The 57,671-nt window shown below is 40.0% G+C and carries 50 protein-coding genes and 1 pseudogene (2 of these 51 cut by a window edge); 41 read left to right on the top strand and 10 right to left on the bottom strand.

The features are described 5' to 3' along the window. The 6 genes from MKY17_RS17345 to MKY17_RS17320 all read left to right on the top strand — a co-directional run. A protein-coding gene (locus MKY17_RS17345; RefSeq protein ID WP_098370705.1) for a sodium:solute symporter family protein crosses the window boundary here: on the top strand, positions 1-148 show its 3' portion. The gene continues 1,346 nt to the left of window position 1, outside the view; 148 of the gene's 1,494 nt are visible here — the last part of the coding sequence; its start codon lies beyond the left edge, outside the window; its stop codon occupies positions 146-148. An 83-nt stretch (positions 149-231) separates the two neighbouring features. After that, complete coding sequence (locus MKY17_RS17340; RefSeq protein ID WP_098370704.1) at positions 232-1,896, top strand: thiamine pyrophosphate-dependent enzyme; 1,665 nt, start codon at positions 232-234, stop codon at positions 1,894-1,896. An 85-nt stretch (positions 1,897-1,981) separates the two neighbouring features. Beyond that, on the top strand, positions 1,982-3,163 hold the full coding sequence (locus tag MKY17_RS17335; protein WP_098370703.1) for a Glu/Leu/Phe/Val dehydrogenase dimerization domain-containing protein: 1,182 nt from the start codon (positions 1,982-1,984) through the stop codon (positions 3,161-3,163). A gap of 58 nt (positions 3,164-3,221) precedes the next feature. Continuing rightward, positions 3,222-4,652, top strand: a complete 1,431-nt coding sequence (locus MKY17_RS17330) for an amino acid permease (protein ID WP_098370702.1) — start codon at positions 3,222-3,224, stop codon at positions 4,650-4,652. A 75-nt stretch (positions 4,653-4,727) separates the two neighbouring features. Beyond that, on the top strand, positions 4,728-6,170 hold the full coding sequence (locus MKY17_RS17325; RefSeq protein ID WP_098370701.1) for an aldehyde dehydrogenase family protein: 1,443 nt from the start codon (positions 4,728-4,730) through the stop codon (positions 6,168-6,170). A 65-nt stretch (positions 6,171-6,235) separates the two neighbouring features. Beyond that, a complete protein-coding gene (locus MKY17_RS17320; protein ID WP_098370700.1) occupies positions 6,236-7,267 on the top strand; it encodes an SRPBCC family protein in 1,032 nt (343 codons plus the stop codon). A 195-nt stretch (positions 7,268-7,462) separates the two neighbouring features. On the opposite strand, the gene MKY17_RS17315 is transcribed toward MKY17_RS17320, so the two are convergent. Beyond that, complete coding sequence (locus MKY17_RS17315) at positions 7,463-7,909, bottom strand: DUF5392 family protein (protein WP_098370699.1); 447 nt, start codon at positions 7,907-7,909, stop codon at positions 7,463-7,465. 511 nt (positions 7,910-8,420) lie between these two features. Between MKY17_RS17315 and MKY17_RS17310 the strand changes: the two genes are divergently transcribed. Together MKY17_RS17310 and MKY17_RS17305 are read left to right on the top strand one after the other, a co-directional pair. Beyond that, complete coding sequence (locus tag MKY17_RS17310; RefSeq protein ID WP_286176968.1) at positions 8,421-8,801, top strand: hypothetical protein; 381 nt, start codon at positions 8,421-8,423, stop codon at positions 8,799-8,801. Next, positions 8,791-9,261 (top strand): endolytic transglycosylase MltG, encoded by a 471-nt coding sequence (locus tag MKY17_RS17305; RefSeq protein WP_098370698.1) that lies wholly within the window; start codon positions 8,791-8,793, stop codon positions 9,259-9,261. Before MKY17_RS17310 ends, MKY17_RS17305 begins: the two co-directional genes overlap by 11 nt. Before the next feature lie 265 nt (positions 9,262-9,526). On the opposite strand, the gene MKY17_RS17300 is transcribed toward MKY17_RS17305, so the two are convergent. From MKY17_RS17300 to MKY17_RS17285, 4 genes and pseudogenes are all read right to left on the bottom strand, one after another. Continuing rightward, positions 9,527-10,102: a hypothetical protein gene (locus tag MKY17_RS17300; protein WP_098370697.1), complete on the bottom strand. Its 576-nt coding sequence runs from the start codon at positions 10,100-10,102 to the stop codon at positions 9,527-9,529. 20 nt (positions 10,103-10,122) lie between these two features. Next, positions 10,123-10,689 carry a membrane-spanning protein gene (locus tag MKY17_RS17295; RefSeq protein ID WP_098370696.1) on the bottom strand — a complete coding sequence of 189 codons (567 nt, stop codon included), beginning with the start codon at positions 10,687-10,689 and terminating at the stop codon, positions 10,123-10,125. Positions 10,690-10,898: 209 nt separating this feature from the next. After that, positions 10,899-11,593 (bottom strand): annotated as a pseudogene (locus MKY17_RS17290) (endospore germination permease). Then, a complete protein-coding gene (locus MKY17_RS17285; RefSeq protein ID WP_098370693.1) occupies positions 11,566-11,931 on the bottom strand; it encodes a GerAB/ArcD/ProY family transporter in 366 nt (121 codons plus the stop codon). The pseudogene MKY17_RS17290 and the gene MKY17_RS17285 overlap by 28 nt, the downstream one beginning before the upstream one ends. 722 nt (positions 11,932-12,653) lie before the next feature. Here MKY17_RS17285 and MKY17_RS17280 point away from each other — a divergent pair. The 7 genes from MKY17_RS17280 to MKY17_RS17250 all read left to right on the top strand — a co-directional run bounded on the left by MKY17_RS17280 (position 12,654) and on the right by MKY17_RS17250 (position 21,062). Further along, a complete protein-coding gene (locus MKY17_RS17280; RefSeq protein ID WP_098370692.1) occupies positions 12,654-13,007 on the top strand; it encodes a GNAT family N-acetyltransferase in 354 nt (117 codons plus the stop codon). Between the two features lie 954 nt (positions 13,008-13,961). Next, positions 13,962-15,461 (top strand): spore germination protein, encoded by a 1,500-nt coding sequence (locus MKY17_RS17275; protein ID WP_286176979.1) that lies wholly within the window; start codon positions 13,962-13,964, stop codon positions 15,459-15,461. Positions 15,462-15,497: 36 nt separating this feature from the next. Further along, positions 15,498-16,685 (top strand): Ger(x)C family spore germination protein, encoded by a 1,188-nt coding sequence (locus MKY17_RS17270; RefSeq protein WP_098370691.1) that lies wholly within the window; start codon positions 15,498-15,500, stop codon positions 16,683-16,685. Positions 16,686-16,691: 6 nt separating this feature from the next. Next, complete coding sequence (locus MKY17_RS17265) at positions 16,692-16,925, top strand: hypothetical protein (RefSeq protein WP_098370690.1); 234 nt, start codon at positions 16,692-16,694, stop codon at positions 16,923-16,925. A gap of 13 nt (positions 16,926-16,938) precedes the next feature. After that, a complete protein-coding gene (locus MKY17_RS17260) occupies positions 16,939-18,024 on the top strand; it encodes an endospore germination permease (RefSeq protein WP_098370689.1) in 1,086 nt (361 codons plus the stop codon). A 527-nt stretch (positions 18,025-18,551) separates the two neighbouring features. Next, a complete protein-coding gene (locus MKY17_RS17255) occupies positions 18,552-19,745 on the top strand; it encodes a M14 family zinc carboxypeptidase (RefSeq protein ID WP_098370688.1) in 1,194 nt (397 codons plus the stop codon). Positions 19,746-19,997: 252 nt separating this feature from the next. Further along, positions 19,998-21,062, top strand: a complete 1,065-nt coding sequence (locus tag MKY17_RS17250; protein WP_098370687.1) for a M14 family zinc carboxypeptidase — start codon at positions 19,998-20,000, stop codon at positions 21,060-21,062. A 226-nt stretch (positions 21,063-21,288) separates the two neighbouring features. Here the strand turns inward: MKY17_RS17250 and speB are convergent, their stop codons facing one another. Next, positions 21,289-22,257, bottom strand: coding sequence for an agmatinase (speB, locus tag MKY17_RS17245; RefSeq protein WP_098370686.1), 969 nt, complete (start codon positions 22,255-22,257; stop codon positions 21,289-21,291). Between the two features lie 419 nt (positions 22,258-22,676). Here speB and MKY17_RS17240 point away from each other — a divergent pair, with 419 nt between their 5' ends. From MKY17_RS17240 to MKY17_RS17225, 4 genes are all read left to right on the top strand, one after another. Further along, a complete protein-coding gene (locus MKY17_RS17240; protein ID WP_286176965.1) occupies positions 22,677-24,023 on the top strand; it encodes an APC family permease in 1,347 nt (448 codons plus the stop codon). A 230-nt stretch (positions 24,024-24,253) separates the two neighbouring features. After that, positions 24,254-25,531, top strand: a complete 1,278-nt coding sequence (locus MKY17_RS17235) for a Glu/Leu/Phe/Val dehydrogenase (RefSeq protein ID WP_098370685.1) — start codon at positions 24,254-24,256, stop codon at positions 25,529-25,531. A gap of 34 nt (positions 25,532-25,565) precedes the next feature. After that, positions 25,566-25,856, top strand: a complete 291-nt coding sequence (locus MKY17_RS17230) for an SAV0927 family protein (RefSeq protein WP_098370684.1) — start codon at positions 25,566-25,568, stop codon at positions 25,854-25,856. Between the two features lie 17 nt (positions 25,857-25,873). Continuing rightward, positions 25,874-26,122 carry a hypothetical protein gene (locus MKY17_RS17225; protein WP_098370683.1) on the top strand — a complete coding sequence of 83 codons (249 nt, stop codon included), beginning with the start codon at positions 25,874-25,876 and terminating at the stop codon, positions 26,120-26,122. A gap of 76 nt (positions 26,123-26,198) precedes the next feature. Here MKY17_RS17225 and MKY17_RS17220 read toward each other — a convergent pair whose 3' ends face one another. Continuing rightward, entirely contained in the window at positions 26,199-26,939 is a 741-nt protein-coding gene (locus MKY17_RS17220) for an IclR family transcriptional regulator (protein ID WP_098370682.1), read from the bottom strand. A gap of 175 nt (positions 26,940-27,114) precedes the next feature. Here MKY17_RS17220 and MKY17_RS17215 point away from each other — a divergent pair, with 175 nt between their 5' ends. From MKY17_RS17215 to MKY17_RS17185, 7 genes are all read left to right on the top strand, one after another. Beyond that, positions 27,115-27,993: an arginine deiminase family protein gene (locus MKY17_RS17215; protein WP_098370681.1), complete on the top strand. Its 879-nt coding sequence runs from the start codon at positions 27,115-27,117 to the stop codon at positions 27,991-27,993. Continuing rightward, positions 27,990-29,606: a M20/M25/M40 family metallo-hydrolase gene (locus MKY17_RS17210; protein WP_098370680.1), complete on the top strand. Its 1,617-nt coding sequence runs from the start codon at positions 27,990-27,992 to the stop codon at positions 29,604-29,606. The genes MKY17_RS17215 and MKY17_RS17210 overlap by 4 nt, the downstream gene beginning before the upstream one ends. A 55-nt stretch (positions 29,607-29,661) precedes the next feature. Next, the gene (locus tag MKY17_RS17205; RefSeq protein WP_098370679.1) at positions 29,662-31,116 is read left to right on the top strand and encodes a YfcC family protein; all 1,455 of its coding nucleotides are present in this window, start codon (positions 29,662-29,664) and stop codon (positions 31,114-31,116) included. 48 nt (positions 31,117-31,164) lie between these two features. Next, positions 31,165-32,358, top strand: a complete 1,194-nt coding sequence (locus MKY17_RS17200) for an amidohydrolase (RefSeq protein WP_098370678.1) — start codon at positions 31,165-31,167, stop codon at positions 32,356-32,358. Between the two features lie 213 nt (positions 32,359-32,571). Further along, complete coding sequence (locus MKY17_RS17195) at positions 32,572-33,333, top strand: arginine deiminase-related protein (RefSeq protein WP_098370677.1); 762 nt, start codon at positions 32,572-32,574, stop codon at positions 33,331-33,333. A 56-nt stretch (positions 33,334-33,389) separates the two neighbouring features. Continuing rightward, positions 33,390-34,805, top strand: a complete 1,416-nt coding sequence (locus MKY17_RS17190; RefSeq protein ID WP_098370676.1) for an amino acid permease — start codon at positions 33,390-33,392, stop codon at positions 34,803-34,805. A 263-nt stretch (positions 34,806-35,068) separates the two neighbouring features. Beyond that, complete coding sequence (locus MKY17_RS17185; protein WP_063233316.1) at positions 35,069-35,407, top strand: VOC family protein; 339 nt, start codon at positions 35,069-35,071, stop codon at positions 35,405-35,407. A 283-nt stretch (positions 35,408-35,690) separates the two neighbouring features. Here the strand turns inward: MKY17_RS17185 and MKY17_RS17180 are convergent, their stop codons facing one another. Beyond that, positions 35,691-37,523 (bottom strand): sigma 54-interacting transcriptional regulator, encoded by a 1,833-nt coding sequence (locus tag MKY17_RS17180; RefSeq protein ID WP_098370674.1) that lies wholly within the window; start codon positions 37,521-37,523, stop codon positions 35,691-35,693. 196 nt (positions 37,524-37,719) lie between these two features. Between MKY17_RS17180 and MKY17_RS17175 the strand changes: the two genes are divergently transcribed. From MKY17_RS17175 to MKY17_RS17130, 10 genes are all read left to right on the top strand, one after another. After that, positions 37,720-37,923 carry a hypothetical protein gene (locus tag MKY17_RS17175; RefSeq protein ID WP_141993493.1) on the top strand — a complete coding sequence of 68 codons (204 nt, stop codon included), beginning with the start codon at positions 37,720-37,722 and terminating at the stop codon, positions 37,921-37,923. 85 nt (positions 37,924-38,008) lie between these two features. Next, entirely contained in the window at positions 38,009-39,421 is a 1,413-nt protein-coding gene (locus tag MKY17_RS17170; RefSeq protein ID WP_098370672.1) for a cytosine permease, read from the top strand. A 46-nt stretch (positions 39,422-39,467) separates the two neighbouring features. After that, on the top strand, positions 39,468-40,454 hold the full coding sequence (locus MKY17_RS17165) for a DUF3445 domain-containing protein (RefSeq protein WP_098370671.1): 987 nt from the start codon (positions 39,468-39,470) through the stop codon (positions 40,452-40,454). A 16-nt stretch (positions 40,455-40,470) separates the two neighbouring features. Beyond that, positions 40,471-40,989 carry a hypothetical protein gene (locus MKY17_RS17160; RefSeq protein WP_098370670.1) on the top strand — a complete coding sequence of 173 codons (519 nt, stop codon included), beginning with the start codon at positions 40,471-40,473 and terminating at the stop codon, positions 40,987-40,989. A gap of 5 nt (positions 40,990-40,994) precedes the next feature. Further along, positions 40,995-41,960: a PDR/VanB family oxidoreductase gene (locus MKY17_RS17155; RefSeq protein ID WP_260398153.1), complete on the top strand. Its 966-nt coding sequence runs from the start codon at positions 40,995-40,997 to the stop codon at positions 41,958-41,960. Between the two features lie 49 nt (positions 41,961-42,009). After that, the gene (locus MKY17_RS17150) at positions 42,010-43,503 is read left to right on the top strand and encodes an aldehyde dehydrogenase family protein (RefSeq protein ID WP_098370669.1); all 1,494 of its coding nucleotides are present in this window, start codon (positions 42,010-42,012) and stop codon (positions 43,501-43,503) included. Between the two features lie 805 nt (positions 43,504-44,308). Continuing rightward, positions 44,309-45,913, top strand: a complete 1,605-nt coding sequence (locus MKY17_RS17145) for a sigma 54-interacting transcriptional regulator (protein WP_098370668.1) — start codon at positions 44,309-44,311, stop codon at positions 45,911-45,913. A gap of 131 nt (positions 45,914-46,044) precedes the next feature. Then, entirely contained in the window at positions 46,045-47,196 is a 1,152-nt protein-coding gene (locus tag MKY17_RS17140; RefSeq protein ID WP_098370667.1) for an iron-containing alcohol dehydrogenase, read from the top strand. Between the two features lie 14 nt (positions 47,197-47,210). Then, the gene (locus tag MKY17_RS17135; protein WP_098370666.1) at positions 47,211-48,599 is read left to right on the top strand and encodes a solute carrier family 23 protein; all 1,389 of its coding nucleotides are present in this window, start codon (positions 47,211-47,213) and stop codon (positions 48,597-48,599) included. Continuing rightward, the gene (locus MKY17_RS17130; protein ID WP_098370665.1) at positions 48,596-50,035 is read left to right on the top strand and encodes an NAD-dependent succinate-semialdehyde dehydrogenase; all 1,440 of its coding nucleotides are present in this window, start codon (positions 48,596-48,598) and stop codon (positions 50,033-50,035) included. Before MKY17_RS17135 ends, MKY17_RS17130 begins: the two co-directional genes overlap by 4 nt. 324 nt (positions 50,036-50,359) lie before the next feature. On the opposite strand, the gene anmK is transcribed toward MKY17_RS17130, so the two are convergent. Then, on the bottom strand, positions 50,360-51,520 hold the full coding sequence (gene anmK / locus MKY17_RS17125; protein WP_098370664.1) for an anhydro-N-acetylmuramic acid kinase AnmK: 1,161 nt from the start codon (positions 51,518-51,520) through the stop codon (positions 50,360-50,362). 158 nt (positions 51,521-51,678) lie between these two features. After that, on the bottom strand, positions 51,679-53,289 hold the full coding sequence (locus MKY17_RS17120) for a family 10 glycosylhydrolase (protein WP_098370663.1): 1,611 nt from the start codon (positions 53,287-53,289) through the stop codon (positions 51,679-51,681). 329 nt (positions 53,290-53,618) lie between these two features. Between MKY17_RS17120 and murQ the strand changes: the two genes are divergently transcribed. The 5 genes from murQ to MKY17_RS17095 form a co-directional block, all read left to right on the top strand. Continuing rightward, complete coding sequence (murQ, locus tag MKY17_RS17115) at positions 53,619-54,503, top strand: N-acetylmuramic acid 6-phosphate etherase (RefSeq protein WP_098370662.1); 885 nt, start codon at positions 53,619-53,621, stop codon at positions 54,501-54,503. 41 nt (positions 54,504-54,544) lie between these two features. After that, positions 54,545-54,850, top strand: coding sequence for a PTS sugar transporter subunit IIB (locus tag MKY17_RS17110; protein ID WP_061463755.1), 306 nt, complete (start codon positions 54,545-54,547; stop codon positions 54,848-54,850). 49 nt (positions 54,851-54,899) lie between these two features. Beyond that, on the top strand, positions 54,900-56,189 hold the full coding sequence (locus tag MKY17_RS17105) for a PTS sugar transporter subunit IIC (protein ID WP_098370661.1): 1,290 nt from the start codon (positions 54,900-54,902) through the stop codon (positions 56,187-56,189). Between the two features lie 71 nt (positions 56,190-56,260). After that, positions 56,261-56,545, top strand: coding sequence for a hypothetical protein (locus MKY17_RS17100; RefSeq protein WP_098370660.1), 285 nt, complete (start codon positions 56,261-56,263; stop codon positions 56,543-56,545). Between the two features lie 42 nt (positions 56,546-56,587). Then, on the top strand, positions 56,588-57,671 hold the 5' portion of the coding sequence (locus MKY17_RS17095; protein ID WP_098370659.1) for a 6-phospho-beta-glucosidase. The gene runs 263 nt beyond the window's last position; only the first 1,084 of its 1,347 coding nucleotides appear in the window; its start codon is at positions 56,588-56,590; its stop codon lies beyond the right edge, outside the window.

The following is a 57,671-nucleotide window of genomic DNA, read 5'->3' as shown; positions in this document are numbered from 1 at the left end:
GCAAGTAATACAAGATCTTGATGTAGGGTTAGCTGTATTATTCATCAACATTGCAGTAACTTTGGGAGTGAGTGCCGTTACAAGAAAAACATCTATTGGGATGGAAGAAGATAATAAACAAGCTTCAGGAATGGACAAAACTAGTTAAATGATAGTGGGAATGAGTCCAATTTTAATATAATCATAAATTACTAGAACAATAACACGTACTTGAAAGCGGGAGGCTTGATTATGAAAGTCAGTGGAGGAAGAGCAGTCGTAGAAGTAATGGCTAAAGAAGGGGTAAAAAAAGCTTTTTGTGTACCAGGTGAAAGTTATCTTAGTGTAATGGATGCACTATATCAACATCCTGAAATAGAACTTATTTCCGCCAGGCATGAAGGGGGTGCTTCTTTTATGGCGGAAGGGTATGCCAAGGCTTCGGGAGAGGTAGGAGTTTGTATGGCAACGCGTGGAGTGGGTGCTACAAACTTAGCTATCGGCATTCATACTGCTGCTCAAGACTCAACCCCTTTGGTTGCGCTTATTGGCCAAGTCGAACGCCCTTTTAAAGAAAAGGAAGCATTCCAGGAAGTGAATTTGACGGGTTTTTTCAGTCATTTATGTAAATGGACGGTAGAGATCGATCGTGTGGAAAGGATCCCGGAATTATTGCAACGGGCGTTCCATATTGCGCGATCGGGGCGTCCGGGCCCTGTATTGGTGGCTTTGCCGCATGACATGTTAGAAGATGAGGCAGAGTTGAACATAAATCCTTCTTATCGTTCGCTTCCTCCTCAACCACATATGGAAGATGTGAAGCAGGCGCTGGATATGATACGAAACGCGGAGCGTCCCGTATTGATTGCTGGTGGAGGTGTGATTCATGCTAAAGCCAACAGGTTGCTTGTACAGTTTGTGGAGGCAATGAAACTTCCTGTCGTTACAGCTTTCCGTCGATTTGACGCGTTTCCGAACTCACATCCTTGCTATGCAGGATGGCTTGGGTTTGGGACACCACAATATTTACTTGATGCAATCCGGGATGCAGATGTAGTTTTGGCATTAGGGACACGGTTCTCTCAAGTAGGAACACAAGATTACACATTGCTTTCTAAAAATTCAAAGCTGATCCATGTGGATATTTGTCCCGATATTTTTGGTAAAGTGTATGCACCTTCTCTTGCAATTGAGGCAGATGCCAGGAGCTTCTTGGAACAAGCACTGCAAGCGCCAGAACCAGGATCTATTATTTCAAGCGAAGATCATTTGAAAGAATTGCATGATAAATATATGGAATTTTCTGAACCGAAGGCCGACTACACAGAAGACTTCGTGGATATGGATGGATTGATGCATGATCTTGCCGTCTGTCTGCCGAAGGATACTATCATTACTAATGATGCTGGCAACTTTTTCGGATGGCTATCCAAATATTACCGTTTTGAACAAGAAAACACATACGTAGGGCCAACGTCGGGTGCGATGGGATATGGGCTGCCTGCTGCTATTGGGGCAAAGCTGGCGCAGCCTCACAAACATGTTGTATCAATTTCAGGAGATGGCGGCTTTATGATGACTCTCCAAGAGATTGAAACCGCTGTACGGTATAAAATTCCGACCATATCAATTGTTGTCAACAACAATACTTACGGAACAATTCGTGTACATCAAGAAAAGCATTTTCCAAATCGGGTCGTTGGAACTGACTTGTCTAATCCTGATTTTGCCGAATTGGCCCGCTTATTTGGAGCACATGGTGAAAAGGTTGAAAAAAATAGTCATTTTGCGCCAGCGCTGCAAAGGGCGATTGCTTCTGGGCTGCCGGCTGTAATCGAAGTTGCAGTCAATCCAAAGATTCTATCTGTAGGCCAAGACAAGAAGGAAGTAAACGAAAAGCTGGTATCAAACAATTAATTACCGGCATGACTGCTTTGGTATTGTTTGCATTGTAAGTTAGCAGGAACAAATAAAAGTAAGATATTTAAGGGAGGTTTCATAGTTGTTAAAACCATATTTAGTTGTGGAATGGAATGATACGGAAACAGATGCTAAAGGCTGGCTGGTCGTCCATAACTTTGTAAAAGGCTACACAGGCGGCGGTACAAGAATGCACCCAACGGTTACAAGAGAAGAGGTCGAAAGGTTGGCCGAGGCTATGGCTTATAAGTATGTAGCCTGTGAGTCTGAGACGACTGGAGGTTGTAAAGCGGGCATTGCCTATGATTATAAAGCGCCAGATGCATATGCAGTGTTAAGAAGATTTCTGATTGCGATGATGCCTTATATAGATATAGGAGTATCTTTAGGCAGTGATTTAGGTACCAAATATGAAGATGTGCTCAAAATATTTAATGAATTTGGTATTGATATCCCACTAACGAAATCAATGAAGCAGAATCCGAATGTTCTGCAAGGGATAAAAGACTTCGATGAACTGTTGACGACAAAAATCGACGGGTTGTTTTTAAACGATGTCGTAACAGGCTATGGTGTGGCATTTTCCGCAGATGAGGCATGGAAATTTAAAAGCGGAAAAGGTGGAGCGAGAGTTGTCATTCAAGGATTCGGCTGTGTAGGAGCAAGCTGTGCATTGAAAATGTCCCAGTTAGGTTATAAAGTTGTGGGAATTTCCGATGCAGCTCTTTTGGTAACGTGTGAAGAAGGATTAGATGTCCAAAAGCTAATTGATCATAAGAACATGTACGGAGAAATGGATAAAGAATTTTTTGAACCGCATTATGATGTAAGGCCAAACACGGAATGGCTCGACATAGAGTGCGACATTTTAATTCCGTCCGCACTGGAGGATGTCATCCACAGATCTAATGCTAAAAGCGTAAAAGCGAGCTTGATTGTGGAGGCGGCAAACATTCCCCTTTCTTCTGAGGGAGACGAAATCATAAAACAAAGAGGAATTGAGGTTGTCAATGATTTCGTTGCCAACCTGGGGGCGATAAGATTTTATGATGTGGTTATTTTTGGACTAGTTAAACCAAATCCACAAGCTGTCGTTGATGATATTGAAAAACTATGCAGGAAAAATACGTATCACTTGTTTACACAAGCTAAAAACCAAAATAAATATCAAAGAGAAGTAGCTTATGAAATATTTAAACCGACAATCAGTGACTTGCCGGAATATGCAGAGCCTCCCGAAGTGTTATCGGGGAATTCCCGTTAACCTGTGTTAATCATAAAAGTGTTCAGGCAGTTTATCGATCAGAAACGGGGGGGAATTCATGCAAACAGAACATGAAAATCAGCCAAAAGAATTACAGCGTTCAATGAAGAGTAGACATTTATTCATGCTCTCCTTAGGTGGGGTAATTGGAACAGGTCTTTTCCTGGGATCAGGATATGCAATCAGTGAAGCTGGACCCTCGGGAGCGATTGTTGCCTATTTGGTCGGTGGTGTATTAATGTACTTGGCGATGATTTGTCTCGGTGAATTATCGGTAGTGATGCCTGTGTCCGGTTCCTTTCAGGTCCATGCAACGAAATTTATTGGACCCGCCACTGGTTTTGTAATTGGCTGGATTTACTGGCTGAGCTGGGCTCTTTACGTAGGATTGGAATTTGTAGCGGCCGGTTTGCTTATGACTAGATGGTTTCCCGATATACCAGTATGGATATGGTGTGTGATATTTACGGTACTTTTATTCACTATAAATGCTTTAACAACGAGAAGTTTCGCAGAAACAGAGTATTGGTTCTCCGGGATTAAAGTACTTGCCGTTATTCTATTCATAATTATCGGTGCGGCAGCTATGTTTGGATTGATTCATATGGAGGATGCAAAACCAGCCCCGTTCTTTTCCAATTTTATAGGTGATGGACTATTCCCTACAGGATTCACTGGTGTGTTTATATCGATGATGACAGTCGTATACGCATTTCAGGGATCGGAAATCATGGGTGTTGCAGCAGGAGAGACGGAAAACCCGCAACAAAGCATTCCGAGAGCGATTCGAAACATCGTAATACGTGTGCTGCTTTTCTATGTCCTAGCAATCTTTGTTCTATCGGCTATCGTTCCGTGGCAAGAAGTCGGGGTACTGGAAAGCCCATTTGTTACCGTGTTTGAAATGGTAGGCATTCCTTATGCAGCTGACATTATGAATTTTGTAATTTTGACGGCGGTACTCTCTGTTGGGAACACGGGTCTGTTTGCTTGTACCAGGATCCTTTTCTCCCTTTCCCAAAATGGTATGGCGCATTCTGCATTTGGAAAGCTCAATCGGCGCGGTGTACCTTTTAATGCCTTACTCGTCACCATGGTCTTTGCCTTGCTGTCGCTACTTACTAGTGTAGTAGCGGAAGAAACGTTATTTGTTGTGCTACTTTCCATAAGCGGTGTTGGAGGGGTGCTTACTTGGATGGCGATTGCGTTCGCACAGTACAGATTCCGTAAACAGTATATCAGAGCAGGCGGAAAGGTTGAAGATCTGAAGTACAGAGTACCTTTCTTCCCATTTGTCCCGATTCTCTGCATTCTTATGTGTCTAGGTATTTTCGTTTTCACCGCTTATGACCCGACACAGCGTAATTCGTTGTATTGGGGATTAGGTTTCGTCATTGCTTGCTATATATTTTACTATTTTAGATATACGAGAAGGAGAATAGAGGTTCCGGCATTATCGAATGAACCGCCCAATGATTTCGTTCAATAGAAATTATTGTTCATATGCCGACAAAGTGCAACCATAAAGAAAATCTACCATCAATAGAAAGTGGGAGGAAATCGTATGCGTTACTTAAATTATATTAACGGAAAATGGCAAGAACCAACTACTAGGGAGTATAAGGAAAATCTTAGTCCCCATAATGGAGAAAATTTAGGGGAATTTCCATCCAGTGCGGCCACAGATTTACATGATGCAGTGGCTGCCGCAAAAAGTTCATTTCCTGCTTGGAAAAAACTATCGTTTCAGCAACGGGCTTCATACTTGCAGAAAGCAGCTGATATTTTGAAAAAGAATATGCAGGAAGTAGGTCGGGATTTGATAAAGGAAGAAGGAAAAACATTCTTGGAAGGGATGGGGGAAGCCAATCGAGCTGCTAGCATTCTTGAATATTATGCTGCTGAAGCCCGGCAGCCACTTGGGGAAGTGATTCCTTCAGCGAATGCCAATACATTTTTGTACACAACCCGTACCCCGCTCGGTCCGGTGGGGTTGATTACACCATGGAACTTTCCAATTGCCATCCCTGTGTGGAAATTGGCGCCTGCCCTGATTTACGGAAATACAGTCGTGATTAAACCGGCTGATCTTACACCTAAGTCGGTCTATCATGTGATAAAAGCATTTGATGAAGCGGGTCTTCCGGCTGGAGTCATTAATTGTGTATTCGGAAGGGGTTCCGTCATTGGTGCTGCATTAGTGGAACATCCTGATGTGAAGGCTATATCTTTTACCGGCTCGAATCAAGTAGGTCAGCAAATTCAAAAACAAGCCATTGAACATGGGAAGAAAGTGCAAGTGGAAATGGGAGGGAAAAACCCGCTCGTCGTACTAGCTGATGCTGATCTAGAAAAAGCAGTGGAAATTGCTGTAGGCGGAGCCTTTAAGTCCACTGGGCAAAAATGCACAGCCACTAGCAGGGTGATTGTGGAAGAAGGAATATATGAAGCATTCCGTGACCGTCTTGTCGCCCGAACGAAAGAATTAAAAGTGGGCGACCCGCTCAACGAAGAAACATATATTGGTCCCGCTGTATCTAAATCACAACGCGATGGCGTGCTTGAAATGATTGATGCTGGGAAATCAGAAGCAACGCTATTGTGTGGAGGAGAGATTCCGACTGAAGAGGAATTGGCGAACGGTTATTATGTCCGACCGGCTATCTTTGAAAATGTTGCTCAGCATGCCCGCATTGCACGTGAAGAAATCTTTGGACCAGTCATCGCCCTGTTTAAGGCAGGAAATTATGAGGAAGCAGTTATGATGGCGAATGATACAGAGTATGGATTGAGCGCAGCAATTTGCACGAATAATTTAACGGCGGCTCAAAGGTTTATTGAAGATGTCGAAGTGGGTCTTGTCCATGTCAATTCGGAAACAGCAGGAACTGAACCGCAAATGCCATTTGGCGGATGCAAAAATTCAAGTGCAGGCAGCCGTGAACAAGGGAAGAGTGCCGTTGAATTCTATACAGAAGTCAAGACAGTCTATATGGATCGGGTATAACAATAAATTGTACCAAGCGTTTTTTAAACTTTAAATTAGATCATAATACAGGAGGGATTTTCAATATGTCCACTAAAGAAAATGTACAGTTCAGCCCTACACTTCCATATTCACGGTATGTTGATCCAAAGGTATTCGATGAAGAAAGTAAAAAAATTTTTAGAAAGAGCTGGATATTAGCGGGGCATGCAAGCCAAGTTGAAAAAGTGGGTGATTTCATGACATTGGATATCGCCGGAGAGCCTATTATCGTTTCTCACGGTACCGATGGTGAACTGCGTGCTTTCTACAATATTTGCCCTCATCGCGGAATGAAAGTAGAAAACTCCGATAAAGGAAATAAAAAAATTTTACAATGCGGATACCATGGATGGACGTTCAAATTAGATGGAAGTGTTTATAGAGCTCCTAATTTTAAAACGAATGAACTGGGTATACACAGCTGTATGAAATCCATACGCTTAGAAGTTCAGAATGCTATGATTTTTGTCAATCTAGACAAAAATGCACCTTCTATGGCAGAAGCATATCAGGAATTTTTAGAGGAAATGAAAGAGTATCCCTTCTTTGATTCACTGAAACTAGTTAGGGAAACCCGCCGTGTAGTTAAAGCTAATTGGAAAGCTGTTGTTGACAATTACCTTGAATGTGATCATTGTTCCATTGCTCATCCTGGCTTTGCGAAATCTTTTGATTTATCAAACTTTTGCACAACGACACACGACAAATTCACCTATCAATATATGACGGTAAGCAAGAATGGTGAGGGTGACCAAGCACGTTTTTATTGGGTTTGGCCAAATATGATGATTAACGTTTATCCAGGAGACGGGAATGTGAATACCATTCAAGTAATTCCTGTTGATGCTGAGACGTCGTTAGGTATTTATCGTGATTACTCCCTCGATGAAAAAACAACCATAGAAAAAGAAGAATATTTTAAATTTGTTGATCAAGTACGGCAGGAAGATTTTGAACTGGTGGAAAAATTGCAAAAAGGATTAAGTTCCGAGGCATTTACAAATGGTATCTTTTCTCCAACTGAACATGCTGCAGTTTATTTTCATGAACTTATTGATAATAACCTCCAGAACTAACTAGCTGCCAATTGGAAAGCATTTAAAAAAGAAACGTTAATAGAGAAATTCGTAAATTTAATAGCTCTTAAGCAACCAACCAGTGTGATTCGGTAGTTTACCGGAGCATACTGGTTGAGTTGTTTTATTTGTGATGACTTTCTTTGCTTATTTGAACGACCGATAAAGTTATGAAATTTGCGAACTGCCTTTTATTTATTCCGGGTGTGAGGACTTGTTCTTCCATTGTTGTTCTTCAGCAAGAAACTCAAAAAAAACATTCATGGCAGTAAGCGGATGCTCATTTACTCTTTTAAAGTAATTACTTTTTCTGGCATCTGTTAAATAGCTGCTTTTTTTGATTCTCTCCAACATATATTTTTGACTCATTTTCACTATTTCCCTTTTGTTGTGTTTGTTTTCTTTTAATAATGCAAATCCAACAGCTCCCACCAATGCATAGATTCCAAGTGCGATTTTCGAGATGGGTATAGATTCGTTCTTAAATAAAAGAAAAAAAAGATTAATGATGGAAAAGCCTATCATCACCGTCGAAAAAAAACCGTATTTCATATTTTTTTTCAACAAGGGGGACAATGTTGATTGAAGTTGTTCGAGTTCGGCTTGCATGAAGCCCGGTATATTATTTATTTTGATATTCATTGTTTCCTCCTTATTATCTTGCATGAACCCAATAAGTATATGGCACTAAAAAAAATTGTACCTATTTAATGAAACAGGAAAAGGAACCTGATAATATATATTTTATCGTTTGGAAACGTGTTTGTCATTTAATATACCCCATGGACTTTTTTAGGGAAAAGTAAACGAAATTGACGTATGTGGGTGATGAATGGAATGCCTAATTATATGTGTTGAACTAACTCAGATAGACAGCGTTCTTGCAGTATGAGGATGCCAAATAAAGATCATTTGCCTTAATATATTAACAATGGTATAAATGATGGATGGATTATGGTAAAATGGTCCTCAAATGGAAGTCATGTTTTTCGTTTTTTCATCATTAATAGTTATGAATGGCCACCCTGCGCCTTTTTTTGTCATAAATATGTGACTATTGTGGTATTTTGTTCTTTTAAATCGAGTTTTGGAACAAATCAATATATAATTAGAAAGCGAGATATTAGATTCAAAGATTAAGGAGGGACATAGAATGATGGAATGGGCTCTGATCATTTTGTTTGCTGCAGCAGTATTACTGTTCATTTTATCGTTTATTAAAAAGGATTCTGTAAAAGTGGACAGTCAATTGGAACAGGTTGCTATCACTTTTGGAGATGAAATGAATGTATTACAGGAAAAAATCAGGAACATCGAGATAGATGCTGAAATTACGGTGCAAGAGGCAGGCGTTCTAGCAATGTCTTCCGAAACGCGGATCTTGTTGCGTGAAGTACTCGACCTACATAAGCGAGGCTATTCATTTGAAAGCATCGCACTGAAGACAAAACAGCCGGAAGATGAAATAGAGCGCATGCTTACTCCTTACATAAAAACTAAGAATGAAAGGAGAAATATGGCCAATGACATCTAAATCAATGCGCAGCTTTGCCGGAGGCATTGTTGTTGCAGCAGGCTTATGCGGTGCAGTGTACTTCTTTGGTCCAGGTGAAGCGACCGGCACATCGGAGAAACTATCAGAAGATGAAATGAAAGAGTCTCTGGCTTCAGAAGGGTATGTCATACATTCCGAAAAAGAATGGGAAGATCAGATTGCTGAAGCACAGTCGGTTAAAGATAAAGTGGAAGCGGAAAAAGAAACGGTACAAGAACCAGCAGAAAAAATCATATACCGTACAGTTCTTACTGTGTCTAAAGGCTCGACAAGCATCGATGTGGGTAAAAACCTACAAAAGGCAAAAGTCATTAAAAATGCCAATGATTTTTTTGACGCGGTTGAAAAGAAAGGCAAGGCCAACGGATTACGACCTGGAACGTATGTGGTAGATAGTGCGATGACGACGGAAAAAATAATTTCCATCATATTTAAATGAACATAAAAACGACCATCGATATGATGGTCGTTTCTGTATGTCGACAAAAGGGTGTTATTAATGGTCTCATCCCGAACCCTTTTCTCGTTTTGCTGAGGGAATGATTACCTATGTTTGTTTACTGTTTTATATGGGATGAAACCTCATTAGATTGAAGAAATTTGCGACACTCCTGCCGAATAACTGTTTAGCCGAGACCGTAGAGGAGGCGTGGCAGACAGTCGGCAGAAAGGGAGCGGATTTCTGAAATCAACTGGAACGTTTTTTATGTTTTCTTTAACTTAATCTTTGTCCGCACTCCGGCCCACACTGCAATGATAAGTCCTCCAATAGTATCCGCGATTAAATCTATCATTGTATCTTTATTTCCCCCGCCTTGTAGTGTCATTCCGAAAAATTGATCAGAACTGAATTCGTAGATCTCCCATATGACACCACCAAGTGCTGAGAAAGAGAGGGTAAATAAAAAGACAAACCAAGGGGAAATCTCTTTGCCTGCATTTCTGTATACCATTCGTTCATATAAAGCAATTCCCGTAAAAGCAAGAAGGGAACCGCTTAGTAAATGTAATAATGTGTCCCACCACCCCAGACCATACCAACCTAAAATAGAACCTAAAAATTGTGAACCGAATAAGAAGATTAAATAGGAAATGATAATTGGCAGATTGAATTGAAGCTTGGTAAATAGGGCCAGTAATAGGGGAATTGCCCCACATACCACACCGCCTATCGAAACCAGTGATTTGAAAGTTTCATCGGCTGTATAGTGAAAAATAGATAATGCTGCCATGAAAAGTACATACACTAAACTTAATGAAATAACTAGCTTACGATTCATATGATTACCTCAACAAATCATCAAAATTTTAATTTTTGTACACTAGAATAAATGGAAATAAGCAATCCGCCTGTAAGACCGAAAATTATATCGTACATGGTATCTTTATTACCGCCTCGCTGCATGGTTTGAGTAAAAGTGAGATCTCCTGCGAACTCATATATTTCCCAAAGAACAGTGGCAATGACTGAAAGTGAGAGAACAAAAAGAAAGAGGAGCCACCTTGAAACATCTTTTCTCGCTTTTTGCGGGATGAATAGTTTATAAAGAACAATCCCAACAAAACCTACGAAGATACCTTTGTAAAAGTGAACGCCAGAGTCCCACCATTTAAAATCAACATAAAAATTTGCGATAGATCCTAAAAATGTCGTACAGAAAATAAAAACATAATAACCGATTATGATTGGAATGTTAAAGGGGTTATTTTTTACAAACAGTAATGAAATGGGCAAGGCACTTACCAATATTCCCCCTAGAGCCACCATCCATCGCGAAGAATCATCTTTTATGAGATAAAAGATGAGTAAACCAGTCATGAATGCTATAAAAACCAGACTAAAAATAATGATTATATTATGTTTCAATATACTCACCTCATTCGTAAATATTCATTACGATCATATCCAATTCAGCCAAATGCAACGCGGCAAATTGAATTTTGGGGGTATTTTTATGATGTTCTTTTTTTAATCCTCTAACTCACATCAGTGTTATCATTGTTGGTTACCATGGTGCTTTTTAATGATATTTTTAAATTTAGCCGTGATAAACAATAATAAAGGCATGACCAGACCTAAAATCGATGCATGGAATAACCATATATTTTATTGAATTCCCCGGCTGATGGGACCGTCGGAAAAACAATCGATGAGTAAAAAACCATTATCATCCCTAAAGCTGTAGTAAATGGACGATAATCCTTTATATTGAATATATTTGAAAATACAACAACCGATACATAAAAATACATCACCGTCCTGGTATAGGTTGTAAAGATCCAAATCGTAGCAATAATGGCTTCAATCCGCATCAGGAAATTCCCTACATTTATTTTTTTGCCATCGTGTAACTTGGAGCTATATTTCGTGCTGTGGTATCGGGCCCAAGAACCAAGAGATTCAGCATGATAACCAGAATTAGAATGATTCCTCCAATCAATGTGCCGATATAAAAAGCTTTTCCCCCTTTTTTTCTTTCATTGACTTTTGAAGGGAAAATCATTAAAAACATAACAGGAGACAGCGTAAAAACGCTGACGAAAAAAAGTGTCCCCCGTATAACAGGTTTGGCGCCATTTTCAAATACTGGCTGAATGTGTTGGATATTTGCTTGAGGAATGATGGAAACCAAAAAAATAAACAGTAATATTAATACGGGTATGAAGAATATTTCCAACGTGCGTGTAAAAGTTTCGATACAAAGGCGTACTGTAATGATCACTACTGCAGCAAACAATATATTTAATGCAACAAGGGGGGTATCCGGCATCCAAAAAGTTTCAATGAAATTCCCCACATAATAAGTAGTCTCGGCAGCAGTGGAAAAAGACCAGAAAAAAATGTGAGATTGATCATCTTTCCGACTAACCTACCGAAAACCTTTTCATTTATTTGATCTAAAGCGAGATCAGGATATAAATTTCCAACCCTGATGTAAAACCATACAAAAATTAATGCGATTCCTGTCCCAAGTAATGCAGCAAGCCACGCATCCTGCTTTGCAAAACTTGCTAAAGGTGAAGGAGTATGTAAAATAACCGTTCCTACCGAATACAAAAGGATTAAAATCATCAATTGATGTGATGAAATTTTGAAACTACCAGGCATTATTATTCACCTTTTTGTTTGTTCCTTCCTTCTTAATACTCCTTATTTTTGGCTATTCATTTTAAAGTTATTCACACAGAAATTAATCGCCTTTCTGCAACAATCCATCACGGTTTCATTATCCGGGCCCGGTTTTCCTGGGATTCACCTCAAAATTCCGATATTTCATTAGAACCAATTCCATTGGTAAAGGTATAAGAATATATCGCGAAATCGCTTTAAAAGAAATACAATGAATTGCCAATTATTTAGTAGTGCTAGAATCAAAATCGAATACAACCTGTATTTTAAAAAGTGTAGCACTCCTATATGTATTATGTACGCTTGTTTATAACCTGCTCAAATCACAAAACCGAGACAAAATGTTCATGCAATGTAATGAAAAACTCATAGGAGTAATCAGTGATGGCATTAGCGAGACAAAACAATACGAATGAAGGATATATTACTTGTAACGCTTTTTCTTAAACTTACCACTGAAGCGCTCCTTCGCGATTTTTGAACTGGTACGATTCTTGCATATTATTTTTGTGTATGTCTCTTGTGTGTATATTTAATATTTATGGAGAAAGGAAAAGAATAGGAATCTGTTAAACACACAATTATTGAAAAACATTTAATTTGACGTTTAATTTGCCCTTGGTTATATGTCAGAAAATTAACCCGGATTCATAAAGGGAAAGCGAAACAATTAAACTTAAAAAGGTTAGGAGAATTTTCGTATGAAAATACCAGTGGAAAATATAGTAGAGTTAACTGTAGAACATCAATTCTTACAGGCTTATCCTATATTGAGTCAGTTACGAATTGATTTGACTTTAGAGGAATATCTAGAATTATTAAATGATATGCGTAAGGAGGGTAAACAGTTATTTGCTTTATATCATGATACAAGCATCGTAGCTTTAGCAGGTATTAGCTGGCGTGAAGATACATATAATGAACGCTATGTTTTTGTACAAGATTTGGTTACTGATGTAAATCATCGTCCTAGTGGCCTTGGATTTAGTCTGCTCAGTTATATACATAATTGGGCAAAAGAACATGGAGCTGAATATATTACAATGGAATCTTGAATTCGGTGCCTTGACACCATAAATTGTTCATTTCCTATTTTTTTTAGGATGGGCTAGCACCTACTGGGTGTAGCCTTTTTTTTGTACATATACACCAGCAATGAAATTTTTTTTAACGATTTATAGAGTGCGGGGAAAATGGGAACAAAACATTTATGAAATAAGGGTGAAAAGACCAGGTATTAATAAACTTATAATCAAAAAAAATTGAACAAGTTTAAGGGGAAATTCTTTGCCATATTCAAAGGCAAGTTGCCCTGTCACCCAAAAATTTGGTTGAAAGCTTATAAAAACTCTGTGGAGGTCTGCAGAGTTCTTATTCATGTTTTTATGCCCCAAAACCATCCAACTTTCTGTCACTTAGTTCAACAAAAAAATAGAAGTTTTTGCCCTCGAAAATGAAAAAAGAACAAAATAATTATGCAAAATTGGCGATTTATGCATTTACTCATAGAATTCCACTAATACGACTTTTTCATTTTTCTGATTTTCAAATTGGAGTCAAAAAGCAGTTCCATTCCTGTCATTAATCATCCTAAACAAAAACTAGGTTCAGAAAGGTTTATCCGAGGCACCTTCAGCAACCTTTAATTCAAAAGATCGATCCTCACGAATAAGCGTTTTTTGTTGAACAAAAAAAGTGGAGTTTCGTACTACAGAGATTTAGCTCTTTGTTAAAAGCAATTAATTTTACTTAGATGGATATAATTGCAGCCAAGGTGAAAACATAATTTTAATAGGCTATTGGTTATGAGGGGGTAAGCATTGAAATCTCGAGTTCCTATCCCATTGCGGAAGTTAATTGAAGGTAAACAATCAGTGAAAAATAAAAACCAACAAGAAGACTTAAATCAAAGCAAAAATCCAAACTCCAGCAAAACTAAAAATCTAAACCAAAATCCAATTCAAGCCGAAAATCGAAGTAAAGACTCAAAGAATCATGAAACAAAACTTATATCCTCTGATCTTCAATATAATTTAGACCATATTAAGAAAACGTTAGGGAATAGTTCAGACTTAGTTATAAGGGATTTTCAAGCAGGTAAAAATGGGGAAATTAAGTTAGGCATCGTTTACACAGATGGATTAACGGATTCGGTATCCGTCCAAGATTTCATCCTCGACACTTTGATGATTGAAATTAGGAACTCGGATTTGGACATTGCGGTCTTTAATCCATCTGACTGTTTTGAAATGATAAAATCACATACTCTTCCTGTAGGGGGAATAGGGGAAATAACTGATTTCCAAAAACTTTTTAACCATGTTTTATCGGGAGACACGATGTTATTGATGGATGGCTCCCCAAAAGGAATAGCACTCGGCTCAAGAGAATGGGTCGATCGCGGAGTTCAGGAACCTTCCTCACAAACAGTAGTAAGAGGCCCGAAGGATGGGTTCACTGAAACGCTGCGAACAAATACGGCTTTAATAAGACGGAGAATCAAAGATCCTAACCTTTGGCTTGAAACAAAACAGATTGGTGAAAAAACGCAAACAGACGTTGCAATTATGTATCTGAAAGGTGTTGCCAATGATAAAACGGTTTCAGAATTGCAAAGCCGGTTAAATCGAATCAAAATAGATGCGATTCTTGAGAGTGGTTACATTGAAGAACTTATACAGGATGAAGTATATACTCCATTTCCAACCGTATATAATACGGAACGTCCTGATGCCGTAGCCGCGGCCCTGTTAGAAGGAAGGATTGCGATATTTGTTGACGGAACGCCGTTTGTCCTTATCGTTCCAGCACTGATGGTGCATTTTTTTCAGTCCAGTGAAGATTATTATCAACGGGCAGACATTGCCACATTAATTCGAATATTACGGTATTTTTCTTTTTTCCTTGCTTTGCTTACACCGTCACTTTATATAGCTGTCTCAACCTTTCATCAAGAAATGCTTCCTACTCCTTTACTCATAAGTCTAGCCTCACAACGTGAGGGTGTTCCTTTTCCAGCTTTTGTAGAGGCGATGATGATGGAGGTAGTGTTTGAAATCTTGCGTGAGGCAGGTGTGAGGATGCCTAGGGCTATCGGTTCATCCATTTCCATCGTAGGTGCATTAGTTATTGGGCAGGCTGCTGTCGAAGCAGGGTTCGTTTCAGCAACAATGGTTATCATCGTGTCCTTAACAGCCATCTGCAGCTTTGTGTTCCCAGCCAATAGCATGGCCATGGCTTTTCGGATGCTTCGGTTCTTGTTTATGATCCTTGCCGCTACATTTGGATTATACGGGATCATTTTGGGGCTGATCGTGATGGTCCTCCATTTAAATAGCTTACGATCATTTGGTTTGCCATATCTAGCTCCAAATGCACCATTCATTTTACAAGATCAAAAAGACAATATCATCCGATTGCCGCATTGGTCATTATTAAAGCGGCCTCGTTTGATCAGTAAAAATAATACAGACAGAGGAGATGTCAGTGCTCCGAAACCACCGAAATAACACCTAGATAAAATGATGAGATGATGAGGGTTCACGATGAAAAAAATGTTAATCGTATTTCTAATGTTACCTATAATTTGTTTATCCGGCTGTTGGAGCAGCATTGAATTGAATGAACTTGCCATCGTTACCGCCATGGGAATTGATAAAACAGAAGATGGGTATCTGGTAACAGTCCAAGTTCTAAATTCGAGTGAGCTGGCAGGTGATGCCAGGTCTGGTCGCACGGAAGTTGTAACATTCAGGAAAAGTGGTAAAACCATTTTTGAAGCCCTTAGAAGCCTATCAACTGATGTACCAAGGAGGTTATATGTAGCACATCTTCGTGAAGTTGTCTTTGGTGAGGAAATGGCCAGGGAAGGAATAGCAAAACCTCTGGATTTTCTTTCCCGGCAAAAAGAGTTGCGTTCCGATTTCTATATGACTGTTGCTAAGGGTTCAACTGCTTATGATACGCTTAATGTGCAAACGGCTCTTGAAAAAATACCGGCAAATAAAGTCTTTGACTCCTTGGAAAATTCAGAGAGAAGATGGGCACCGACAAGGACGGTCACTTTGGATGAGCTGGTCAGCAGTATCGTCAGTAAAGGCAGACAGGCCATGCTAACGGGGATTTACGTTTATGGTGATCCCGAATCAGGAAGCAATGTTACGAATGCACAAAATATCTCCCCGAAATCCGGCTTGCGATTGGATTATCTTGGAGTATTCAAGAAGGATAAACTTATCGGCTGGTTAAACAGGAACGACAGTAAAGGTGTTAGTTACATTACTGATCATGTTAAGTCTACTCCGGTAAATATTCCATGTGAAGGTGATCAAATTACGGTCAACACGACTAGTTCAAAAACGAAAATCAAGGGGAAAATGGAAAAAGGAAATCCCAAAATTGAAATAAATGTCACGTCAGAAGGGAGTATAGGTGAAGTAGAATGCACAATTGATTTAACTAAACCAGAAAAAATCAAAGAATTGAATGAAAGATACGCAAAAGATATTAAAGGTAAAATAGAAGGATCGATAAAAACGCTTCAAGAGAAGTATCAAAGTGACATTTTCGGTTTTGGTGATGAAATCCATAGAACTAATCCTAGAGCATGGAAACGTTTAGAAGGAAATTGGGAACAGGAATTCGCAAATTTGGACGTGAATGTAACCGTTAAAGCAAAGATTCGTAATTTAGGAACGATATCAGAATCCTTTCAAAAAGAAATCGAGGAGTAAAGATCAATGTGGGCAATTATTGGAACGGTGTGTACTGGAGCTATTATTTCATTTTTCGAAATACCTCCTCTTATTAAAAAGAAATGCTGGAAGGAAATTGTCATTTTCATTTTGTTGCTTTTAGTTGGCATGACGTTGAGTATTTTGATAATTAAGGATATTACCATTCCCACTCCTATAGACTGGATAACGAAGATATATAGTCCACTCGCTTATTTCATGGATCGTATTTTATCCTAGGGAGGTATCGATCATGCTCGAAAAAGGAAAAATCAGCTCTGGTGAATTTCTTATATTGGTCATCATATTCAACATAGGAGGAGCGATACTTACTTTACCTTCCGGACTTGTCTCATTAGCAAAACAGGATGGCTGGATTGCCTATATCATAGCTACTCTCATCGGTTTATGTTTCGTTCTCTTATTTACCCGGCTCGCCTCACTTTACCCATCCATGACTTATATAGAAGTTAATGAAAAAATATTTGGCAAATGGATCGGGAAAATCTCTGCCCTGCTATTCCTGTTTTATATTTATTACCTTTCTTCTGCGTTACTAAGTGAAATTGGGAATTTCTTTTCGTCACAGGTTCTGGTTGAGACACCTATGGAAATGATTATGATCTTGTTTATATTAGCAAGCTTATTTGGTGCACGGCTAGGATTGGAAGTCATCTGCCGAACTGCATTAATCTTTTTTCCTTGGCTTGTACTGCTGCTTTTCATATTATTCGTATTTCTTATCCCGGATATCAAAATCGAAAATATGCAACCTATATTTGAAGAAGGCATGAAACCAATAATGAATGGAGCATATCATTCTTTAGCATTGCCTTATGTTCAGCTTGTTTTCTTTTTAATGATCACTCCATATGTAAACGAAAAGGCTGAAATGAAGAAAAATTTTTATTTAGGGACATTATTAGGTGGCGGCGTTCTATTGTTAGTGATTATTTACAGCATCCTCGTATTGGATGCTGCTAATACAGCAAGATTAACCTATCCTTCTTATAAACTGGGTATGAGGATAAGCATTGGTAATTTTTTTGAAAGGGTCGAGGTCATTGTGGCATTCATTTGGGTTTTTACAGAGTATTTTAAATTGACCATATGCTTTTATGGCCTCGCCTTAGGACTAGCTCAATTGCTAGGATTAAAAAATTACAAAATTCTTCTATTCCCATTAGCTTTTCTAATTCTCACTTTAACCATCTTTTCGCATCCCGATATAGTACATTATCAAAACTTTATAGCTACAGCTTGGACACCTTTATCCTTAACGATTTGTTTTATTCTGCCATTGTTATTATTAATGGTTGGGAAAATTAGAAAAAAGTAAGGGCAGCTTGCATCACATTAGATATTTTCAAGTGGATGTTGCATCTGGATGAGACTGACGGAATTAATCAAAATTAGGATGGGATTCGCTGCAACTTGGCGACTTTTACATGTTTAAGGACTTTCGGGAACTATCCGCGATACACATGTCGTGGATCTTTTTGCATGGGAAAATCGGCACTTTTTTCAAATAGCAGATAAGCATGACCTGAATAATGATGTAGCGGAAATCTTATAGTTACTTGGCAATTTGAAAAGTTTTGCTGCTTCATAGATAAAACCTGTACAGATGAAGAGGAGGAGGGATATAGAGAAAGGCAGTAGTGTTACGATTTAGTCAGTTCGTCTTGGTAGGAAAACAGAAAAAATGTATGATTTAAGTCCGTCCAAGTGGACATTACTACAATGTTTAAAAACATATGCCCGATCATTAAAACCCATAATACGACATCAAATTCCAACATATTTCTCCTTTGCCATTTTGTATAATGAGATAGAAGAATATTTTAAAGGAGTGATTGTTGTAATATGAAAAACAGGAAACTTGTTTCAACTCTAGGAGTTGCCGTTTTATCGGCGGGTATTGCGGCACCAACATTTGCAGCTAATGAAACATCCCCAGGAACACCCATTCAACAAACTTATTCGGTTTCAGGTTTTACAGATCATGCTGAACTAGGGAAAAAGCTAGAACAAATTGCGAGTAATAGCCAAGGTAAAGTAAAAGTGGATGTAGCTGGATATTCTAATAGAAATAGAGAAATCTATAAAGCAACCGTGGGAACAGGTGACAAAGTCGTTTTAATTCAAAGTGAGATTCATGGAAATGAGAAAACTGGTACGGATGCCATCTTAAATATCTTGAAGTTTTTGGGGACCAATTCTCCTGAAGCGGAGAAAATTCGCAAAGAAATTACCCTGGTGGCTTTGCCTAAAATGAATCCGGATGGTGCTGAATTGAACCGTCGGGGAAATGATATGACCTGGTCAGAGGTCGTGGAACAGTTTCCACAGTTAGCAGGAGCGAATCCATCTTGGAACTATTATACATACAAAAATGAAGCATTCGATTATGAGTCCAATCCTGGTTTCGATGTCAATCGTGACTTTAATCCTGATTTAAATTATATTCCTCAAGCTAAAGACTTCCCTGGAAAATCATCCACCCCTGGTTGGTTCATAACACCTGAATCACAAACAACGCGTGATGTTTACAAGTCTCTCCTGAAGCAATACGGAAAGGTGGAGATTTTTGTGGACTTGCACCACCAAGCTCCCTATTATGAAGTTGATGGAACGGATGATTTAGTCACATACTCGCTTTCCGCTCAATTTGTTCCTGATCCAAGCTCGCCTTCAGGACAAGAGTATGCCAAATATGCAAAAAACTATAATTATGATTTTTCCAGACAATTGAATGTAGCGGTATATAATGCGATGAAAGAACAAGGTAATTCTCCATATGGAAATATATCCTTATATCCGCAAAACCAAAACCTTCCTGGCACGGCTTTAGGAGCCTTTGCTTTAAACGGAAGTGGGACAGTACTCTTTGAAGTCAGAGGCCAAACACAGTCTTTTGGCCAAAAGAAAAAAGGCATGCTTATTAAAGCAGTGGAAAGAGGGTTATATGGAATAATTGATGGAGTTACTGATGGCTCAGTATATAAAATCAATCCGGAACAATACGAGTCAATTCCACTGACGGAGGGCAGGCAATAATAAAAATTGATAGTTTTATCAACTTAGTAACCAGACGGGTACACGCCTGGTTTTTCTTCATGATCGGTTTCGGCAAACAGAGAATGCCTTTTTGAATATCGCCATTGTAGAAGTAATTCCTTTCATGTTATATGGTGCAGAAGAAAACTTTTTGAAACATAGTTATTTTTCACTATTAACACAAAGTGTTAAAAATGTCAGAATATTAGTAATAGTTATTTTTTAGTAATTAAATTATAAGGAGGGTTTTTATTGAATTTTAAAAAGAAAGTCCTATCAGTTTCATTATCTAGTTTAATGACATTAAGCGCAGTTACAGCTGTTGCGCTGCCAGTCGGAGCGGTTGGAAATGGTCCCAGTGCTGGAAATGGTCAAGTGACAACTTCAAATCTTCATACATATGAAAGCCTGGTAAGCTATCTTAAAACGCAGGATGCTAAACAAGAAAGGCTGGCACTGGAAGTAATCGGCGAAACGGTAAAAGGGAGGGATATTTACCTAGCGAAATACATTTCAAATCCCAAGAATCCTACTATACTATTTTTAACTCAACAGCACGGAAATGAACAACTGACTACTGAAGGTGCACTCGAATTCATTAAACATCTAGGCACGAATAAGACTAAAGGTTTATTGGAAAATGTTAATATACTGATCATTCCCATGTTAAATGCAGATGGGGCAATGGGAGATGTTAATTTCCCTCTTGATGACTATTTAGCAAAAGGTGATCGACATCTAACACGGGCAAATGCAAATGGGATCGACTTAAACCGTGAGCATGATAAAAAAACTGATTCCATGCAAGTGGAGGTAAAGGCTTTACACGAAAATGTATTTGCGAAATACGATATAGATTACATGATAGATTTACATCATCAAGGGACGCTAAGCGAAACAGATGGTGAACTTGTTTCAGGTTCAATTCTTTATCCTACAAACGCTAAAGTAAAGCCTGAAGTATTAGAAGCGTCAAAAAAACTGGGTGCTGTTGTATATAACTCCATTGAACCAACTGGTTGGGGGCATATTGGCAGGTATGATGGCGGTTCTGGAGAAAATATAGGACGTAATGGTGCAGCCGTTCGTTATGATATTGCCACATTGCTCTTTGAGATGCGAGGTATGTCGGACCACAATATCGAGTCAGTGGCGCTTGGACAAAAAAGTAATGGCTATCTAATAAAGCAAACGGTAACCACTTTGGATGCAGCTGTCAGAGCTATTGCCGATGATTCAATAGAAACTGTTGATGCAAGCTTTTGGGATACCCTGCCAACACAATACAATCGTCCTGGGGCAGAATCAGACGAATAAAATGATGACACATCCCATTCTTTCAGATGGGATGTGTTTTTTTAATTTTCCCACATCAATAGCTCGAACTTGTTCATCAGTTTATATGAAATGATTTATAGAGGAAATGCAGGACAAGATTAAAGATGATATAGAAAAAAGGCATCTGCTTTCACTACAAGCAGATGCCTTTTGAACGATAACGTATCGACCTGAAATATCCTTCTTTAATAATTACCGCTTGCATCTATAAACTTTTTTCGGATGAATTCTCCTTTTTTTGTTCTTCTTTTAGCTGTAAGGCTACTAAACTGGCAAAGTCATGAATGATGGTGGCTGCCAATAGTGATGTAATTTGTGTTGGATCGTACGGCGGGAGGACTTCTACCAGGTCGAACCCAATAAAGTTGAATCCTTGCAGAGAACGTATCATCTCTAGGGTATCAAGGCTATTTAGACCGCCGACCTCCAAGGTGCCAGTTCCAGGAGCACATGATGGATCTACAAAATCAATATCAAAGGTCAAGAAACAAGGTGTATCCCCAATGGTTTTCTTGACTTCCTTCACGACATCTTCGATTCCTCTTTTCTTCAGCTCGGGAGTTGTTATCACATTGTAACCTAGATCTGTACTTGAATCTATATCTCCTGGATGATTGAGCGTCCCTCTGATGCCAATCTGGAAAACTTTATCCGTTTGGAGCAAGCCTTCCTCATATGCACGGATAAACGGGGAACCATGCCAGTATTTTTCATCATAATAAGTATCCCAGGTATCTGTATGTGAATCAAAATGAAGAAGTGCAACAGGACCGTGTATTTTTGCGGCAGCTCTTAGATTAGCCAATGTTACGGAATGATCTCCCCCGATGCCTATTGGAATGATACCGTTTTTCATCAAGTCAGCCATAGCCTTTTCAATTAACTCATAGCTTCGATGTATATTATGGGGGATCACCGAAACGTCCCCAATATCAATTGCATTACATTCGTCAAACGGAAATACCTTGTGAATGGGATGGTAAGGAAATAACGTCATGGATGCCTGGCGGACAGCCTGTGGAGCAAACCGGGCTCCTACCCTGAATGATGCAGCTGTATCAAAAGGCATACCTATCACTGCCAATTTGGCATTTTCCCTTGAAGAAGGTAAGCGCATAAATGATCCGGTGGTACAAAACTCTGGTTTAACATCAGGGGATAAAGGATATTTCATTTTTCTATTCCTCCATTTTCTTATAACGATAATAGTTTTGAAACTCATATAAATGAATTCCTATGGAAGATTAATTATGCAATTATCATGCCAGGTCACAGTAAGTGATTTAAAGAGGTTTTTCCAGTTATCATTGGCTTGGTTTATGCAAGGGCGAATAATTTATGGGAAATTGAATCACCGATGAAGAGATGCTCCAAGACTTCATTTCTTATGAATCAATCATGTGCCGTTAAGAATACAGGAATTAAGTAGCATTTTTGGCGTTTTTCGTTTGTAGAGTAAACCAAAATCATGTGGCACAGAAATTGCATTAAGGTATACAGGTAAAACTTTAAAAAAAGAGGGAGGCATGGAGATTTATCAAGTTAAGAAATTGAACTTACTGGTTTGAAAGCGGTTTCAAGGAGGAATGATAGGTGGAAAATGAGGTTACATTGAAAAGATCACTGAAATTATGGCAAATCGTTATGATGGGGTTAGCATATATGACCCCCATGGTCGTATTTGATACATTTGGAATTGTATCTGGGATTACGGGCGGCCATGTGCCGACTGCCTATATCTTTGCATTGGTGGGGATGCTTTTTACAGCGGCGAGCTATGGAAAACTTGTAAAGGTTTTTCCTGCTGCAGGTTCTGCCTACACTTATACGCAAAAGGCCATAAACCCGCATTTAGGATTCCTGGTAGGATGGTCTTCGTTGTTAGACTATTTGTTTTTACCTATGGTCAATGCATTGTTGACCAAAATTTATCTTACAGCATTATTTCCAGGAGTTCCCACGTGGATTTGGGTCGTATTGTTCGTAGCAATCGTCACCATTCTCAATCTACGGAGTGTCAATGTACTTGCAAACTTTAATGCGCTTTTTGTTTTAATCCAGATTGCCATCATGGCAGTGTTCATCATTCTTGTCGTCAAAGGTTTAAATGATGGAGAAGGTACAGGAGAAGTGTTTACGATAAAGCCTTTCGTAAATGAAGGAATGGACTTTTCTGCAATAATAACCGGCGCCACAATCCTTTGTTTTTCCTTTTTGGGATTCGATGCGGTAACGACACTATCTGAGGAAACCCCGGATCCGAAAAAAACGATTCCAAAAGCGATATTTTTAACTGCACTTTGGGGTGGAATCATCTTCATTACCGCATCTTTCTTTATTCAGCTCTTTTTTCCGGATATATCCCGTTTTAAGGAACCGGATGCTGCATTACCGGAAATCGCCCTTTATGTAGGTGGGAAGCTATTTCAATCCATTTTTCTTTGTACGACTTTCGTCAATACGCTAGCCTCGGGACTAGCATCGCATGCCAGCGTTTCCCGTCTTTTGTATGTTATGGGACGTGATAAAGTGTTTCCGGAAAAATGGATTGGGTTTATTCACCCTAAGTGGAAGACGCCAGCCATTAATGTACTCATAGTTGGAGTCATTTCATTGTCGGCTTTATTCTTTGATTTAGTGACAGCAACGTCACTGATCAACTTCGGTGCATTAATGGCATTTACCTTTGTAAATCTGTCAGTGATCAGCCATTTTATCATTCGGGAAAAGAAACATCGAACGATAAAAGGGTGTATTCAATACTTAATCATGCCTTTAATTGGAGCTATAGCAATTGGCATTCTTTGGATCAACCTTGAGACAAGTTCCCTAATAATGGGGACAAGTTGGTTCATTATTGGTTTTTGTTATCTATTATATATCACAAAGGCATTCCGGAAGGCTCCGCCCCAATACCAAGTTGAAGAAATTCAGCTATGAGACTTTGCAAGGATAAAACGCATCCTAATAAGGATGCGTTTTTTTGTATTTAATCATCACTGTTTACATATGCAAACCTGAATTGCTTATGAATTAATACATATGTCCTGATGGTTGTATGTGTGTTATTGATGATTGCAAATGGCGGTATATGGCTATCCACACGATATCTTCAAAGCTGGCATGAAAGTTGCTTAAGTAAGTTATAAGAATAAAAGTGAGGTGCTAAAATGACAGGGAAAATTAAGGTGATTGAAAAACGTCAATCGGATAATCCACTGCAAGAGTTCCAGGATATCCTAAAAGAAGCGATTCATGTTTTGGACTATCCAGATCAGGTTTTTGATTTTTTGAAAGTGCCAATGCGTTTTCTGGAAGTCAGTATTCCTATTCAAATGGATAATGGGGAGACAAGGATGTTTCAAGGGTATCGGGCTCAACATAATGATGCAGCCGGTCCAACAAAAGGGGGGATTCGGTTTCACCCGGATGTCACTCCTGAAGAAGTTAAGGCATTGGCCGGATGGATGAGCTTGAAATGCGGAATAACCGATCTTCCATATGGAGGGGCAAAAGGTGGCATTGTGTGTGATCCCAGACAGATGAGTTCATCTGAGCTAGAACGATTAAGCAGAGGGTATGTCAGGGCAGTTAGTCAAATAGTGGGCCCTACAAAAGATATTCCGGCACCTGATATGTATACAAATTCACAAATCATGGCCTGGATGCTGGATGAATACGATCACATCAGGGAATTCGATTCACCCGGATTCATTACAGGAAAGCCTCTGAGATTAGGAGGATCGAAGGGCAGGGAAAAGGCCACTTCCAAGGGAGTATTATATACACTTCAAATGATATGTGATTTAAAGGGGATTCCTATTGAAGGCATGCGGGTAATCATTCAGGGATTCGGGAATGTTGGCAGTCATTTAGCGTTATATTTACATGAAATGGGGGCTAAGGTTGCCGGAATTGCGGATGAGCTTGGAGGCTTATATGATCCGGATGGCTTGAATATTCCTTACCTTTTGGAGAATAGGGACTCTTTTGGGGTTGTTTCGAACTTATTCAAAGATTCATTATCCAATCAAGAATTGTTGGAAAAAGAGTGTGATGTGCTGATTCCCGCAGCTATAAGCGGAGTGGTGAATAAAGATAATGCAAACCGATTAAAATGTGAAATCCTGATCGAAGCAGCAAATGGGCCAACAACAAAGGAAGCGATCAAGATTCTCGATGATAAAGGTATAGTGCTAGTCCCGGATATTTTGGCGAATTCAGGAGGGGTGATAGTCTCGTATTTTGAATGGTGCCAGAACAACCAAGGTTATTACTGGACGGAGGAGCTTGTGGATGAACGATTGAAGGAAAAGATAACGGCCAGCTTTTTGAATGTCTACCATACTTCACAAAAATATTCCGTGAATATGAAGGTGGCTGCTTATATTGAAGGGATTCGCAAAATAGCAGAAGCATCCCAGCTTCGAGGTTGGGTCAGATTCTGAGCGAATTAGGGCTTACAAGAAAGGAGGCAATCCGTTGAATTTTGATATTCTTTCCGAAAATAAAGAAAACCAGGCTATTCATCATTATTGCTTATTGTCACAAGATTATAGATATGATGTGACCATTGTATATTCGGCCCAGTTTTTCGGTAAAGCAATGGTGACTTCCATGCAAAGCGGAAGAATGATCCTGCTTTGTGCCAATGATATTAATTTAGATCAGTACTGGGCTCCGACCCTTGGGATTGAACATGAAGATATACATGAGTTCCAAAACTTTCTCAAGTTGGTCTTACAAACCCCATTTCATTTAGAAGAATACTGAAGGAAGGAATGATGTAAATGTACGTTGATGTGATTCTTAGCCCATGTGAAGGCAGGATTGAAAAAATTTCAATATCCAAAAATTCCAGATTTTACGAATGGGAACAATTATTTCAGATTAAGAAGGCAGATGGACGTTTGGAAATCATTGATATTGGTGTTAGCGGGAAAATAGAATCATTGGAGGTATTGGAGGGTGAGCCAGTCGTGGCCGGCGAGGTCCTCGCCTATTTTAAAGAAGATTTATTTGTGACCGGCAGCGATTAATATAAAAACGAAAAAGAAGATGAAATGATTCATCTTCTTTTTCGGCTTATCCGTTAATCCTCCACTGCTCTCTTATTCATGTTCCCCTATACCCCAATTTTGCAGAAACCCGATTGCCAGTTTCCATAACATTCTTAATGAGGAAATCAAGTCTTTCATCTGTCAGGTTAAAACTGACAAAACCTATGCTCACCGCACCGTGAACTTCCCCAAAATGGTTCAGTATCGGCACGGCAACAGAACATGTTCCCTCTGTTCTTTCACTGTGGCTGATTCCATGTCCCTTCATTTTAGTCTCTTGCAATATATCCCAAAAAGCTGCTCTTTCTTGAATTGGCAGAAGAGCATCCACGATTTTTTTAGCTTGATTATATGGCATATAGGCGAGCATCGCTTTATTGGCAGCCCCAATATGCAAAGGTACTCGTGAGCCAAGCTGGTCATAAACCCGGATTTGGCTTTTTTCACTGTCGATTCGTTCGATTACGAGTGATTCCATTCCTATTGGCTGGCTAAGATAGACGCTTTCCTCCACTTTGTTCATCAGCCTTTCCAGTTCAGGCCTTATTTGGCTGATGTAATCCATTTTGTCATACATACGTAAACCATATTCGAGCCAAATATTCCCCAAACCATATTGTTTGGATTGCCCGTCCTGTTGGATTAATCCATGCAAGGACATCGCTTTTAACAAACGATGCATGGAGCTGACAGGAAGATCACATTCTTGGGAAAGTTCCGTAATTGACAGCCAGTTTTCCGATGAATTGGAAACCAGCACCTTTATAACGTTCATGGCACGGTCGATCGATTGCATAAACAAACCACCTATCTTTCATTACAAGTTGAATAAAACTTTGATTTATTTGAATATTTAAAACATATTGACATTATACCAAAGTTAATTTTATAATAAAAGAAAAATTCCTATTAGCGGAAACGTTTTCCACTATGCGGAAAAGGAGGGGGAGGCAGTGACATATTGTTCGTCCATGTACAAACCATTGGAACGTGTCATTGTAAAACATCCGAAAGAAGCGTTTATTAGTCAAGAGCATTTAAGCCAAGCATGGCGGAACTTCAACTTTGCGGAAGAGCCAGATTTCAACGAAGCACTAAAAGAGTATGGTGACTTTATTTCCATTTTGGAGAAATATGTTCCAAACATCGATTATTTGCCAGCATCTTCGGTAGTCGGCATTGACTCCTTATATGCGCATGACCCGGTCAAATTCACTAGCCAAGGAGCCATCATTTTAAAGTCCGGGAAAGAATTGAGACAGCCTGAAGCTAGTGTATACAAGCAATTTTGTAAGGAAAAGAACATCCCGATTATTGGGTATTTGCAGGGTGATGCGGTCGCGGATGGCGGTGATATCGTTTGGCTTGATGATAAGACCCTAGTTGTCGGACATGGTTATCGTACAAATGCTGAAGCCATTCGGCAACTAAAAGAAATGACCGCTCATCTTGTGGATGAATTCATCGTAGTTCAGCTTCCGCATGATCAAGGAGAGGGAGAGTGTCTCCATCTAATGTCTTTCATCAGTATGGTCGACAAGGATTTAGCAGTGGTTCACTCCCGCCTTATGCCTGTCTTTTTCAGAAAACTGCTGATTGAACGAGGCATACAGCTTATTGAAGTGCCGGTTGATGAGTACTTGACCTTGGGCTGTAATGTTCTTGCCATTGCTCCGCGGGTTTGCCTGTTATCTTCTGGTAACGCTTACACGAAGCAAAAGCTTATTGATGCGGGAGCAACAGTTTATGAGTACAAAGGAACTGAGATCAGTTTCAAAGGCACTGGCGGTCCAACTTGTTTAACCTGCCCGGTGGTCCGTACAAATATTAATGAAGGGGGATTGGAATGAGTCAATTACTATGGGGTACTCCAGAAACGCTCCGTACCTTGTTATGTGAACTTGTTAGCTGGGAAAGCCGTACTCTCACATTAGGGGAACGGACGTTTCCGTATAAGGTGCAAGATAAATTGAGGGAGCTTGATTATTTTAAAAGGAATCCGGCACACTTATCGCTTCACGAGGCTGATTTAGGGAGGAATTTTGTCAATGCTTTCTATAAACATCCTGATGCAAAGGAGACCGTTGTATTAATTAGCCATTTTGATACGGTTCATACTGAAGAATACGGTGACCTTGAGACTCTTGCATTTCAACCAGAGGAGCTCACGAAAAAACTTCATGACAGGAAAGATGAACTACCGGAAGAAGCGCGCATTGATCTTGAATCAGGAAAGTACTTGTTTGGTAGAGGAACGATGGATATGAAAATGGGGCTTGCCCTTCATATGGCTATCATCGAAAAGGCAAGCATCGAACAATGGCCGATCAATCTCCTGCTGTTAACGGTTCCTGATGAGGAAGTGAATTCTGCGGGAATGAGGGCTGCAGTTAAAGAACTTGTGGCTTTACGTGATAAATATGACCTTTCCTATAAAATGTTTTTTAATAGTGAACCGTCCTTTTCACAGAAACCGGGCGATAATAGACATTATATTTATTCCGGAACTTTGGGGAAAATCATGCCTGCTGCCCTTTTTTATGGGAAAGAAACTCATGTAGGTGAACCATTAAAGGGCATGACGGCTAACTATATAGCCTCGTTCCTCACGCAGCTCATGGAGTGGAACACTCTTTTTCTGGAAAGTGATCTTGGTGAGGAAACACCATTACCGGTATCGCTTCAGCAAAAAGATCTAAAACTACAATATTCAACACAGACACCTTATCGGGCAGCCGCGCTTTATAATGTGTTCATTATGAAAAGAACAGCTGCAGAAATAATGGACCTATTCGAGCAGGTTGCAAACGAAGCAGCGATGAAATGCAATGAATCTTATAAAGAGCTATGTATGCGTGAACAAATTGAAGGTGTAGGTGAAGTACAAGTATTGCGCTATGAAAAGTTACTTTCATATGCCGAGGGCAAATTTGGCGGGAGTTTTGTTGAGAAAATAAAGAGTGAAGTTAAAGGAAACATGGATTTGGATGAGCGGGAAAAATCAGTGCGGATCGCTGAAAAATTGATGATACAATGTCAGGAGCTTTCACCCGCCATTGTATTGCTGTTCGCACCGCCATATTATCCAGCCGTCAATACGTCCGATGATCCGCTTATCATGGAATCTGTGAAATTAATGAAGGAAACTGCCAGCATGCTTGGTGAAGAAGTCAGCCAAATTCATTATTTTAATGGACTTTGCGATTTAAGCTATGTTCAATATAGTGACGAGTCTGATGGCTGGACGGCTTTTGAAAAAAATACACCAGTCTGGGGCGATACTTACAGCATTCCTTTTGCTGATATGCAAAAACTTCAGGCACCCGTACTTAATGTGGGTCCGTTCGGCAAGGATGCCCACCAGCGTACTGAGCGCCTTCACATCGATAGCGCCTTCGTCCATACGCCCGTCATGCTGGAGAAGTTAATAAAGAGTATGTTTAAGTGTTTGGTTGAGAAGTGATGGTCCGACAGGAGATCTGGATTAAAAGTATAAAACTTTAACTGGGGGTATTTATATGAATGACCTGCCTAATGGTCAAATCACTTCCGAGCCGCTTAATCAGAATAATAAGCCACTTAACCAACTGACGGAGTTACCTGAAAAAGGGATAAATCCTTTTGTATTAATGTTTATCGTAATTGTAATAGTGACAGTTTTAACCTATATCTTACCCGCTGGCCAATATGAAAGAATTGAAAAGGATGGCCGAAGTGTAGTCAATCCCACTTCTTTTGAATTCATTGAATCAACACCAGTGGGATTATTGGAAATGTTCAGCAGTATTCACGCAGGGATGATTGAAGGAGCGTCAATTATCTTGTTCGTCTTTTTGTTTGGCGGAGCACTGGGAATCATGCAGGCAACGGGAGCACTGGATTCTTTCATTAAGTTTGTGGCCGTCCGATTCGGAACAAAAGAGAAATTGCTTATTCCGTTGATGGTATTAATCTTCGCATCATTAGGGACACTGATCGGCTCTGCTGAAGATGCATTAGTTTATATCGCAATCATAGTTCCGATGACGATTGCATTAGGCTTTGATGCACTTACAGGTTTTGCGATCGTCATCCTTGGAACATTGGCGACTGGATTCATTTCTGGCATTACGAACCCTTTTAATGTAGGAGTTGCCCAAAGCATTGCAGAACTGCCCATGTATTCGGGAATGGGATTGCGGATCGCTCTTCTTGCAGTGTTTTATGTCGTTACAGTATTGTACATCTATTTCCATGCAATGAAGGTTAAAAGAAACCCTGAACTGGGGGAGTATGGGAAATTCAAGCGTGAAGAACATGCACATCTTGATAAAAACTTTAGGATGAGTAAAAGACATAGCGTTGCTTTAATTATTTTATTGGTGAATTTCATCCTATTAGTATATGGAGTTATTAAATTAGGATGGTATATAAGTGAAATTGGCGGTTTGTTTTTATTAAGCGGGATCATAATGGGCCTAATTGGTGGCTTGACTCCATCAAGGATGGCTAATGGTTTTATTTCAGGAGCGGGCGATATGGTTTCCGGGGCATTGATAATAGGTGTTGCACAGACAATCTTGGTCATCATTACAAGTGGCGGATTGCTGGATACCATTTTATATTATGCTGCAGGATTGGTTGAGCAGCTTCCTCCCGCCATAAATGCAATCGGTATGTTCATTGTCCAATTATTTCTTAACTTCATTGTTCCATCCGGAAGTGGACAAGCAGCATTGACGATGCCGATTATGGCTCCATTGGCGGATTTAATGGGTGTGACAAGACAAACGGCAGTATTAGCTTTCCAATTAGGGGATGGGATCTCGAATATGATATTTCCGACTTCTGGAGTGCTATTGGCTGGACTGGCAGTGGCAGGCATATCATTTACGAAATGGGTAAAATGGGTGTTTCCGTATCTTTTGATTCAGGTTGCGGTAGCGATTATCTTTTTGATCATTGCACAAAGCATACAGTATGGCCCTTTTTAAAGATCTGAAAAGTCTGAATATTAGAACTAAGTGTTGAAGGAGGCATTTATGATGAAGACAATACAGGAGACAGTTGTCGATGAAGTGATTTCATGGAGACGTCATTTTCACGAAAATCCTGAGCTCTCTTATCAGGAGCATCAGACTTCTGAATTCATTTATAGGAAATTAAAAACCTTTACAGGATTAGAAGTGACGAGACCTACCGAAACGAGCGTTTTAGCGGTTCTTAAAGGAGCTAAAAAATCTGCCCAAAAATCGAATACCATCACCTTTCGTGCAGATATTGATGCACTTCCGATTCAGGAAGAAGCAGAAATTGAATATAAGTCAAAAAATCCTGGGGTTATGCATGCGTGCGGACATGATGCACATGCTGCGATGTTATTAGGTGCTGCTAAAGTCCTCTCTGGGAAAAAAGATGCGATTGATGGAGAAATCAGGTTTATTTTCCAACACGCCGAAGAAGTTCTGCCAGGGGGAGCTCAGGAATTGGTGAAAAAAGGGGTCATGGAAGGAGTGGATTATGCATTTGCACTGCATGTTACTCCTTATGAACGAACAGGAACAATATGTTTAAGGGAAGGGGTATTCTGTGCAGCAGCCGATGATTTTGAAATTAAAATTATTGGTCAGGGCGGTCATGCCTCGACTCCGGAATTAACGGTAGATCCGCTACTCATTGGTGCAGAAATTACTACGAATCTTCAACATATCGTTTCCAGAAAAATTTCAGCTCTTAGGACACCCGTCATTTCAGTCACTCAGTTCCATTCAGGTAGTGCGCTCAATGTCATACCTGAATATGCGGAAATCGGTGGTACCATTCGTTCCTTAGACTCTGATAGCCGATTGAAAGCAAGAAAGTATCTAGAGCAAATCGTTAAGGGGATTTCAGAAACGCATGGGGCAAAATGTGAAATTACTTGGTATTTAGGGTATCCAGCCGTGGTAAATGATAAAGCAGCTGTCGATATTTCAAGAACGGTCATGGAAGGTATTTTTGAAGGTGATAATATCATCCAGGTTGATGACCCTATGTTCGGGACAGAAGATTTTTCGGCTTTTTCCGAAATCGTACCCTCTTCCATGCAATTTTTAGGCGTTCACAATGATGAGTTTGGAAAAGCTTACCCTTTACACCATCCTAAATTTAAAATCGATGAGAAGGCTTTAGGGTATGGAGTAAGATATTTTGTAGGAATAGCGGATAAATTATGCGGTCACCAAAATAATTGTTAAAGCATTTGGCTGGAAGAGACACCCGTTATAGTTTAAGAGAAGCTTTCGGTTGTCTTTTCTCCCTATCATGACTATTTTTCCATGGTTTCCGCTTCTTGAATAGTTAAGTGCAGCAAAGTGATGAAAAGAAATTTCATTTAAAGAACGGCTGGTTCAAAAGGGTTAATATCCTACATTTTTAAAAAATAAGCTACCTATTTAGGAGGAATATATATGTTTAAACACGCGATTGTAAGGAAGATTGGAAAAAGTTTTGTAAATGGCTTAACAACATCGGATTTAGGAAACCCGGATTATGAAAAAGCTCTTGTACAACACGAGGCTTATGTAGAAGCATTAAAGCGCTGCGGTGTGAAAGTGACCGTTCTCGAATCGGATGAGAGACACCCTGATTCTACGTTTGTGGAAGATACAGCCGTGTTGACGCCAAAATGTGCCCTTGTAACCAATCCTGGTGCAGAAAGCCGGAATGGTGAGATTAATGAAATGAAAGAAGTTTTAAAGGACTTTTATGACACAATCGAATATATTCAATCTCCAGGTATGTTAGATGGCGGAGATGTAATGCAAGTTGAAAATCACTTCTATGTTGGCCTTTCAACGAGAACAAATGAAGCAGGTGCTCTTCAGTTCAAGGATATTATGACTAAGTATGGTTATGATACGACCATCATTCCCCTTAAGAAGTTCTTTCATTTAAAAACGGGTGTCAATTACCTGGGAGACAATAATTTATTAGTGGCCGGGGAATTCATTGATCACGAGGCTTTTTCTGGCTTCAATCAAATAATCGTAAAACAGGAAGAAGAATATTCGGGTAACTGCGTCAGAATGAACGACTGCGTTATTGTCCCTAAAGGGTTTGATGGTACAAAGAAAAAAATTGAAGATTTGGGATACACAGTGATTGAAGTGGAGATGACTGAATTTCAAAAACAAGATGGCGGACTTAGTTGTCTCTCTTTGAGGTTCTAAGATAGTTTAGGAGAAGGCAAGGCATAGGATAATAGATAAGATAAGGAAGTGATTACATGGGGTATGGACTGGAGAATAATGATCAGCTGCAACGCTCAATGAAAAGACGCCATTTATTTATGCTGTCACTCGGCGGCGTAATTGGTACAGGCCTTTTTTTAAATGCAGGCTATACAATTAACCAAGCGGGGGCAGGAGGGGCCCTGGTCGGTTATCTAGCCGGCGGTCTTATTTTGTATATGGTAATGGTCTGCCTTGGCGAGCTAGCCGTACATATGCCGGTTACTGGCTCTTTCCAGAAATATGCTGCCGAATATATAGGGCCTTCCGCTGGTTTCTCTCTAGGATGGATGTATTTCGTAGGTTCAGCCGCAACAGCAGGAGTTGAGTTCACGGCTGCAGGAATTTTGATGAAACAATGGTTCCCCAATAGTCCTACCTGGATTTGGTGTGCTGTGTTCATAGTGCTTTTATTTACTTTGAATGCATTAACGACAAGAGGTTTTGCAGAGGCGGAATATTGGTTCGCTGGAATAAAAATCGTTGCAGTGATTTTGTTTATCTTGATTGGAATCGCGGGCATCTTTGGTTTTGTCTCTTTATCTGATCGTCCAACCCCATTCTTTGAGAATTTGGCTCCTTCTGGTCTATTTCCAGCAGGGGGGGTTACAATCATCTTTGTGACAATGATGAATGTAATATTTTCTTATCAAGGCTCAGAACTAATAGGAATAGCGGCAGGGGAAAGTGAAAAACCTGAAGAGAATATCCCTAAAGCCATTCGAAACGTACTATTTAGAATCATTATTTTCTACATTTCGTCCATTATCATCCTTTCTGCCATATTCCCTTCTTCGGAATTAGGCTTATTGGAAAGTCCTTTTGTAACTTTGATGAAGATAGCCGGGATTCCTTATGCAGCAGGTATCATGAATTTTATTATTTTGACAGCCATTCTTTCTGTGGGGAATTCATGTCTTTATGCATCTACGCGCTTACTTTGGTCGATGGCTCATGACGGAATGGCACCCAAGGTGTTTGGTCTATTATCCAAGAGGAAAGTGCCATTGAATGCCCTTCTTTTTACGATCTGTTTTTCGCTCCTATCGTTATTGACTAGCTTCATTGCAGCGGATACAGTGTTCGTGATACTTATGTCCATAGCGGGTATTTCCGTCACGATCTCATGGATGGGAATTGCTTTATCGCAATATATGTTTAGAAGGAAATTTATAAAGGCGGGTGGTAAAACGGAAGATTTACAATACATAGTACCCTTTTACCCATTTGTCCCGTTGTTTTGTTTAGGCTTTTGTTTGCTGATTCTAGTATTCCTTGCCTTTGATCCTACTCAACGAGTCGGACTGTTTTATGGGATAGGATTTTTGATAGCCTGTATATTATTCTATAAATTTAAATTGGCTAAGAAAGTAGAGTCAAACACTAACTTTGAAAATGAAAAAATATTGTAATTGAGTTACACCAAAGGCTAGCCAGTTTTTACTGGTTGGCCTTTTTAAATCTTGAAATTGCAGTCACTTGGATGATTATTTACTGAATCGGAAGGGGAAAACTTACATTTTAACGAAATGGAAGGAATATCTTAGAAAATAGGAAGGGGGAATTAACAAGCTTGATTACAAAGTGACTAAAAACATCACAAAGAGCCTGCTGAAAATTAACTTTTTTACCGAGAGACGGAAATAAAACAATAATATTAAAATTGGGGGAAGTAATGAAGATCAATCATATAAATTTAACAGTTAATGATGTTACAGCATCAAGGGAGTTTTTAGAAAGATACTTTGGATTGTCATGTGCAGGAAGCCGAGGCGATGGGTTCGCCGCAATGAAAGATGATGATGGATCCATATTGACACTAATGAAAGGAAGCGATGTACAATACCCCAAGACTTTTCATGTTGGATTCATACAAGAAAATGAAGAGCAAGTTAACAGGATCAATCAACGGTTGAAGGATGATGGATTCATGGTGAAACCTCCAAAACACCTACACAGATATACGTTCTATGTAGAAGCGCCTGGAGGATTTAACGTTGAAGTACTGTGTTAACGAGCTACTTGGAGATAAATCGTAAAACTACTATAAGAAAGGATTGTGGAAGAACAAGATATAATATTGCCTATATAAGTGTGGTCAATATGAAAAACCAGTTGGATTAAAAACGCTGGCGTTAATGCCATTTTAATTCCTTCATAACGGTCATGATGTATATGGAAGAAAATAACGAAAAAGCTGACTGCAAAAGCCTGTTCAAGAAGGCTCCTGTTATCAGCTATTCTTTTTTTTGCTTTAGTCCCCAAACGGTTTGATCCTGCATGACTGCATCCTGAAATCAAACATGTATATTGAGTTGCTTACGGAGACGTTGCATTTCCGAATTGAAATAGGATTTGCTGTAATCACATCCTACAATAGCGACGATATTGCCGTCATCATCAATAATTGGCGCAAAGCTTGTTTTCCACTCACCGTACCTGTCTTCGTATATCGGAGTCACACCAGCTTTACCATTAAACGCATGGTAAGCGACATTAACCATTTCCGGGGGACCAATATATTCTTCCCCCGGTTCAATTACAAAGCCTTTGTCTGCAACGAGGTGAATCAGACGTCCATCCTCCGTCATGATAAATATAAAGACCCATTCAATTACGCCTTCCTTTTCTTGAATCATGGTAAGTTTTTGTTTTAATTTCTGGGAATAGGAAGTTTGCCGATTCATATTTTTTTGTAGACTGATAACTTCTTCAGCTGGAATGATAGCTGCGGTTACTACGGCAATGGAACGAAGCCGTTGATTTATTTGTTCCTCTAAAATGGCCCGTTTATCCACTGGTGAAAAGCGTGCCTCTTCAATTTTATTACGTAATTTTTTATATTTCCTGCTCATCGTAGGCTGGCTTACTTCCAATACCTTCGCTGCTAGTTTTAATGATTTGTATTGTTCCATCGCCATGTTGATAAGCTGTTCCTCCACAAGGTCGACTGCTTCCTGCATAGGCATTAGAAAATCGATAACAGGTATTGAAGTGGGTTTGGGCCCTTTAAATGGAAGGACCTCTTTAACCAACACCACATCTACTTCCGGCATTCCGCTAGTAATCACAAGCCTTTCAACTGTATTTTCAAGTTCGCGCACATTACCGGGCCATTGATAGATACATAGCAAGTCGATTGCATCCGGGGTGAAAGTTACATTTCGATTGTATAGTGTATTGTACTTTTGTAAAAAAAACTGAACCAGATGGGGGATTTCATCTACACGATTCCTAAGCGGTGGAAGATGGATAGGTACGACATGAAGACGATAATATAAGTCTTCTCGAAATTCACCTTTTTTCACCATTTTTTCGAGCGATTTATTTGTTGCGGCAATCACTTGAATATCAACAGGGTGTGATGTCGTACTTCCAATTGGTGTGACAACGCGTTCCTGAAGGACGCGAAGCAGTTTTACCTGTACGTTAAGCGGTAACTCGCCAACCTCATCCAAGAATAAGATACCTTTATGGGCGAGTGTGAATTTCCCTTTGGCGCCGTCTTTCCGTGCGCTGGTAAAAGCCCCTTCTACGTAGCCAAAAAGTTCGCTTTCAATCAGGTTTTCCGGGATTGCACCGCAATTGACAGGTATAAACGGACCGTCGCTTCTGTTACTCATATTATGTATGGCCCTGGCGGCTATTTCCTTTCCTACACCGGATTCCCCCAATAAAAGGACTGTTGCGCTAACATCAGAAACCATTTGCATTTTATGCAGGACATCAAGCATCGGTTTACTGCGGATCACAAATGGAAAAGATGGCTTCTTCGATTCCAACAAAGGCCCCGATTGCCCCCTTGATGTATCTGGATAAGAGTCTTTAATTTCTTTGTAGGCCCAAACCCATGCCCCAGATTCAATCGGGTATGCCGTCATCAGCATCTCTGGACCCTGCCATGAGGACTGCATGAAAGATCTTTTTTCATTTTTGCCCATTATCTCTTCTGCCAAGCTTGTGGAAAATAAATCTTGTTCAACATCCTTGATGGAACCGCCGACATTAGCGGATTTGACTGTTTGGAATAAGGAATTCCCTGTTCCGGTCGATTTCAGTATGGTGCCATTTTTATCTGTCACAATAAGCTGATCGTAAATAGACAAGAGTGCAGAGGTGAAGTGATCCATTTATGTCTACCTGCCTTTCATTTAACTTCCTAGTTTTTATATTACAGAAATTTCACAATTGTTCAATAGTTTCAAAAATGAATATTCTTCCTTTTGAAAACCCAGTAAGCATGGTGTTTTCTGATTGGCATGTTTATTGCATTAAAGTAAAGAGAAGGGACTAGAAAGCATGATTGCAAAGGAGGGAGAAGCTATTTTGAATAAAGAGAATCAGTTCCAACAGAATATCAATTCTGAAGATCCCTTTATTAAAAATCTATATTCAGATTTGAATGAGCGGATCAATGCGTATGAGCAGGAAGATGCCGTGAAAATCGACAAAATGAAATGGAAGGATGCGACAGGTTCTATTTTTCTCATGATTTTAATCATCTTTTACCTGGTCTATACACTTTTCTAAAGTAGTTTTGTTTAGCTCACCCAAAACAAATACAGCCTTATTTCCAAGCGATACAATCATTATTTTATAGTTGGGAGAGAAGCGAGTGAGTAAAGAGAATTCCTCCATTTCAAAGGATGTGGCCTTTGGCTTTTTACCGGCAAGTAAAAGTGACCGGATTTTTAACCTTCGGGATTTAATTTTAGTTCAGGTTGTTATTGGCCTCTCATCTTTTGGGCTGTTAACTGGTGGATACACAGGTACAATGCTTGATGCGAAGCAGTCACTTGCAGCGATTTTATTCGGTAACGCCTTCCCTATGCTGTTGATTGTTCCCATTACCCTTTATTTTGCGCGGTATGGCATAGATACTTTTGTAGGGTTTCGAAGTTCACTAGGGTATCTAGGATCCAATATCTTTTTCTTTGTTTTTCTTATTTTAACTCTCGGCTACATTTCCATTGCGCTTTTCATGTCCGGCCAGGCTTTAGCAGAGGCTGCTAATTGGATGGGGATGCCCGACATTTTCTCAAGCCAAGCAACTGGAGCGCCGTTTTTCTCGATTTTACTCTTCATCTGTGCATTCCTTGTAACGGTGAGGGGACCGATAGCGATTCAAAAATATACCGCAGTAGCCGTTCCGGTATTTATGGTTCTCATGTTTGGCCTTCTCGCAATAGTCTTGTTTGGCCAGGGATTCACTAACGTTGCTCATATACTTCCTTCCGAGCCATTTGAATCGACTTCTCGTTCATTCGCGACTGCCCTGGAATTAAATATCGGTCTCGGCTTCTCATGGCTTCCATACCTTGGCCAATACAGCCGTTTATCTAAAACAGAAGGAGGAGCATTTAAAGCAGGATTCTACAGCTATGGAATTATCGTCTGTATCGCTGCTTTAGTTGGGGCCCTTGCTGCATTAGTCGCTGGTTCACTTAATCCTTCTGACTGGATGTTTTCCATCGCAGGAAGTTGGGGTGGCTTCATTGGCTTGATTTTACTCTCGGTTGGGAATGTCGGTGCAGGCATTTTCCTTATGTACTCACAAGCTGTCAGCTTTAAAACTGTATTCCCGAAAAAGTCATGGATGATTGCGATGGGTACGACGGTACCGACTATATTCTTACTTCTAAGCTCGACGTTCTATGATGCATTTGGTTCATTCATTGCTGTCATTTCCTTTATTATGGCTGTTCTTGGCGGCATTGTCGTTGCAGATTACTTTTTTGTAAAGCGACAACGCATTTCAATAAGGGATTTGTATGACACACAAGGCTCTTATACCTATTGGAAAGGCATTAACCCGTCGGCAGTTCTCACGGTGGTAATTGGAACGATCGTTTACTGGGCACTCTATAATCCATTGACTTTTGAAGCGAGTGACTTTTTCCTTTATACAGCTGCCGGAATTCCAACATACTTTGTCGCTTTAGTCACCTACTATGTTTCATCTAAATACATTTTCCGTTTTGAAGTTGACATGGAGCGTACATCCGTTGAATTAAAGGAAGCTAAATAGAAAAATCGCAATTTAAAGAATCTAGGGAACGAGAGGAGATTGTTCAATGTTTACACAAAGTTTAGATTTCAAAACAACTGATTTAGATACATTCCCATTTCCATTCACTTCAGGTAACTATCGTTATTCAAACGATTTGAAAAGACTCTCAAACATTAACTGTATTGAAGTTACACCAGAATACAGACTCCAAGTGGAAACGAAGCGTCGTCTCCTTCAAGAACAGCCGCATATAAGGTTTCAATCTTTTTCACACACAATGGAAATGCAATGGGAAGTGTTGGAAATGCTCATCGACATGGCAACTGATCGCTATCCGGAGCATTTCGAGGTCATTAAAGATGGAGACAACTGGACTTTCAAGAACCACATTTTCGGGGAATCCGATTCATTCGTGTATGGCGATGCCACCACGCTTCCATATGAGCCGCTTGATTATATAGGCCGCCATTTCCACAATGATTTTGTTTTAATGGTTCATCGCGATAGTAATTTCTATTTGGAAGTGGGACAAGTTTCATACGCCGCACTCTTCTCAGCTAACTGGAATAAAGGCATGTCCTTTGATGAGATCCATGCACCTGTTCCATTTGTATCGCGGAAAGGCGATGAACTGGCAGATCGCGTTCGTAAGTTTTTATTATCCATTGAGCCAGGAAAGCCATGGACACGCATCAACTGGAACCTGATGGCGGACCGTTGGGATGTCAACTATGAAACGATGGATGTCTGGGGACCGCAGCGTTCTGGGATAACACCGGAAAATGCAGGTAAACTTGTTCGTTTGCGTGTTGAAGAACAAAAATTTTATCGCATGCCACGAAGCAACGCCATTCTATTCGTATTGAATACGCAGTTCCTGCCACTGGAGGATTTGACATTACGCCAGGAGTGGTTTGATCTGACATATAGCGTACTGCAGGATATTCCGGATCCTATGGCTGCGTACAAAGGAATTGCCCCGTTTCTTCCGCAATCGGTTGAATATTTGAGGCGTATTGATGAAAAACAAAAAAGCGAAGATAAACAATAAGTAGGAGGATAGGGCCTTGTACAATAGTCCAGTATTGTTTGATAAATCAATTACGATCGTAAATCAATTTACTCCTCGGAATGAGCGAAGAAAGTTTGTCGTCATTTCTGATCAAGCCGGATATGAAAAGGCGAAAAGTTTCACTTCTGAACTTGCAGGTACAGTGCCTTTTGAATGTCTTTCCATTAACGGAATGGAAGATAAAGAGGGGATTAAGAGAGTCATCTTGTCACAAAAGATGGGCACCCAATTTTATATTGCGGCTGCATGGAACAATGCCGTAATGATCTTCTCGCTCGGGGTGGAAGCTGGCCTATCTGAAGCTGAGATCCAGACTGTGATTATCGGGCCTAAACGGCGGTACGTATATTGCATGAAATGTTTCGAAGTGTCGGAAGTCGCAGAAGAAGCAGAGATTGCAGAATGTGACCATTGCAGAGCAAGTCTTGAAATAGGACCTTTTTATTCCATAGTACGGGAAGGTTATATTGGTTACCCATTCATCTCAATCGGAAAAGAAGAAGTAGGGAGCTGATCATCATGCGGGTAGTAGGAAATATTCAAATGAAAGTAAACAAGATTATTCAAGAAACAGCATTCGTAAAACAGTTCGAGTTGATTCCAGTTGATGGAAACCCATTGCCTGCATTTACTGGCGGTTCGCATTTGACCACATTCATGCCGGCCGGGGATACGATATTTGAGAGAGAATACTCCCTTATCAGCAACCCAAGGGACCGTAAAAAATATGCAATTTCCATTCGGCGTGATGAGGCGTCACGCGGAGGTTCCGCTTTCTGGCATGATCATGTACAGATAGATTCCAGGTTGGAAGTCAGTTTCCCTAAAAACAACTTCCCTCTCAGCTTTCGAGCAAAGCATCATGCCTTTTATGCAGCTGGAATCGGCATCACCCCATTTCTGGCAATGATGGAAGACATGGCTGCCGAAGGCCAAACCTTCGAACTCCATTATGCAGCACGCACACCGGAATTATGTGCTTTTTATGATCTGTTGAAAGCCAAATATCCTGAACAATGCACCTTTTATTTTTCGCAGGCAGAAGACAAACGCAGAATGATGACTGAGACGATGAAGGATCATCGCATTGGCACGCATGTATATTTTTGCGGACCAATCGAGATGGTTCAAGAGTATCGAAAAGCCGCCAGTTCCTATGGTTATCCGGAACATGCGATCCACTTCGAATTATTTGCGACAAAAAATGATGGGCCGCAAGATCCTTTCATTGTCGACCTTTCAGACAGCGATCGGTCCATCCGCGTTCATGAAGGCGAAACACTGCTTGATGCGCTTTTAAGGGAAGGAATTGATGCACCTTATTCTTGTAAAGTGGGCGGGTGCGGAAGTTGTGAGGTAGATGTTGCAGAAGGTGAAGTGGATCACCGGGATTTCTTTCTTAGCGAACAAAACCGTCAATCACGTAAGTCAATCCTGACATGCTGCTCACGTGCAAAGGACGACAGACTTGTATTAAAACTTTAACGATTTCGTACAGGCTTAAAAAAAATAATGAAAACCGGAGGCAAAAAACATGACAATTTTAGAAACGGCAGTTATAGAGCTTAAAAATTACATCGACGGTAAGTGGCAGTCCTCATCTTCAAATGAAGTAATCCCGGTAATCAATCCTGCAACACAGGAAGTCATTGCAAGGGCTCCGCGTGCCACCAAGGAAGATACAGAAAATGCAATCTCAGTTGCGAAAGCAGCTTTTGAAAGTGGAATCTGGTCAGGACTGACGGCACAGGAGCGAGCTTCCTACCTATACAAAATCGCTGATAAAATTGATGAACGTGCGGAAGAGTTAACGATTCTCGAAACAATGGACAACGGGAAACTTAAAGCAGAGGCAGGTTTCGATATTGCCGATGCCGCCGCGTGTTTCCGTTACTACGCTGGTTTGATTCTTCATCCAGAAGGGGAAACTTATCAAGTTCCCGCTCCCGTGCAAGCGATGGTCGTTCGTGAACCAGTAGGTGTAGCCGGTTTGATTGTACCTTGGAATTTCCCTCTTCTAATGAGTGTCTGGAAAATCGCACCTGCCCTTGCGGCGGGTAACACCATTGTATATAAACCGGCTGAAGTGACACCTGTAACAGCAATGAAATTATTTGAAATCCTAGAGGAAGTCGGCATCCCTAAAGGTGTGGCTAATATGGTGATGGGGCGCGGCACTGTTGTCGGTCAAAGCATTGCAGAAAGCAAGGACGTTGACATTGTTTCATTTACGGGAAGTACGGATGTTGGCCGCACTATCATGAAAGCGGCCGCGGGCAACTTAAAGAAAATTTCCCTTGAGCTTGGCGGTAAATCACCTAACATCGTTTTTGCTGATGCAGATTTAGAGACAGCCATCGATTACGGATTATTTGGCATCTTCTTCGGTGCCGGCCAAGTATGTTCATCAGGTAGCCGCATCCTGGTTGAAGAAAGCATTTATGATGAATATGTAAAACGCTATGTGGAACGCGCAAATAAAATCAAAGTTGGACCTGGCCTTGCAGAAGACAGCAACATGGGGGCAATTGTCAGCGAAGCGCAAATGAATAGCATTTTAAATTATATTGAAATCGGCAAACAGGAAGGTGCGACACTTGCAGCAGGCGGTTACCGTCTTGTTGATGACGGCCTTGACAAAGGATACTTCATTGCACCGACTGTCTTCACCGATGTAACACCTGACATGCGCATCGTACAAGAGGAAATCTTCGGTCCAGTCGTTGTCATTCAAAAGTTTAAAGATGAAGAAGAAGCTATTAAACTTGCAAATGATACAGACTACGGTCTTGCAGGCGGCGTCTTCACTAACGATGGCGCAAAAGGATTGCGTGTGATCAAGAAAGTGCGTGCAGGGATTACATGGGTAAATGATTATCATCCAACATATGTCGAGGCGCCATGGGGCGGTTATAAACAGAGCGGGATTGGACGCAGTTTAGGAAAATACGGCTTGGATGAATACCAGGAAATTAAGCAAATCAACATTAATCTCGATGTAAAACCGATAGGCTGGTTCCCAAATTAAGCATATGATTAGAGATGAAGCAATCAACATTCTTTAATCAAACCAAAAACCTAATCCAAATCCGGATTAGGTTTTTGGTTTGTAACGAAAGGGGTGCGCAAATAAAAAATCCGAACCCCTTTTTAAATTTCCTTTGAAATTTTGGCCCAAGGTTAATCAATGGCAGCCTTAATTTAACGAACCAAATGGTTCGCTTGCATTAGTTGGTCTAAAGTAATATTTCAAGTTGATTTAGCTGAATAGAAATATGTTAAAAAAGTACCCTCATTATCTCAGGTTTTAATCCTTCTATTTTAAAAAGATTATAGGCAAAAGAGTTCTATCTAAATGTTAAAACAAAGTTGATTGGAGAGGAAGGTACGAGACTCATGCGGGAAGAACGCGTCCAAGGGAGACCCCGCAGAAAGCGAGTGCCTGGAGTGAAATCAACGTTCAAATTGTTCAAGCCAAAAAAACTATAAGCAAACTCGATTTTCATCGAGTTTGCCTACAGTCTGAAACGTAATTCTAAATACGGATAGGTTTTTTGCAGATAAACTTTTTAAAACCCTCAAAAAATTTTTCTTAAGCTTATAAATAACGGAGAGTTTTTCGCAGTATTTCTTCCTATACAACAAAAGGGGGAGTTTTCCTCTGATGAGTGAAAATGGATTTGAGCATAAAAAACACCATTGGTATGATTAAAGTGTCATTCCGATGCATATTTATCGCTTTAATCAGAAATAGCATTTATGGATTGATTTGTTTTACCGGTGCAGCATTTATACATAGTATCATATAGGAATCAGGTTAGGAGTGAATATTGATGACTAAGTTTTATTCGGATATGACAGTGGAGGAAGCAATATCATGTTTTCCCATAGGAAGCACTGAAGTGGAAGTTTTGGATGATTCAGAAGATTTCATTGGATTTTTGACAATAGAGGCGTTATCTGCGGCAGTGCAGCAGAGTGATTTGACGAAGCCCATTTCCCATTTCATTACTGTAAATGCACCGCTGCAAAATTTACGCAATTACTCAATACCATATGAACAATTTCAAGCATTCTTTGAGAGTGATTTATGCAGGGTTGTATTTAATGCCCTTTATGATGGCGTATATATCACGGATGGTGCTGGAACGACATTATTTATCAATCAAGCTTATCAGCGTATTACCGGAATAAGAGAAGAGGAAATTATCGGAAAACCGATGAGTTATTTAATTGAGCAGGGTATGATATCCGTTTCTGCTTCATTGGACTCAATCCGGACGAAGAATCAAGTTACTTTGACACAAAGAATCCGAAATGGAAGAAAGATTATCGTATCGGCCACACCTATTCTATCGCCACAGAATGAAGTCATATTTGTCATAAATAGTGTAAGGGATATAACTGAATTAATCCGGATGAAGTACACGATCGATAGCCAAAAGCTATCTTTCCAACCTATTTCTCAATTATTGCCTGGCTCGGAACAAGTCAATTTACAAGAAATAATCATTGGGCCTTCTACAACTCCCTTATTTAAACTGGCTGATAAAGTAGCTAAAACGGATGCGAAGATCTTGTTACAGGGGGAAACGGGAGTAGGGAAAAGTTTAATCGCCAAGTACATACATGCCAAAAGCTCCAGGAAGGAAAAAATCTTTCTTGAATTAAATTGCGGAGCCATCCCAGCGAACTTGGTGGAATCTGAACTTTTTGGATATGAACCAGGGGCATTTACCGGATCCCTTAAGAATGGGAAAATGGGGATTTTCGAGAAAGTGAATGGTGGCACGTTATTTTTGGACGAAATTGGGGATTTACCTTTAGAGTTACAGGTAAAACTTTTGAAAGTGGTAGAAGAAAACAAGTTTATGAGAGTAGGATCTACCGAAATGAAAGAGGTGGATGTCAGGTTAATTACAGCCACTCATCGGGATCTTGCCTCCCTCGTTCAAGAAGGGTCTTTCCGCGAAGATCTATATTACCGGCTTAATATCGTATCATTTGAAGTCCCGCCCTTACGCCAGCGAAAGGAAGAAACGATCCCACTTTTAGAAATGTATTTAAAAAAATTCAATGAAAAATATAATGAAAAGAAAAAGATGACACCGGAATGCTATGAATGGCTGACGAACTATTCGTGGCCTGGTAATATACGTGAGCTCGCTAGTCTTGCAGAGCGACTGGTCGTCACGACTTATGATGATACGATTGATTTGCCTAATTTACCATCCTTCATCCAGCCGGTCTTATCAAAAAAACCTACAACACATTCATTGAAGGATACCGTTTCCGAGCTGGAGCGATCCCTGATCCTGAATGCGATGAAAAAATATGGGACTACAAGGGCTGCGGCCATCTCTTTGGATATCAGTCAAAGCGCTTTGGTGCAAAAAATGAAAAAATTTCACATTCGATTAGAAAACGAATCAAAATAGTTTTATTGATTTGTTTTCTACTCATTATTTCTTTTGTAATCCATGAAAAAAAGGTTATCCCCCTTATAAATTAAGCGTTTTCAATTTGGCATGATTCCTGCATTAGATAATACATGAAAGGGGAGATAACCATGAATATTTCTATTTTTTCAATGGCTAACAAATTGGTGACAGGATCAGATTCTTTACAGCAGCTGACTGATGAGGTTAAGCGATTAGGGATGAAGAATCCGTTGATAGTTACAGATAAAGTTTTACTGGATGCCGGGGTAGTGCAAAAGGTTGAGGATTTACTTTCATCAGCATACGGTATTTTCTCGGATGTGAATCCTGAACCGGAAATTGAAATCGTAGAGCTATGTGTGCGGTCTATCAGGGAGGGAAATCATGATGGACTGATTGCGGTAGGCGGGGGAAGTGCGATGGATATTGCGAAAGCCTCTTCCGTTATGGCTACAAATTCGGGTAGCATCGAGACATATTTCGGAACGAATTTGATTGAAGTTCCGGGTTTGCCTTTAATAGCCATACCGACGACTGCCGGAACCGGATCTGAAGTGACGAATATTTCAATTTTATCGGACAAAAAAGAACAAGTGAAGAAGGGAATTGTTAGTTCATATCTTTTACCGGATGTAGCGATCGTATCACCCGTGATGACGCTGACTTGCCCGCCAAGTGTGACGGCTGCGAGCGGAGTGGATGCACTTGTCCATGCGGTAGAGGCTTATATTTCCAAATTTGCTTCGCCCGTTACAGATGCTTTGGCAATTGGGGCCATGAAGTTGATCGCAAAAAATTTACCAAAGGCTTATGCTGCACCAGATAATCTGGAAGCACGGGAAGCCATGATCACGGGAAGCCTAATGGCAGGGTTAGCTTTTGGAAATGCCGGTGTTGGAGCTGTCCATGCCTTAGCTTATCCGCTTGGAGGCCGCTTCCATTTATCACATGGAGTCAGCAATTCATTATTACTGCCATTTGTCATGAAGTGGAATAAAATTGCATGTTTGGAAAGGTTCAGAGACATTGCTGAAGCACTTGGAGAGAAAGTCAATCATTTAAATGATGATGAGGCAGCGGATAAAGCTATAGAAGCGATGACCAGAATATGCCGTTACGTTGATATACCTGAGTCACTAAGTGAATTTGACATTCCTGAATCGGCTTTAAGTGAAATGGCTGCTGAGGCCATCAAACAAGTTCGTTTACTTCGCAATAATCCCCGTGCCTTAAACGTTCGGGATATCGAAAAAATTTACCGTTCAGCCTATGGCTTTTAAGTGGAGGAAACAATATGAAATGGAAAAACCGTCGCTACGGAGATGAGACATCGTATATACCTGCGGGACCTTTTAAAATTAGACTTCCATTTGTCCATTATCGTTTTGAGTGGCCTGACTATGTTCAAGGGTTATTGATGTGTGCAGTTGACCTTGGAGCGATTACACTGCTTGCAGACCATCTGGGGATGCCTTTTGATGTAGCTCTAGCCGTCGTTGTCTTGAATGGATTATTGTATTTAGCACATCATTTACTCGGGGACCCAGTTATACCAGGTTGGATTACACCTGCGGTTCCATTGCTTGTATTGTTCGTCGGGCAATTTCCGGAAGGACCTGATCGGGTCTATGCACTCGTTGCATTTCAATTAACATTAGGTATTTTATCGATAGTGCTTGGAATGACCGGACTTGCCAGTAAGGTCGTACGATTAGTGCCGAATGCAATTAAATCAGGCATCATTTTAGGGGCAGGAATTGGTGCTGTCGTATCCATTTTCGAAGTGGGTGGAAAGTTTGATTTATTTCCTTATACAATAAGCATTTGTATCGGATTTGCCTTTTACTTGCTTTTTTCGAAAAATTTCGGAAAGTTAAAAATGCGAAATAAAGTTTGGGTATTCATAGGCAATTTAGGGATATTGCCAGCAATCTTGCTTGCGGTCTTTGTAGCCCCTATTTTTGGTGAAGCAAAATGGCCTGATATTCAATGGGGATTCAGCAGTCCGGACTTTGCTACGCTTTGGTCGGACTATACTGTGTTCGGTTTAGGTTTCCCTGCCTTGACCTTCTTTTTAAGTGCGATTCCAGCTGTTTTTGCCACTTATTTAGTTGTATTCGGGGATGTGCTGAAAACAAAAGCATTGCTTTCTGAATCCGATGAGGTCAGGGAAGATGAAAAAGTGGACTATAATCCAAACAGAGCTCATTTAATTTTTGGCGGCCGAAATGTGATCATGAGTTTTATCGGACCTGATATAACAATGTGCGGTCCGTTGTGGGCAGCCATGCAGGTCGTGGTTGTAGAACGGTTCAAGAATGGCAAGAAAGCCATGAATTCTTTCTTCGGCGGTGCTGGCTCGTTCCGTTGGGGTACGAATACAGGGTTATTCTTATTGCCGGTAGTCAGCTTGGTTGAACCAATTCTCGGTGTGGCCTTGGCCCTAACGCTTTTGGTTCAAGGATATGTTAGCGTACGCGTCGGTGTGATGCAGGCGAAGAGCCAACGTGACCTGGGAATTGCAGGGGTCGTCGCTGCCATCCTTGTTATAAAAGGTGCTGGAATGGCGTTTGCAGCGGGAATTCTATTATGTGTCCTTCTATATGGCAAGGACTTTTTCAAAGGTGAGAATGATAAGACTTTTACAGATCATGCAGAAGAAGAGGAGATTAAAGCAGGATGAAAAAAGTAGTGGAAAAATGGCCAATTTATATAAACGGCGAACCTGTTCATACAGAGCGTCATTTTGTAGTTGAAAATCCAGCAACATTGGAGCCTGTGGGGTATGTTCCGGACGCTAATGAAAAAGAGGCAAAGGCTGCTGTGGATGCAGCTCAAGCTGCTTTTCTGACTTGGTCGAGAACCAGTGCATATCATAGGGCGGAATTACTTGAGAAGTGGTACACGATCATTGAGAACAGGCTGGATGAAATCGCAACGATCATGACACTGGAACAAGGAAAGCCATTGGCCGAAGCAAAAGGTGAAATGAAATATGCTTCAAGTTTCGTGAAATGGTTTGCTGAAGAGGCAAAGCGTAACTATGGGGAAATCATTCCAGCCTCTGTTGCTTCAAAGCGTATTTTAGTGCAAAAGCAGGCAGTCGGTGTCGTTGCTGCCATTACCCCGTGGAACTTTCCTGCTGCCATGATCACGAGGAAAGTGGCGCCAGCCCTTGCTGCAGGATGTACCGTGGTCATCAAACCCGCGGAACAAACGCCTTTGACCGCTTTGCTATTAGTTGAGAGTGCCCAGGAAGCAGGGATTCCGGCAGGTGTGATAAATATTGTAACAACACAAAAACCGGGAGATGTGTCAGACGTCTGGATGAATGATTCACGTGTTAAAAAGATCACATTTACTGGCTCCACTCCTGTAGGAAAACATCTAATGAAAAAGGCGGCAGAAACAGTAAAAAAAGTCTCGCTTGAACTCGGTGGATTGGCTCCGTTCATCATTGCTGAGGATGCTAATATCGAAGAAGCAGTAAATGGTTTGATTCAATCGAAATTCAGAAATGCTGGACAAACATGTATTTGTGCGAACCGAATATATGTCCATGAGACAATTGAACAGCCGTTTTTAGAAGCTTTCGAAGAAGCCGTCTTAACTTTGAAGGTTGGAAATGGAATGGAAGGAACCGATCTTGGTCCATTGATAGATGGAGCCGCAGTAAAAAAAGTTCAGTTTCAATTAGAGGATGCTGCAAGTAAAGGGGCTATCATCCATAAAACCTCAAAAGTAGATGAAAAACAAGGCTATTTTATAGCACCAGCCATACTTTCCAATGTAACGGATGATATGCTGTGCATGCAGGAAGAAACATTTGGGCCAATTGCGCCAGTCAGTACATTCAAAACCGATCAAGAAGCGATCGATCGTGCCAATAACACGAATTTTGGCTTGGCAGCTTATGTGTATACCGAGTCATTAAATAAGGCAGTTGCCTATTCGGATAGTCTTGAATATGGGATTGTCGGTATTAATGACAGTGCCCCATCCACTGCCCAAGCACCATTTGGAGGCATGAAGGAAAGTGGTTTAGGCAGGGAAGGTGGACACTACGGCATGGATGAATATTTGGAAGTGAAGTATGTCTCCATGCAGCTTGGTAAGTAATAAAATAGAAGAGTCCGTCATGATTCTTCAGGCAAAAAAAAGAGCAGAAGGCACATCAAATATCGATGTGCCTCCTGCTCTTTTCCAATGGTTAAAAAGCATACGTTCCTTCAATGGAAAATCCAAATATGACGTTATTTTCTTCAAATAGCTGCTTCAGAATAAATACTCCAAGTGGGGGGGACGTTTACAGATATGTAAGGGGGATCGCAATCATACTAGGTGATTGCCATTAAAGTGAATTTATGACGGATCAAATGAAAAAACCCCCTAAGAAATCTAAGGGGGAAGGGAGGCATTTAGTAAACATATTTTATCTTATGTTTACTTACTAATTCGATATAAAGGAGGGAAGGTCATGTTTCCAAGGATGACATCGAAGTCAGCACCGGTAGCCTTGGGAACGTTACTTGTATTACCATGGAAAGTCTCATTTGCAAGTAATGCAAAGGCCACCGCTTCTTTCGCTTCGGAAGAGTATCCCAAATCTTCTTGAGTCAAGACTTGAATAGAATTTCCAAGCAGTAATTGAATCATATTTAATAACGTTTTGTTATAGCTTCCACCGCCGCCAATAATCACTTCTTCAATATTGGTTTTTGGAAAGATGAAATTTTGATAGTTCTCCACAATGGACTTTGCTGTAAACATCGTTACTGTTGCTAAAATATCTTGACTTGGAAGTGATTCAAACATCTTTAATAGTTTTAATACATATTCCTTGCCAAACAATTCCCTGCCAGTTGATTTTGGAGGAGGGCTCATAATAAAAGGATGACTGATGCAATAAGATAAAAGTTCGTCATTGATTTTTCCTTGTTTAGCTATGTTACCACCTTCGTCATAGCTTATATTGAACAATTGGCGGCATACTTCATCAATGATCATATTTCCAGGCCCTGTATCAAAAGCATACATGTCATTAAGAGATGCTTGCTTGGGTAAGACGGTTACATTTCCAATGCCCCCTATGTTTTGAAGTAATCTTCCCTTCACTTCACTTCTATAAAGAATGTATTCGGTAAAAGGAACAAGAGGAGCTCCTTGTCCACCAGCTGCCATGTCCATCGTACGAAAATTAGAGATTACTAGTGTGTTTGTATCGTGAGCAATTACTGCGGCTTCCCCAATTTGCAAAGTGGAGGGTATATAATTTTGGTCCTTTAAAGGCTGGTGGTAAATGGTTTGTCCATGGGATCCAATAAGATCCAGTTTATTAATGGGAAATCCAGCTTTATGACAAACTTCCTTTACCGCATTGGCAAATAATTTTCCTAATTTAAAATTCAAACTGCATATTAATTGAACATTGGATGTGACTGCAGATAAAGACTGGATAATTTCTTTTTCAATATCCTTTGGGAAAGGGCATGTCATGAACTCAATCATTTCCATTTCAGTCTCGAGTCCACTATTATTCACCCGAACAAGTGCGGCATCAATTCCATCCAGCGATGTTCCGGACATTAATCCAACTATGTACATCGTCATTCCACCTACTTCGATTCTTTTATAATCCTGATTTAGCATGAACAGTATATGATACTAAGATAAGACCATTTCTAATATATTGTTTAATATATACCTTACGTCCATTGTTCACTGGCATGCGCCACTTGAACCGTAAAGCTATTTCTTGAAGATTATTTTACTTTTATATTAATCTGTTTAGTTTGTTTACTTTCATTGTGGGTTCGGTCTAAGGCAGTCACAACATATGTGTAAGTCTTTCCTTTTTCTACACTGCCGTCAATAAACAATTGACGTTTATTTTCTTTATGCACTGTGGCAAGTAAGTTCGTTGAGTCTTCTATGTTTCCTTTTTTCTTCCCATCAAAACGATAAATAGCATAATAGGATGCATCTGATTGCTTGTGATCGTGAATTTCAAATTGTATTCCATCTCCTGCTTGTGTTGCCTTGCTCACCTTTGGAGCCTTTGGGGCATGATCATCAATCCAAGGCATGGCAGGAACCAATGCGGGATGCTTATAAATATCCTCGCTTAAGCGATCCGCTATCCCAAGGGGGTTTTTCCGTAAATCTTTGGCACTGAAATGCATGCTTCCATCAAATTCCTTATATGTTCGATTCAGTTTTAACTGGTTTGGCATTTCTTCAGGATTGAACCAGTTTTGGACACCATTGGACTCTGTATTAATTTTATAGTCTCCTTGTCCAATATAGAGTTGAACATTTTTACCTTCGACTTCTTTTGTCCACCAATCAAGAAGTTTGGCATAGTCAGCTACTGGCAATCCTATATTCCAATATAATTGAGGGGCAATATAATCAATGTATCCATTATTGATCCACGTTCTGGTATCCGCATATAAATCATCGTAATTCGTTTGTCCAGCGGCAGTGTCAGATCCTGTGGGATCAACTGCTTTGTTGCGCCAAACTCCAAATGGGCTTATACCAAACTTCACATATGATTTTTCTGCTTTGATTTCTTCATTTATAGTCTTAACAAGGTTATTTACATTATCCCTTCGCCAATCTTCCACATTTGTAAATCTATCTGCTCCATATTTTTGATAGGAAATTTCATCTGGGAAAGGTACTCCTGCAATTTTGTAAGGATAGAAATAATCGTCCATATGGACTGCATCAATATCATAATTCTTAACAACTTCCATTATTCCATCGATCACAAACCGTTGTACGCCAGGAATGCCTGGGTCAAAGTACAACTGTTGTCCATATGGTATGACCCAATCAGGGTGCTTTCTAGCAGGATGAGATTCTGGAAGATTATCAATATCCGATAATTCAGCTGTCTTACCTAAAGGCATAGTAATGCGATATGGATTAAACCACGCATGAAATTCCATATTACGATCATGTGCTGCCTCTACCATGAATGCAAGAGGGTCATACCCAGGGTCTTTTCCTTGGACTCCTGTTAAATATTTTGACCAAAGACCGTATTCAGAAGGGTAAAAAGCATCTGCAGTTGGTTTAATTTGCATAACTACAGCATTCATCCCCATTGCTTTTTGTTCATCCAAATATTTTATGAATTCTTCTTTCTGTGCTGATATGGATAAACCTGGTTTGGACGGCCAGTCAATATTTAATACAGTTGCAATCCAAGTTGCGCGCAGTTCCTGTTTTACATAAGTAGTTTGCTGAGGGATAGTCCCCGTTTCTGCATGTGCAATCAAATCGGATGGAAGGAGAAGTGATCCGCCCACCAAAGCGGCTAGCGCCAGTGAACCAAATCTTGTCTTTGTAATTCTTTCATTCATCAATAGTACAACCTCATTTCATTATAATATTTATATTTAATTATTTGTAAGCGTTAACAAATAATGAATATATGAATTTGTCACTTATGAATAGTGAGATAAGATTTAAACAATAAAAAGAATCGGAGGTTTGGTTCATAAAATGGCTAGTCAATCATTTCTAATTTTTAGTAGAAAGATAACAATCATTTAGCTATCTACCGTTTATTTTAAAATTAATTTTTAAAAATGTATACACAATATTGAAATTAATTTTTAATAATGATATATTCTCTATAGCTAAAAAAGTTTCACCACTTTCACCACTGAAATAAAAAAGGATGATATGTATGCTAGAGCATTTAACGACAGAGCGTCGTAATGAAAAGACCATGAGTTTGGATGAAATGGGAACACTTGAATTTTTAGAGGTAATGAACGAAGAAGACATTAAAGTTGCCCATTGTGTAAAAAAAGAACTTCCGCAAATTTCTAAAGCCGTGGAGATGATCGTCGAAGCCATGAAAAAAAACGGCAGATTAATTTACATGGGTGCAGGAACAAGCGGGCGCATCGGGTTATTGGATGCAGTAGAATGTCCCCCGACATTTAATACCGATCCTAGTGAAGTTGTGGGTCTTATAGCCGGTGGGGAAAAGGCTTTCATTAAGGCAGTTGAAGGTGCTGAAGACAGTTTTGAATTAGGTCCTGAAGATTTGAAGAAAATCGAATTAACAAACAGGGACGTGGTAGTGGGCATTGCAGCTAGTGGACGCACTCCATATGTTATTGCTGGATTGGAATATGCCAATCAAGTTGGTGCAGGAACTGTGTCGATAAGCTGTAACAAAGGTTCTGAGATAGGTAAGATTGCAAAAGTTGCGATTGAAGTTGTAAACGGGCCTGAAGTCCTGACGGGTTCTACCCGTTTAAAAGCTGGAACATCGCAAAAGTTAGTATGCAACATGCTTTCCACCGCCTCAATGGTTGGAGTTGGTAAAGTTTATGGTAATTTAATGGTAGATTTACAGTTAACTAATGAAAAGCTAGTTGAACGCGCAAAACGTATTATCATGGATGCTACTGACTGTAGCTATGAAATTGCAGATGAATTTTTAAAAAAGGCAAATGCCCAGCCTAAAATTGCAATTGTCATGATTTTAACGAATGTTTCATATGAAGAAGCCTCAAATCGTTTAGTGAAAGCACAAGGATTCATAAGAAAAACGATTTAACGCTTTTTATAAAAAAAATAAAAAAATTGGAGGAACAAAGAATGAAGGTATTATTCGTATGCTCAGGTGGAATGTCTAGTGCAATCGTTGTAAGCGCTTTAAAAAAGGAAGGGGAAAAACAGGGTGTAACCATAGAAGTATTGGCAGTCGGCACTCAAGAATTTGATGCAGAAGTACGAAATGGCTGGGATGTTGCAATGGTAGCTCCGCAAGTCAAACATCGTTTCGATGGCTTTAAGGCATCGGCAGATGAAGCGGGCGTCCCATGTGAAGCCATTCCAGCCCAAGCTTACAGCCCTCTTGGCGGACCTAAACTATTAAAACTGGTAACGGAACTAGCAAAATAATAAACTAATTACTATTTCTTTTCACTAAACGTAAAAGGGGAAAACACGAATGGACAAGTTTGTAGCTTTTTTAGAAAATAATCTTTCAACACCTATGGCTAAATTGTCTGAGCAAAAACATTTACGCGCGATTCGGGATGGTGTGGTTTCTGCGTTACCTTTCATCATCTTTGGCAGTTTATTCTTGATCATTGCATTTCCGCCCGTTGCAGCAGATACTGCATTAGGTGAATGGTCTGCAAAACATATAGCTGAAATTTTAATTCCATATCGATTAACGATGTTTATCATGACGCTATATATTACTTTTGGTATAGGCTACAGTTTATCTCAAAGCTATAAACTTGATCCGCTATCTGGAGGTTTACTATCATTAGCAGCCTTCCTGTTCACAATTGGTGTAAAGATGATGGATGATGTGGGGTTTGTTTTGCCAATGACAAACCTCGGAGGCCATGGTCTTTTTGTAGGAATGATTGTATCCATTTTTGCTGTCGAAATTTTACGTCTTTGTAAGACAAAAAATATCACAATCAAAATGCCTGATTCTGTTCCAACTTCAGTGGCCCGTTCATTTGAAGCATTAATACCAGTTTCAATTGTACTGCTTGTTATGACTTTAATTACAGTCGTTTTTGCTGTTGATTTACATTCACTTGTCGATAAAGCGGTTGCACCACTCATCAGTGCAGGCGATACATTGCCAGGTGTATTAATTCCAGTATTTTTGATTACATTCTTTTGGTCATTTGGTATTCATGGCGTATCAGTCGTAGGTGCCGTAGCTCGCCCGGTATGGGAAGTATACTTGGGGAATAACTCTGCAGCGGTTGCAGCTGGAAAGGCAATTCCCCACATCGCTCCTGAAACATTCTTCCAATGGTTTATTTGGATTGGTGGGTCTGGTGCAACATTGGGTTTAGTAATAGCCATGCTCTTAACGGCAAAGTCTACCTATAGTAAAGCAATGGGGAAAGCAACAATTGTGCCAAGCATTTTTAACATCAATGAACCTGTCATCTTTGGGATGCCAATTGTACTAAACCCGGTACTGATTATTCCATTTATCATTACACCGCTAATTGGTGCAACACTTGCATATATAGCAACGTCCATCGGACTGGTGAACCCGACATATGTAATGGTTCCCTGGACATTGCCCGCTCCAATAGGTGCCTACCTTTCAACAGGCGGTGATTGGAGAGCCATTGTTCTAGTGATGGTGAATTTAACTATTTCCGTTATTATTTATCTGCCATTCTTTAAGATGTACGATAAAAAGCTTTTAGCGCAGGAAAACATGGTGGAAACAACGGATAATAAAAATATCGCTTTATAAGGAATACCTAAAAGGGAGTTTGGGACTAAATGCTCCAAACTCCTTTTATGAATTGAGAGGGGGGAAAGGACATGAATTCAACTTCTAGAATCCACTTTTTTAGTTACAAAAGTGCCTTTCTATTTTTTAGCTTCATTCTTGTTTTTAATTTTATCTTTAACAGATTCATGGATGCCTTTGAGATAAATAAACAATTATCACTATACTTGGGAAATACCTTTGCCATAAGCGCAGGATTGACGATGGTTGTTTGTTTTGTTGAAGGTAAGTTTAAAAACAAGAAACAAGCATCACTATTATTCTTGTCTTTATTAGCGGTAAGCGCACTGGTTTGTTATGCAATCATCTATAAATAAAAATGAAGAATTCAGATTAGCTTACTATGAGGTGTTAGGGGAATGGAAATGAAAAACGGGTTGAAGATTGCCACAATTGGTGGAGGCTCCAGTTATACACCAGAATTAATAGAAGGTTTTATTAAACGATATGATGAGTTGCCTATTAGTGAACTGTGGTTAGTGGATATTGAGGCAGGAAAAGAAAAACTGGAGATTGTAGGAACATTAGCAAAGCGTATGGTTGAAAAAGCAGGACTTCCAATGGAAATACATTTAACGTTAGACCGCCGTCAAGCCTTGCAAAATGCTGATTTTGTCACAACGCAAATGAGAGTGGGTTTACTTGATGCACGAATCAAGGACGAGCGGATCCCATTGGAATTAGGCTTAATTGGTCAAGAAACAAATGGTGCAGGAGGATTATCCAAAGCATTACGAACTATCCCCATACTTCTGGAAATTGCAGAAGAAATGCAGGAGCTCTGCCCTGATGCATGGTTAATTAATTTCACAAATCCTGCTGGGATGGTAACGGAAGCCCTTCTCCGCTACAGCAAGCATAAAAAAGTCATTGGGGTATGCAATGTTCCATTTAATATGCATATGTCTATTTCTAACATGCTTGGTGTTGATATGAAGAGAGTGCACATAGATTTCGCCGGGTTAAACCATATGGTTTTCGGGATGCATGTGTTCGTTGATGATCAAGAAGTCACAGATAAAGTGCTTGAAATGCTTGGCAATCCTGAAATTCAACTGACGATGAAGAATATTGCCCCATTGGCTTGGAACAGAAGATTTTTGAAATCTTTAGGAGTGGTGCCTTGCCCGTACCATCGTTATTATTACAAAACAAAAACGATTTTAGAAGAAGAGTTGGAAGCATTCAAATCTGGGGAAACTCGAGCAGAAGTTGTGAAAAAATTAGAAGAAGGTTTGTTTGACCTATACAAGGATGAAACTCTTGACATCAAGCCTCCACAATTAGAGCAACGCGGTGGAGCTTACTATAGCGATGCAGCGTGTAACGTCATTTCTTCCATTTATAATGATAAAAAAGACATTCAAGTGCTAAATGTACAAAACAAAGGATCGATTACTGATATAGATTATGATTCAGCAGTCGAAGTAAGCTGTATCGTCA

It is taken from the genome of Peribacillus sp. FSL P2-0133 (assembly GCF_037975445.1).
In the GTDB taxonomy this organism is placed as follows: domain Bacteria; phylum Bacillota; class Bacilli; order Bacillales; family DSM-1321; genus Peribacillus; species Peribacillus simplex_E.
This window is presented reverse-complemented; position numbering and strand designations above follow the sequence as displayed.

Bases quoted from the DNA above. Each gene is read 5' to 3' on its own strand.
- MKY17_RS17340 (WP_098370704.1), top strand. From the start codon at position 232: ATGAAAGTCAGTGGAGGAAGAGCAGTCGTAGAAGTAATGGCTAAAGAA.
- MKY17_RS17330 (WP_098370702.1), top strand. From the start codon at position 3,222: ATGCAAACAGAACATGAAAATCAGCCAAAAGAATTACAGCGTTCAATG.
- MKY17_RS17325 (WP_098370701.1), top strand. From the start codon at position 4,728: ATGCGTTACTTAAATTATATTAACGGAAAATGGCAAGAACCAACTACT.
- MKY17_RS17320 (WP_098370700.1), top strand. From the start codon at position 6,236: ATGTCCACTAAAGAAAATGTACAGTTCAGCCCTACACTTCCATATTCA.
- MKY17_RS17315 (WP_098370699.1), bottom strand. From the start codon at position 7,909: ATGAATATCAAAATAAATAATATACCGGGCTTCATGCAAGCCGAACTC.
- MKY17_RS17310 (WP_286176968.1), top strand. From the start codon at position 8,421: ATGATGGAATGGGCTCTGATCATTTTGTTTGCTGCAGCAGTATTACTG.
- MKY17_RS17305 (WP_098370698.1), top strand. From the start codon at position 8,791: ATGACATCTAAATCAATGCGCAGCTTTGCCGGAGGCATTGTTGTTGCA.
- MKY17_RS17300 (WP_098370697.1), bottom strand. From the start codon at position 10,102: ATGAATCGTAAGCTAGTTATTTCATTAAGTTTAGTGTATGTACTTTTC.
- MKY17_RS17285 (WP_098370693.1), bottom strand. From the start codon at position 11,931: ATGCCTGGTAGTTTCAAAATTTCATCACATCAATTGATGATTTTAATC.
- MKY17_RS17280 (WP_098370692.1), top strand. From the start codon at position 12,654: ATGAAAATACCAGTGGAAAATATAGTAGAGTTAACTGTAGAACATCAA.
- MKY17_RS17270 (WP_098370691.1), top strand. From the start codon at position 15,498: ATGAAAAAAATGTTAATCGTATTTCTAATGTTACCTATAATTTGTTTA.
- MKY17_RS17265 (WP_098370690.1), top strand. From the start codon at position 16,692: ATGTGGGCAATTATTGGAACGGTGTGTACTGGAGCTATTATTTCATTT.
- MKY17_RS17260 (WP_098370689.1), top strand. From the start codon at position 16,939: ATGCTCGAAAAAGGAAAAATCAGCTCTGGTGAATTTCTTATATTGGTC.
- MKY17_RS17255 (WP_098370688.1), top strand. From the start codon at position 18,552: ATGAAAAACAGGAAACTTGTTTCAACTCTAGGAGTTGCCGTTTTATCG.
- speB (WP_098370686.1), bottom strand. From the start codon at position 22,257: ATGAAATATCCTTTATCCCCTGATGTTAAACCAGAGTTTTGTACCACC.
- MKY17_RS17235 (WP_098370685.1), top strand. From the start codon at position 24,254: ATGACAGGGAAAATTAAGGTGATTGAAAAACGTCAATCGGATAATCCA.
- MKY17_RS17225 (WP_098370683.1), top strand. From the start codon at position 25,874: ATGTACGTTGATGTGATTCTTAGCCCATGTGAAGGCAGGATTGAAAAA.
- MKY17_RS17220 (WP_098370682.1), bottom strand. From the start codon at position 26,939: ATGCAATCGATCGACCGTGCCATGAACGTTATAAAGGTGCTGGTTTCC.
- MKY17_RS17215 (WP_098370681.1), top strand. From the start codon at position 27,115: ATGTACAAACCATTGGAACGTGTCATTGTAAAACATCCGAAAGAAGCG.
- MKY17_RS17210 (WP_098370680.1), top strand. From the start codon at position 27,990: ATGAGTCAATTACTATGGGGTACTCCAGAAACGCTCCGTACCTTGTTA.
- MKY17_RS17205 (WP_098370679.1), top strand. From the start codon at position 29,662: ATGAATGACCTGCCTAATGGTCAAATCACTTCCGAGCCGCTTAATCAG.
- MKY17_RS17200 (WP_098370678.1), top strand. From the start codon at position 31,165: ATGATGAAGACAATACAGGAGACAGTTGTCGATGAAGTGATTTCATGG.
- MKY17_RS17195 (WP_098370677.1), top strand. From the start codon at position 32,572: ATGTTTAAACACGCGATTGTAAGGAAGATTGGAAAAAGTTTTGTAAAT.
- MKY17_RS17190 (WP_098370676.1), top strand. From the start codon at position 33,390: ATGGGGTATGGACTGGAGAATAATGATCAGCTGCAACGCTCAATGAAA.
- MKY17_RS17185 (WP_063233316.1), top strand. From the start codon at position 35,069: ATGAAGATCAATCATATAAATTTAACAGTTAATGATGTTACAGCATCA.
- MKY17_RS17180 (WP_098370674.1), bottom strand. From the start codon at position 37,523: ATGGATCACTTCACCTCTGCACTCTTGTCTATTTACGATCAGCTTATT.
- MKY17_RS17165 (WP_098370671.1), top strand. From the start codon at position 39,468: ATGTTTACACAAAGTTTAGATTTCAAAACAACTGATTTAGATACATTC.
- MKY17_RS17155 (WP_260398153.1), top strand. From the start codon at position 40,995: ATGCGGGTAGTAGGAAATATTCAAATGAAAGTAAACAAGATTATTCAA.
- MKY17_RS17150 (WP_098370669.1), top strand. From the start codon at position 42,010: ATGACAATTTTAGAAACGGCAGTTATAGAGCTTAAAAATTACATCGAC.
- MKY17_RS17145 (WP_098370668.1), top strand. From the start codon at position 44,309: ATGACTAAGTTTTATTCGGATATGACAGTGGAGGAAGCAATATCATGT.
- MKY17_RS17140 (WP_098370667.1), top strand. From the start codon at position 46,045: ATGAATATTTCTATTTTTTCAATGGCTAACAAATTGGTGACAGGATCA.
- MKY17_RS17135 (WP_098370666.1), top strand. From the start codon at position 47,211: ATGAAATGGAAAAACCGTCGCTACGGAGATGAGACATCGTATATACCT.
- MKY17_RS17130 (WP_098370665.1), top strand. From the start codon at position 48,596: ATGAAAAAAGTAGTGGAAAAATGGCCAATTTATATAAACGGCGAACCT.
- anmK (WP_098370664.1), bottom strand. From the start codon at position 51,520: ATGTACATAGTTGGATTAATGTCCGGAACATCGCTGGATGGAATTGAT.
- MKY17_RS17120 (WP_098370663.1), bottom strand. From the start codon at position 53,289: ATGAATGAAAGAATTACAAAGACAAGATTTGGTTCACTGGCGCTAGCC.
- murQ (WP_098370662.1), top strand. From the start codon at position 53,619: ATGCTAGAGCATTTAACGACAGAGCGTCGTAATGAAAAGACCATGAGT.
- MKY17_RS17110 (WP_061463755.1), top strand. From the start codon at position 54,545: ATGAAGGTATTATTCGTATGCTCAGGTGGAATGTCTAGTGCAATCGTT.
- MKY17_RS17105 (WP_098370661.1), top strand. From the start codon at position 54,900: ATGGACAAGTTTGTAGCTTTTTTAGAAAATAATCTTTCAACACCTATG.
- MKY17_RS17100 (WP_098370660.1), top strand. From the start codon at position 56,261: ATGAATTCAACTTCTAGAATCCACTTTTTTAGTTACAAAAGTGCCTTT.